General features: G+C 71.9%; 56 protein-coding genes and 2 tRNA genes (2 of these 58 only partly in view). 32 read left to right on the forward strand and 26 right to left on the reverse strand.

The window, feature by feature from the left end:
- The 3 genes from A37W_RS0105715 to A37W_RS0105725 all read right to left on the reverse strand — a co-directional run.
- On the reverse strand, window positions 1-91 hold the 5' portion of the coding sequence (locus A37W_RS0105715) for a hypothetical protein (RefSeq protein ID WP_018302067.1). Its footprint begins 308 nt before the window's first position; the window shows 91 of its 399 coding nt (coding positions 1-91); its start codon is at window positions 89-91; the stop codon falls past the left edge of the window.
- Window positions 81-863 carry an exodeoxyribonuclease III gene (gene xth / locus A37W_RS0105720; RefSeq protein ID WP_018302068.1) on the reverse strand — a complete coding sequence of 261 codons (783 nt, stop codon included), beginning with the start codon at window positions 861-863 and terminating at the stop codon, window positions 81-83. Before xth ends, A37W_RS0105715 begins: the two co-directional genes overlap by 11 nt.
- A gap of 76 nt (window positions 864-939) precedes the next feature.
- Window positions 940-1,269 carry a HesB/IscA family protein gene (locus A37W_RS0105725; protein WP_018302069.1) on the reverse strand — a complete coding sequence of 110 codons (330 nt, stop codon included), beginning with the start codon at window positions 1,267-1,269 and terminating at the stop codon, window positions 940-942.
- Window positions 1,270-1,346: 77 nt separating this feature from the next.
- On the opposite strand from A37W_RS0105725, the gene A37W_RS0105730 reads away from it, so the two are divergent.
- The 10 genes from A37W_RS0105730 (at window position 1,347) to A37W_RS24240 (ending at window position 11,893) form a co-directional block, all read left to right on the forward strand.
- Complete coding sequence (locus A37W_RS0105730) at window positions 1,347-2,522, forward strand: deoxyguanosinetriphosphate triphosphohydrolase (protein WP_018302070.1); 1,176 nt, start codon at window positions 1,347-1,349, stop codon at window positions 2,520-2,522.
- A gap of 301 nt (window positions 2,523-2,823) precedes the next feature.
- Window positions 2,824-4,695, forward strand: coding sequence for a cation:proton antiporter (locus A37W_RS21040; protein ID WP_018302071.1), 1,872 nt, complete (start codon window positions 2,824-2,826; stop codon window positions 4,693-4,695).
- A 14-nt stretch (window positions 4,696-4,709) separates the two neighbouring features.
- Entirely contained in the window at window positions 4,710-6,452 is a 1,743-nt protein-coding gene (gene argS, locus A37W_RS0105740; RefSeq protein WP_018302072.1) for an arginine--tRNA ligase, read from the forward strand.
- A 100-nt stretch (window positions 6,453-6,552) separates the two neighbouring features.
- Window positions 6,553-7,542 (forward strand): SPOR domain-containing protein, encoded by a 990-nt coding sequence (locus A37W_RS0105745; RefSeq protein ID WP_188754183.1) that lies wholly within the window; start codon window positions 6,553-6,555, stop codon window positions 7,540-7,542.
- Between the two features lie 9 nt (window positions 7,543-7,551).
- Window positions 7,552-8,541, forward strand: a complete 990-nt coding sequence (locus A37W_RS0105750) for a glycoside hydrolase family 3 N-terminal domain-containing protein (protein ID WP_018302074.1) — start codon at window positions 7,552-7,554, stop codon at window positions 8,539-8,541.
- 9 nt (window positions 8,542-8,550) lie between these two features.
- Window positions 8,551-9,336 (forward strand): segregation and condensation protein A, encoded by a 786-nt coding sequence (locus tag A37W_RS0105755; RefSeq protein ID WP_018302075.1) that lies wholly within the window; start codon window positions 8,551-8,553, stop codon window positions 9,334-9,336.
- A complete protein-coding gene (gene scpB / locus A37W_RS0105760) occupies window positions 9,329-9,976 on the forward strand; it encodes an SMC-Scp complex subunit ScpB (RefSeq protein ID WP_018302076.1) in 648 nt (215 codons plus the stop codon). Before A37W_RS0105755 ends, scpB begins: the two co-directional genes overlap by 8 nt.
- Before the next feature lie 71 nt (window positions 9,977-10,047).
- Window positions 10,048-10,539: a GNAT family N-acetyltransferase gene (locus tag A37W_RS22725; protein ID WP_211206622.1), complete on the forward strand. Its 492-nt coding sequence runs from the start codon at window positions 10,048-10,050 to the stop codon at window positions 10,537-10,539.
- A 65-nt stretch (window positions 10,540-10,604) separates the two neighbouring features.
- Window positions 10,605-11,423 carry a hypothetical protein gene (locus A37W_RS24235; RefSeq protein WP_026198322.1) on the forward strand — a complete coding sequence of 273 codons (819 nt, stop codon included), beginning with the start codon at window positions 10,605-10,607 and terminating at the stop codon, window positions 11,421-11,423.
- A 158-nt stretch (window positions 11,424-11,581) separates the two neighbouring features.
- Window positions 11,582-11,893: a sensor histidine kinase gene (locus A37W_RS24240; protein WP_229666049.1), complete on the forward strand. Its 312-nt coding sequence runs from the start codon at window positions 11,582-11,584 to the stop codon at window positions 11,891-11,893.
- Window positions 11,894-12,034: 141 nt separating this feature from the next.
- Here the strand turns inward: A37W_RS24240 and A37W_RS0105780 are convergent, their stop codons facing one another.
- From A37W_RS0105780 to A37W_RS0105815, 8 genes are all read right to left on the reverse strand, one after another.
- Window positions 12,035-13,111 (reverse strand): 2'-deoxycytidine 5'-triphosphate deaminase, encoded by a 1,077-nt coding sequence (locus A37W_RS0105780; protein ID WP_018302079.1) that lies wholly within the window; start codon window positions 13,109-13,111, stop codon window positions 12,035-12,037.
- Between the two features lie 72 nt (window positions 13,112-13,183).
- Window positions 13,184-13,260 (reverse strand) — tRNA-Pro (locus A37W_RS0105785).
- 67 nt (window positions 13,261-13,327) lie between these two features.
- Entirely contained in the window at window positions 13,328-14,404 is a 1,077-nt protein-coding gene (locus tag A37W_RS24245) for a MerR family transcriptional regulator (protein ID WP_018302080.1), read from the reverse strand.
- Complete coding sequence (gene ihfA / locus A37W_RS0105795) at window positions 14,404-14,709, reverse strand: integration host factor subunit alpha (protein WP_018302081.1); 306 nt, start codon at window positions 14,707-14,709, stop codon at window positions 14,404-14,406. Before ihfA ends, A37W_RS24245 begins: the two co-directional genes overlap by 1 nt.
- Before the next feature lie 105 nt (window positions 14,710-14,814).
- Window positions 14,815-15,810: a beta-ketoacyl-ACP synthase III gene (locus A37W_RS0105800; protein ID WP_018302082.1), complete on the reverse strand. Its 996-nt coding sequence runs from the start codon at window positions 15,808-15,810 to the stop codon at window positions 14,815-14,817.
- Window positions 15,807-16,919, reverse strand: coding sequence for a phosphate acyltransferase PlsX (plsX, locus tag A37W_RS0105805; RefSeq protein WP_018302083.1), 1,113 nt, complete (start codon window positions 16,917-16,919; stop codon window positions 15,807-15,809). The genes A37W_RS0105800 and plsX overlap by 4 nt, the downstream gene beginning before the upstream one ends.
- A gap of 23 nt (window positions 16,920-16,942) precedes the next feature.
- Complete coding sequence (gene rpmF / locus A37W_RS0105810) at window positions 16,943-17,149, reverse strand: 50S ribosomal protein L32 (protein ID WP_018302084.1); 207 nt, start codon at window positions 17,147-17,149, stop codon at window positions 16,943-16,945.
- Window positions 17,150-17,347: 198 nt separating this feature from the next.
- Window positions 17,348-17,914 carry a YceD family protein gene (locus A37W_RS0105815; protein ID WP_018302085.1) on the reverse strand — a complete coding sequence of 189 codons (567 nt, stop codon included), beginning with the start codon at window positions 17,912-17,914 and terminating at the stop codon, window positions 17,348-17,350.
- Window positions 17,915-17,992: 78 nt separating this feature from the next.
- On the opposite strand from A37W_RS0105815, the gene A37W_RS0105820 reads away from it, so the two are divergent.
- Window positions 17,993-18,472: an outer membrane protein assembly factor BamE gene (locus tag A37W_RS0105820; protein WP_018302086.1), complete on the forward strand. Its 480-nt coding sequence runs from the start codon at window positions 17,993-17,995 to the stop codon at window positions 18,470-18,472.
- A gap of 187 nt (window positions 18,473-18,659) precedes the next feature.
- Here A37W_RS0105820 and msrB read toward each other — a convergent pair whose 3' ends face one another.
- On the reverse strand, window positions 18,660-19,061 hold the full coding sequence (msrB, locus tag A37W_RS0105825) for a peptide-methionine (R)-S-oxide reductase MsrB (protein ID WP_018302087.1): 402 nt from the start codon (window positions 19,059-19,061) through the stop codon (window positions 18,660-18,662).
- A gap of 70 nt (window positions 19,062-19,131) precedes the next feature.
- On the opposite strand from msrB, the gene A37W_RS21055 reads away from it, so the two are divergent.
- Entirely contained in the window at window positions 19,132-19,890 is a 759-nt protein-coding gene (locus tag A37W_RS21055) for a GNAT family N-acetyltransferase (RefSeq protein WP_018302088.1), read from the forward strand.
- A 10-nt stretch (window positions 19,891-19,900) separates the two neighbouring features.
- On the forward strand, window positions 19,901-21,718 hold the full coding sequence (locus A37W_RS0105835) for an ABC-F family ATP-binding cassette domain-containing protein (RefSeq protein ID WP_018302089.1): 1,818 nt from the start codon (window positions 19,901-19,903) through the stop codon (window positions 21,716-21,718).
- A gap of 126 nt (window positions 21,719-21,844) precedes the next feature.
- Here A37W_RS0105835 and A37W_RS0105840 read toward each other — a convergent pair whose 3' ends face one another.
- From A37W_RS0105840 to mazG, 3 genes are all read right to left on the reverse strand, one after another.
- On the reverse strand, window positions 21,845-22,774 hold the full coding sequence (locus A37W_RS0105840) for a DUF4352 domain-containing protein (protein ID WP_018302090.1): 930 nt from the start codon (window positions 22,772-22,774) through the stop codon (window positions 21,845-21,847).
- Window positions 22,775-22,865: 91 nt separating this feature from the next.
- Complete coding sequence (locus tag A37W_RS0105845) at window positions 22,866-23,870, reverse strand: Fe(3+) ABC transporter substrate-binding protein (RefSeq protein ID WP_018302091.1); 1,005 nt, start codon at window positions 23,868-23,870, stop codon at window positions 22,866-22,868.
- A gap of 550 nt (window positions 23,871-24,420) precedes the next feature.
- Window positions 24,421-25,260, reverse strand: coding sequence for a nucleoside triphosphate pyrophosphohydrolase (gene mazG / locus A37W_RS0105850; RefSeq protein WP_018302092.1), 840 nt, complete (start codon window positions 25,258-25,260; stop codon window positions 24,421-24,423).
- 64 nt (window positions 25,261-25,324) lie between these two features.
- Here mazG and A37W_RS0105855 point away from each other — a divergent pair, with 64 nt between their 5' ends.
- The 9 genes from A37W_RS0105855 (at window position 25,325) to A37W_RS0105895 (ending at window position 33,690) form a co-directional block, all read left to right on the forward strand.
- Window positions 25,325-26,479 carry a M20 aminoacylase family protein gene (locus tag A37W_RS0105855; protein WP_018302093.1) on the forward strand — a complete coding sequence of 385 codons (1,155 nt, stop codon included), beginning with the start codon at window positions 25,325-25,327 and terminating at the stop codon, window positions 26,477-26,479.
- A 191-nt stretch (window positions 26,480-26,670) separates the two neighbouring features.
- Window positions 26,671-28,059, forward strand: coding sequence for an aminotransferase (locus A37W_RS0105860; RefSeq protein ID WP_018302094.1), 1,389 nt, complete (start codon window positions 26,671-26,673; stop codon window positions 28,057-28,059).
- A complete protein-coding gene (gene speB, locus A37W_RS0105865; protein WP_018302095.1) occupies window positions 28,059-29,033 on the forward strand; it encodes an agmatinase in 975 nt (324 codons plus the stop codon). The genes A37W_RS0105860 and speB (A37W_RS0105865) overlap by 1 nt, the downstream gene beginning before the upstream one ends.
- Entirely contained in the window at window positions 29,033-29,533 is a 501-nt protein-coding gene (locus A37W_RS22730) for a DUF1499 domain-containing protein (RefSeq protein WP_018302096.1), read from the forward strand. The genes speB (A37W_RS0105865) and A37W_RS22730 overlap by 1 nt, the downstream gene beginning before the upstream one ends.
- Window positions 29,530-30,471 carry an agmatinase gene (gene speB / locus A37W_RS0105875; RefSeq protein WP_018302097.1) on the forward strand — a complete coding sequence of 314 codons (942 nt, stop codon included), beginning with the start codon at window positions 29,530-29,532 and terminating at the stop codon, window positions 30,469-30,471. Before A37W_RS22730 ends, speB (A37W_RS0105875) begins: the two co-directional genes overlap by 4 nt.
- A complete protein-coding gene (locus A37W_RS0105880; RefSeq protein ID WP_018302098.1) occupies window positions 30,468-30,884 on the forward strand; it encodes a DUF1499 domain-containing protein in 417 nt (138 codons plus the stop codon). The genes speB (A37W_RS0105875) and A37W_RS0105880 overlap by 4 nt, the downstream gene beginning before the upstream one ends.
- Window positions 30,885-30,915: 31 nt before the next feature.
- A complete protein-coding gene (gene prfA, locus A37W_RS0105885; RefSeq protein ID WP_018302099.1) occupies window positions 30,916-31,971 on the forward strand; it encodes a peptide chain release factor 1 in 1,056 nt (351 codons plus the stop codon).
- On the forward strand, window positions 31,968-32,813 hold the full coding sequence (prmC, locus tag A37W_RS0105890; RefSeq protein ID WP_018302100.1) for a peptide chain release factor N(5)-glutamine methyltransferase: 846 nt from the start codon (window positions 31,968-31,970) through the stop codon (window positions 32,811-32,813). The genes prfA and prmC overlap by 4 nt, the downstream gene beginning before the upstream one ends.
- 214 nt (window positions 32,814-33,027) lie before the next feature.
- Window positions 33,028-33,690 (forward strand): DUF4167 domain-containing protein, encoded by a 663-nt coding sequence (locus A37W_RS0105895; RefSeq protein WP_018302101.1) that lies wholly within the window; start codon window positions 33,028-33,030, stop codon window positions 33,688-33,690.
- Window positions 33,691-33,837: 147 nt separating this feature from the next.
- Here A37W_RS0105895 and rsmA read toward each other — a convergent pair whose 3' ends face one another.
- Genes rsmA through lptF form a run of 6 tightly spaced genes read right to left on the reverse strand, consistent with a single transcriptional unit; the run spans window position 33,838 to window position 41,223 of the window.
- Window positions 33,838-34,677, reverse strand: a complete 840-nt coding sequence (gene rsmA / locus A37W_RS0105900) for a 16S rRNA (adenine(1518)-N(6)/adenine(1519)-N(6))-dimethyltransferase RsmA (protein WP_018302102.1) — start codon at window positions 34,675-34,677, stop codon at window positions 33,838-33,840.
- The gene (pdxA, locus tag A37W_RS0105905; protein ID WP_018302103.1) at window positions 34,674-35,642 is read right to left on the reverse strand and encodes a 4-hydroxythreonine-4-phosphate dehydrogenase PdxA; all 969 of its coding nucleotides are present in this window, start codon (window positions 35,640-35,642) and stop codon (window positions 34,674-34,676) included. Before pdxA ends, rsmA begins: the two co-directional genes overlap by 4 nt.
- Window positions 35,639-36,856, reverse strand: coding sequence for a peptidylprolyl isomerase (locus A37W_RS0105910; protein WP_047772394.1), 1,218 nt, complete (start codon window positions 36,854-36,856; stop codon window positions 35,639-35,641). Before A37W_RS0105910 ends, pdxA begins: the two co-directional genes overlap by 4 nt.
- Window positions 36,857-36,893: 37 nt before the next feature.
- Window positions 36,894-38,993 (reverse strand): LPS-assembly protein LptD, encoded by a 2,100-nt coding sequence (locus tag A37W_RS0105915; RefSeq protein ID WP_018302105.1) that lies wholly within the window; start codon window positions 38,991-38,993, stop codon window positions 36,894-36,896.
- On the reverse strand, window positions 38,990-40,096 hold the full coding sequence (gene lptG, locus A37W_RS0105920) for an LPS export ABC transporter permease LptG (RefSeq protein WP_018302106.1): 1,107 nt from the start codon (window positions 40,094-40,096) through the stop codon (window positions 38,990-38,992). Before lptG ends, A37W_RS0105915 begins: the two co-directional genes overlap by 4 nt.
- A complete protein-coding gene (gene lptF / locus A37W_RS0105925) occupies window positions 40,093-41,223 on the reverse strand; it encodes an LPS export ABC transporter permease LptF (protein ID WP_018302107.1) in 1,131 nt (376 codons plus the stop codon). The genes lptG and lptF overlap by 4 nt, the downstream gene beginning before the upstream one ends.
- A 126-nt stretch (window positions 41,224-41,349) precedes the next feature.
- Between lptF and A37W_RS0105930 the strand changes: the two genes are divergently transcribed.
- From A37W_RS0105930 to A37W_RS21065, 3 genes are read left to right on the forward strand one after another with little or no spacing between them, the layout of a single operon-like run.
- Complete coding sequence (locus A37W_RS0105930; RefSeq protein WP_018302108.1) at window positions 41,350-42,807, forward strand: leucyl aminopeptidase; 1,458 nt, start codon at window positions 41,350-41,352, stop codon at window positions 42,805-42,807.
- 5 nt (window positions 42,808-42,812) lie between these two features.
- Window positions 42,813-43,265, forward strand: a complete 453-nt coding sequence (locus A37W_RS0105935; protein WP_018302109.1) for a DNA polymerase III subunit chi — start codon at window positions 42,813-42,815, stop codon at window positions 43,263-43,265.
- Window positions 43,247-43,699 (forward strand): GFA family protein, encoded by a 453-nt coding sequence (locus A37W_RS21065; RefSeq protein ID WP_018302110.1) that lies wholly within the window; start codon window positions 43,247-43,249, stop codon window positions 43,697-43,699. The genes A37W_RS0105935 and A37W_RS21065 overlap by 19 nt, the downstream gene beginning before the upstream one ends.
- Here A37W_RS21065 and A37W_RS0105945 read toward each other — a convergent pair.
- Entirely contained in the window at window positions 43,696-44,700 is a 1,005-nt protein-coding gene (locus A37W_RS0105945) for a GlxA family transcriptional regulator (RefSeq protein ID WP_026198326.1), read from the reverse strand. The two genes, A37W_RS21065 and A37W_RS0105945, sit on opposite strands and share 4 nt — an antisense overlap.
- A gap of 134 nt (window positions 44,701-44,834) precedes the next feature.
- On the opposite strand from A37W_RS0105945, the gene A37W_RS0105950 reads away from it, so the two are divergent.
- From A37W_RS0105950 to A37W_RS0105965, 4 genes are all read left to right on the forward strand, one after another.
- Window positions 44,835-45,209: a hypothetical protein gene (locus A37W_RS0105950; RefSeq protein WP_018302112.1), complete on the forward strand. Its 375-nt coding sequence runs from the start codon at window positions 44,835-44,837 to the stop codon at window positions 45,207-45,209.
- A gap of 4 nt (window positions 45,210-45,213) precedes the next feature.
- Window positions 45,214-45,897: a hypothetical protein gene (locus tag A37W_RS0105955; protein ID WP_018302113.1), complete on the forward strand. Its 684-nt coding sequence runs from the start codon at window positions 45,214-45,216 to the stop codon at window positions 45,895-45,897.
- Between the two features lie 10 nt (window positions 45,898-45,907).
- Complete coding sequence (locus A37W_RS0105960) at window positions 45,908-47,374, forward strand: NfeD family protein (protein WP_026198327.1); 1,467 nt, start codon at window positions 45,908-45,910, stop codon at window positions 47,372-47,374.
- Window positions 47,375-47,461: 87 nt separating this feature from the next.
- The gene (locus A37W_RS0105965; RefSeq protein WP_018302114.1) at window positions 47,462-48,832 is read left to right on the forward strand and encodes a class II 3-deoxy-7-phosphoheptulonate synthase; all 1,371 of its coding nucleotides are present in this window, start codon (window positions 47,462-47,464) and stop codon (window positions 48,830-48,832) included.
- 102 nt (window positions 48,833-48,934) lie between these two features.
- On the opposite strand, the gene A37W_RS0105970 is transcribed toward A37W_RS0105965, so the two are convergent.
- A tRNA-Gly gene (locus A37W_RS0105970) sits at window positions 48,935-49,008 on the reverse strand.
- Between the two features lie 72 nt (window positions 49,009-49,080).
- Between A37W_RS0105970 and clpS the strand changes: the two genes are divergently transcribed.
- Window positions 49,081-49,386 (forward strand): ATP-dependent Clp protease adapter ClpS, encoded by a 306-nt coding sequence (gene clpS / locus A37W_RS0105975; RefSeq protein ID WP_018302115.1) that lies wholly within the window; start codon window positions 49,081-49,083, stop codon window positions 49,384-49,386.
- A gap of 57 nt (window positions 49,387-49,443) precedes the next feature.
- Here the strand turns inward: clpS and A37W_RS0105980 are convergent, their stop codons facing one another.
- From A37W_RS0105980 to A37W_RS21070, 3 genes are all read right to left on the reverse strand, one after another.
- Window positions 49,444-50,058, reverse strand: a complete 615-nt coding sequence (locus A37W_RS0105980) for a fasciclin domain-containing protein (protein ID WP_018302116.1) — start codon at window positions 50,056-50,058, stop codon at window positions 49,444-49,446.
- 155 nt (window positions 50,059-50,213) lie between these two features.
- Window positions 50,214-52,256, reverse strand: coding sequence for an ASKHA domain-containing protein (locus A37W_RS0105985; protein WP_018302117.1), 2,043 nt, complete (start codon window positions 52,254-52,256; stop codon window positions 50,214-50,216).
- A 90-nt stretch (window positions 52,257-52,346) separates the two neighbouring features.
- Entirely contained in the window at window positions 52,347-53,012 is a 666-nt protein-coding gene (locus A37W_RS21070; protein ID WP_018302118.1) for a hypothetical protein, read from the reverse strand.
- Between the two features lie 120 nt (window positions 53,013-53,132).
- Here A37W_RS21070 and guaB point away from each other — a divergent pair, with 120 nt between their 5' ends.
- Together guaB and A37W_RS0106000 are read left to right on the forward strand one after the other, a co-directional pair.
- Window positions 53,133-54,581, forward strand: a complete 1,449-nt coding sequence (gene guaB, locus A37W_RS0105995; protein WP_018302119.1) for an IMP dehydrogenase — start codon at window positions 53,133-53,135, stop codon at window positions 54,579-54,581.
- A 25-nt stretch (window positions 54,582-54,606) separates the two neighbouring features.
- Window positions 54,607-54,671: the 5' portion of an RsmB/NOP family class I SAM-dependent RNA methyltransferase gene (locus A37W_RS0106000; RefSeq protein ID WP_018302120.1), read on the forward strand. The gene runs 1,105 nt beyond the window's last position; only the first 65 of its 1,170 coding nucleotides appear in the window; its start codon is at window positions 54,607-54,609; its stop codon lies beyond the right edge, outside the window.

Raw genomic sequence — 54,671 nt, forward strand, 5'->3', positions numbered from 1 at the left:
AGCTGGCGCCCGCGGCCGCCATGCGGCACTGCGCGGAGGCGGCCTGCGGCAGCGCGAGGGCCGCCGTCAGGAGAAGGACCTCACGCCGCAAGGTCGAGCCAGACGGGCACGTGGTCCGACGGCTTGTCGCGGCCCCGCACCTCGGCCTCGATCCAGCACTCGGTCATCAGGTCCGCCGCCTGCGGCGTCAGAAGGTGATGGTCGATGCGGATGCCGTCGTTCCTGTCCCAGGCGCCGCGCTGGTAGTCCCAGAACGAATAGTGCCCGCCGCCCGCGACCCTCGCACGAAAGGCTTCGGTCAGGCCGAGGTTCAGCAGGCGCCGGAACGCGTCCCGCGTCTGCGGCAGGGCGAGCGCGTCGGTGCGCCACGCCTCGGGCCGCCTGGCGTCCTCGTCCTGCGGGATCACATTGTAGTCGCCGCAGAAGACCGACGGCATCTCGGACGCCAGCACCTCTTCCACCCGCGCCTTCATCCGCGCCATCCAGCCCAGCTTGTAGTCGTACTTCGGACCGGGCGCCGGGTTGCCGTTCGGCAGGTAGAGGCCGCACAGCCGCACCGCCTGCCGGTCGCCCATCACCGTCGCCTCGATCCAGCGCGCCTGGTCGTCGCGGTCGTCGCCGGGCAGGCCGCGCGTCACGTCCTCCAGCGGCAGCCTCGAGAGGATCGCGACGCCGTTGAAGCCCTTCTGGCCGTGCGTCTCCACCCGGTAGCCGAGATCCTCGAAATGCTCGCGCGGGAACGCCTCGTCCTGCGACTTGATCTCCTGCAGGAGGGCGACGTCGGGTGTCCGCTCCTCCAGCCAGGCGGTCAGCGCCTCGATCCGGGCGCGGATGCCGTTGATGTTGAAGGTGGCGATGCGCAAGGGTAGGTCTCTCGATGATGCGGCGGTCGCGTCCGACCCTGGGGGTCGGGGGCGCCGGGCGCAAGACCCGCCGGCCCTACATCGAGAACGAGACGCCGCAGCCGCAGGACGAGGTGACGTTGGGGTTGTCGACGACGAAGCGCGCGCCGATCAGCTCGTCCCGGAAGTCGATGACGGCGTCCTGCAGGAACGGCAGCGAGACGCTGTCCACCACCACCCGCTCGCCGCCCGGACCCTCGAGAACGAGGTCGTCCTCGGCCGGCTCGGCCAGGCTGATGTCGTACTGGAAGCCCGAGCAGCCGCCGCCTTCCACCGCGACGCGCAGGGCCTTGCCGTCGGCCTGCGCGCCGATCTCGGTCAGGCGCTCGTAGGCGCGGGGGGTCACTTTCGGGGGCAGGGTCAGCATGGATCGCCTCTTCAGGTCGGGCCGAAACGGGATATAGGGGGGACAGGCAAGACGAACAAGAACAGAGGGGGAGCGGCATGGGCGCCGCCTACGCCTCGCGCCCGGAGGAGAGCAGGGGACGGCTCTTTCCGGAAGAGGAAAGCACCTTCCGCTCGCCGTTCCAGCGGGACCGCGACCGGATCATCCACGCCTCGGCCTTTCGCAGGCTGAAGCACAAGACGCAGGTCTTCGTCGAGCACGAGGGCGATTACTTCCGCACGCGCCTGACCCACTCGATCGAGGTGGCGCAGGTGGCGCGGACCGTCGCCGCGGCGCTGGACCTGAACGTCGAGCTGACCGAGGCGGTGGCGCTGGCCCACGACCTCGGGCATCCGCCGTTCGGGCATACGGGGGAAGAGGCGCTGAACGACCTGATGGCGCCCCACGGCGGGTTCGACCACAACGCCCAGGCGATCCGCATCGTCACCTCGCTGGAGCGGCACTACGCCGAGTTCGACGGACTGAACCTCACCTGGGAAACCCTTGAGGGGATTGCCAAACACAACGGGCCCGTGCCCGCGCCGTATCCTTATGCGCTCGCCGACTACAACGCCCGCCACGACCTGGAGCTGCCCACACACGCCAGCGCCGAGGCGCAGGTCGCGGCCCTCAGCGACGACATCGCCTATTCGCACCACGACCTGCACGACGGCCTGCGGGCCGAGCTGTTCTCGACCGACGAGCTGGCCGAGCTGCCGGTGCTGCGGGACTGCTTCGCCGAGGTGGACCGCGCGTATCCGGGCCTGAACTACTACCGCCGCCGGCACGAGGCGCTGCGCCGCTTCTTCGGCATCCTCGTTGAGGACGTGATCGGTCTGGCCCGCCGCACCCTGGCCGACGAGGGCCCCCGCTCCGCCCAGGAGGTGCGCCATGCCGGACGCATGATGGTGAGGTTTTCCGATGATTTGTGGGCCGACCTGAAGGTGATCCGCCGGTTCCTGTTCCACCGGATGTACCGCCACCCCCGTGTCGTCGAGATGCGGGCGGAGGTGACGCAGGTGATCTCGGACCTGTTCCCGCTGTTCATGGCCGATCCGTCCAACCTGCCCAGGCAGTGGCGCAAGGACGTGGCCGAGGCGGCGGACGACACCGCGCTGGCCCGGATCGTCGCCGATTACATCGCCGGCATGACCGACCGGTTCGCGATCCAGGAACATGCGCGGCTGACGGGATCGGACATGGTGGAGCGCACGCGCGTCCTCGGCATCGCCTGACGGCGTCCGGCGCTCGCGCTTCGCGCATCGCCCCGCCCGCCATCCCCGGCGCCGCAGGGCTTTTGCCGTAGCGCCGAGCGGGAGCGAGAGGTTCCCGCCTCTGCTTGGGAAGCGGTTCAGGGGCAGGTGTGCCCCTGAACGCGCCTCCTGTCAGCGTCATGCGATTCGGCGGAGCGTCAAGGAGCTTCGCCCGGCTTCGCCGGCGCGCTGACGCGCGTCCTTGACCCTCCGCCGAATCGCGGGGGCCTTGACGGGGGCGGTGTGAGCGGCACCTTCGGGCGAGCAATTCGGGGAGCGGACGATGGAACACGGCCTGTCGCCGGTGATGGTCTTCGCGGCGGTGGGCGCGATCGGCGTGGGTTCGCAATGGCTGGCCTGGCGGCTGCGGCTGCCGGCGATCGTGCTGATGCTGGCCGCGGGCGTGCTGATCGGGCCGGGGCTGGGACTGATCGACCCGGCCCGCGACATCGGCACCCTGCTGCAGCCGATGATCGCCGTCGCGGTCGCGATCATCCTGTTCGAGGGCGGTCTCACGCTGAACCTGCGGCACCTTCGCGACGCCCGAGAGGGGGTGCGCCGGCTGGTCTGGCTGGGCGCGCCGCTGGGCTGGGTGTTCTCCACGCTCGCACTGCGCTGGGGGGCGGGCCTGTCGTGGGAGAGCGCGACGGTCTTCGGCGGCATCATGATCGTGACCGGCCCCACCGTCATCGCGCCGCTGCTGCGGCAGGCGCGGCTGGCGCGGCGGCCGGCGCAGTTGCTGCAGTGGGAGGCGATCCTGAACGATCCGGTCGGCGCGCTGGCCGCGGTGCTGGCTTTCGAGGTCGTGCTGGTGCGCTACAGCAGCACGACGGTGGGCGAGGGCATCTTCGACCTCGTTCTCGGCGTCGTCGTCGCGGCGGCCCTCGGCGCCGGCGCCGGCTACGGGATCGCACGGGCCTTCCGGCGCGGCGCGGTGCCGGAGTTCATGAAGGTGCCGGTGCTCTTCGCGCTGCTCCTTGGCGTGTTCGCTCTGGCCGACGCGGTGCTTCACGAGAGCGGCCTGCTGGCGGTGACCGTGATGGGCCTCGTCATCGCCAATTCGGACCTGCCGTCCTACACCGAGATCCGGCGGTTCAAGGAGTACGCGACGGTCCTCCTCGTCTCGGGCGTCTTCGTCCTTCTCGCCGCGTCGCTGGACCTGTCGCTGATCTTCGCGCTCGATTGGCGGGCGCCGTTCTTCGTCGCGCTCGCCGTCCTCGTCGCCCGGCCGGCCACCGTGTTCCTGTCCTTCCTCGGCTCGCGCGTGCCGTGGCGCGAGCGCGTCCTGCTGGCGCTGACCGCGCCGCGGGGCGTCGTCCTCGTCGCCGTCGCCGGCCTTTTCGGAGAGCGGCTGGTGGAGATCGGCGTCGCGGACGGCGCGCAGATCGCGCCGCTGGCCTTCGCCCTCGTCGCGGCGACGGTCCTGCTGCATGGCTTCGCACTGCGCCCGCTCGCGCGGCTGCTCGGCCTTTCGGGCGGGGCGGTGCCGGGGGTCGTGCTCGTCGGCGGCTCGTCCTTCGCCAAGGCGCTGGCCGAGGCGCTGCACAAGGCGGAGGTGCCGGTGCTGCTGACCGATCCGAACTATTCCCGCCTGCTGCGCGCCCGCGTCGAGGGGGTGCCGGTCTTCATGGGCGACATCCTGTCCGAGGCGGCGGAGGAGAACCTGGAGCTGATCCATTACGACACGCTCATCGCCGCCACCGACAACGACGCCTACAACACGCTCGTCGCGACCGACCTCGGCCCCGAGTTCGGTCGCGAGACGGTCTTTCAGGTCGCCCGGGAGAAGCGCGAGAGCGCGCGGCACCAGCTGCCGGCGACCCTGGGCGGGCGGCCGTTCGGCGGTGACGCCACGCTGGCAGACCTGACGCAGGCGATGGCGGACGGCTGGAAGGTCCGTGTCACCCGTCTGACCGAGGAGTACGACCTGGCCGCCTGGCGCGACGACCGCCCCAACGCGCGCCTTCTCGCCGTGATCGGGCGGGACAGGACGATCCGCTTCGTGAACGACGGCGAGGATCTGTCGCCCGGATCCGACACCCGGCTGGTCGCCCTCGTCCCGCCCGACGAGGTGCGGGCCGCGCGCGAGGCGCGGGCCGCGGGCGAGGAGGCCGCGTTGACGCGCGACGGCGGAGTGGTAAAGGCGGGGACCTGAAAGGAACCCGACCCATGAACCTCTTCGCCGATATCCGCGCCCTCGTCGTCTCCACCCTGGAAGGGATGGCGCGAGACGGCGTGCTGCCGGAGGGGCTGGATTGGTCCAACGTGGCGGTCGAGCCGCCCCGGGACGCGGGACACGGCGACATGGCGACGAACGCCGCCATGGTGCTCGCCAAGCCCGCCGGGCAGAAGCCCCGCGACATCGCCGAGGCGTTGGCGGGGCGGCTGACGGCGGACGACCGCGTCGCCTCGGCCGAGGTGGCGGGGCCGGGTTTCCTGAACCTGCGGCTTGCGCCGGGCGTCTGGCAGGGCGTCGTCGCCACCGCGCTCAGCAATCCGGGCTACGGCCGGTCGGACATGGGGCAGGGCGCGAAGGTCAACGTCGAATACGTCTCGGCCAACCCCACCGGCCCCCTGCATGTCGGCCACACCCGGGGCGCCGTCTTCGGCGACGCGCTGGCGGCGCTGCTGGAGTATTCCGGCCACGAGGTGACGCGGGAATACTACATCAACGACGGCGGCGCACAGGTCGACACGCTCGCCCGGTCGGCGTTCGAGCGCTACCGCGAGGCCTGCGGCGAGGAGCCGGAGATCGCGGAAGGCCTCTATCCCGGCGACTACCTGATCCCGGTCGGCGAGGCGCTGAAGGCGAAGTACGGCACCGACTTGCTGGGCAAGGACGAGCAGTACTGGATGGCCGAGGTGCGCGACTTCGCCACGGAAATGATGATGGACCTGATCCGCGAGGATCTGGCCGCGCTCGGCGTGAAGCACGACGTCTTCTACTCCGAGAAATCGCTCTACGGCACCGGCCGGATCGAGGAGGCGATCGCCGACCTGCAAGAGAAGGGCCTGATCTACAAGGGCGTGCTGGAGCCGCCGAAGGGCAAGGTGCCCGAGGACTGGGAGCCGCGGGAGCAGACGCTGTTCCGCTCCACCGCGCACGGCGACGACGTGGACCGCCCGATCATGAAGTCGGACGGCGCCTGGACCTACTTCGCCCCCGACATCGCCTACCATTTCGACAAGATCGAGCGCGGCTTCGACCAGCTGATCGACGTGTTCGGCGCCGACCATGGCGGCTACGTCAAGCGGATGAACGCGGCCGTCGCGGCGCTGTCGGACGGGCGGGTGCCGGTCGACATCAAGCTGACTCAGCTGGTGAAGCTGTGGAAGGACGGCGAGCCGTTCAAGATGTCCAAGCGGGCGGGGACGTTCGTCACCCTGCGCGACGTGGTGGACCAGGTGGGGCCGGACGTCACCCGCTTCCACATGCTGACGCGCAAGAACGACGCGCCGCTCGACTTCGACTTCGACAAGGTGCTGGAGCAGTCCAAGGACAATCCGGTCTTCTACGTCCAGTACGCGAACGCCCGGATCAACTCGGTCCTGCGGCGGGCGCGCGAGGGCGGGATCGACGTCTCGGACGCCACGCTCGCGGCCGCCGACCTGTCCCGCCTCGACCACGAGGCGGAGGCCAAGCTGATGAGGACGCTCGCCGAATGGCCGCGCCTCGTCGAGATCGCGGCCCGCACGCACGAGCCGCACCGGGTGGCGTTCTACCTCTACGACCTCGCCAGCGACTTCCACGCGCTATGGAACCGCGGCAACGACGAGCCGGCGCTGAAGTTCGTGCAGGAGGGTGACGCGGTGGCAACACAGGCGAAAATCGCGCTTGCCCGGGCCACCGGCGTTGTGATTTCGGCCGGCCTCGGTATTCTCGGCGTGACCCCGCTGGAAGAGATGCGCTGACCTCAGTGCCGCGGCGGGGTGGGTCAGGACCCGCAACAGGGCCGGCCTCCGAGCGGTAGACGACCGGGGAGACGACAACTCCGGCGGCATGAGGCGAGCGATGGCAGTGACACCCGACGCACATGGTGCGGACCCCGAGTCCGTGGACAATCCCGAGGCCCACGTCCCGCTGGCCGCCCGGGCCGGCAGGGCGATGCAGATCGGCGCCGCGAGCGTGTCGCTGGCACTGATGGTCGGCGTCGGCGTCTGGGGCTACCGCCTGATGGTGCGCGACGCGACCGGAATTCCCGTGGTGCGCGCGATGCAGGGCCCGCTCCGCGAGCGGCCCGAGGCGCCGGGCGGAGAGGTGGCGTTGAACGTCGGCCTTGCCGTGAACGCCGTGGCCGCCCAGGGCGGCGCGGCGCCGACCGAGGAGACGATGGTGCTGGCCCCGCCCGGACAGGGGCTGACGGAAGAGGATCTGATCGCCAGCCCGATGCTGGAGAACGAGGACAGCATGCGTCCAGAGACCGGTGTTCCGGCCGAGGAGGCGCCGACCGCGGCCTCGATCGGCGCGGACGAGGTGGGCGGGGTCGAGGACCGTCCCCTGTCGGCCGACGAGGTGCTGGCGCTGGCCGACCGGATCGCCGCGGGCGCCGCGCCGCTGTCCGGCCTGCCGCCCGAGGAGGTCGCCTCCGGCCCCGGCGCCCCGGCGCCGACGGACCTGATCGCCGCCTCGGTCCCCGGCGTGTCGCGCGCCCCGCGTCCGCCGTCGCGGCCGCGCACCGCCGCCGCCGCTCCGCAGATCACGGATGCCGAGCACACTTCCGCCATCGCCGTCCGGGCCGAGGCATTCCCGCTCGGCACCACGCTGGTGCAGCTGGGCGCCTACCCCGACGAGGGCGCGGCCACCGCCGCCTGGACCCGCATCTCCAGCGACTTCTCTGACTTCATCGCCGGCCGCGAGCCGGTGATCCAGGCCGCCGAGAGTGCCGGCCAGACCTTCTACCGCCTGCGCGCCATCGGCTTCGAGGATCTCGCCGACGCCCGCCGTTTCTGCTCGGCACTCGTCGCGGAAGAGGCCGACTGCATCCCCGTCGTCGTCCGCTAGGAACCCCGCATGGCCCCCGTCGCTGCGATCATCGGCCTGGAAGGCACCACCATCGGCCCCGAGGAGCGGGCGTTCCTGCGCGAGGCCGATCCCTGGGGCGCGATCCTGTTCGGCCGCAACGTGGACAGCCCCGACCAGCTGCGCGTCCTGACCTCCGACTTCCGCGAGATCGTGGGCCGCAACGCGCCCGTGCTGATCGACCAGGAGGGCGGCCGCGTGCAGCGCCTGCGCGCCCCGCACTGGCGCGAATTCCTGCCCGCGCTCGACCAGATGAAGCGGGCGACCAACCCGATGCGCGCCCAGTGGGTGCGCAACCGCCTGATCGCGCACGAACTGCGCGAGGTCGGGGTCGACGTGAACTGCGCACCGCTGGCCGATCTGGTCGAGGCAGGCACCCATCCCGTCCTTCTCAACCGCCTCTACGGCGACGACGTGGCGACCGTCGTCGACGCCGCCCGCGCCGCGGCGGACGGGATGCTGGCGGGCGGGGTCCTGCCGGTGCTCAAGCACATCCCCGGCTACGGCCGGGCGCAGGTGGACAGTCACCTGTCGCTGCCCCGCATCGACGCCGCCGCGGGCGCGCTGGCCGAACGGGATTTCGCGCCGTTCCGGGCGCTGTCCGACCTGCCGATGGGGATGACCGCGCACATCGTCTTTTCCCGCATCGATGCCGACCGTGCCGCGACCGTCTCGCCGTCCCTGATCGCGATGATCCGCGACCAGATCGGTTTCGACGGCCTGCTGATGTCCGACGACCTGGGGATGGAGGCGCTGTCCGGCACCCCGGCCGAGCGGACGCGGGCCACGCTCGCCGCCGGCTGCGACGTCGCCCTCTACGGCAACGGCACGCTGGACGACCGCCGCGCGGTCGCCGAGGCGGCTCCGGTGCTGCAGGGACAGGCGTTGACCCGGGCCGAGGCCGCGCTCGCCCGACGCCACCCGCCCGAGCCCGTTGACATCGGCGCCCTCGACGACGAACTTGGTGCGCTGTTGGCCTGAGGGGTCGCGATGATTGGTGCGGAGGTGTTCGAGGGCGGCGTGGCCGAACGGCTCGCCGCCGAGGCGCTGATCGTCGACGTCGACGGCTTCGAGGGGCCGCTCGACCTGCTTCTGACGCTGTCGCGCACCCAGAAGGTCGACCTGCGCCAGATCTCCATCCTCGCGCTGGCCGAGCAGTACCTCGCCTTCGTCGAGCAGGCCAAGGCGCTGCGGATCGAGCTGGCCGCCGATTACCTCGTCATGGCCGCGTGGCTCGCGTTCCTGAAGTCCCGCCTGCTCCTGCCGCCCGATCCGACCGAGGAGGGGCCCTCGGGCGAGGAACTCGCCGCGCACCTGGCCTTCCAGCTGGAGCGCCTGCAGGCGATGCGCGAGGCGGCGGCCAAGCTTATGGCCCGCGACCAGAAGGGCCGCGACTTCTTTTCCCGCGGCCTGACCGAGGACGTGGCGCGGGTCCGCACCGTGCGCTGGACCGCGACCCTCCTCGACCTGATGCAGGGCTACGCCCGGATCCGCACCCGCGACGAGTTCCGCCCCTTCGTCATGGACCGCGAGGCGATCATGACGATGGAGCAGGCGCTGGACCGGATGCGCCACCTCATCGGTTTCGCCGGCGACTGGACCGACATCGCGTCCTATCTGCCCGAAGGGTGGGAGACGGACCCGGCCCGCCGCCGCTCCTCCACCGCCGCCACCTTCGCAGCCTCGCTGGAGCTGGCCAAGGAGGGCAAGGTGGAGCTGCGGCAGGCCGAGACCTTCGCGCCGATCCAGCTGCGCCGCCGCGACCGCCATGGCTGATCCCGACGAGACGCCCCCGCGCGAGACGCTGTTCGAAGCGCCGCCGATGGCCGAGCAGGAGCGCATGGTCGAGGCCATCCTCTTCGCCACGGCCGAGCCGGTGACGGTGGCCGAGCTCGCCGGCCGGATGCCCCACGGCTGCGAGCCGGCCCAGGCGCTGGAGCATCTGCGCCGCCGCTATGAGGGCCGGGGCGTCGGCGTCGTCCGCGTCGGCGACGCCTGGGCGATCCGCACCGCGCCGGATCTCGGCTTCCTGATGCGCAAGGAAACGGTGGAGACGCGCAAGCTGTCCCGCGCGGCGATCGAGACGCTGGCCATCGTCGCCTACCACCAGCCGGTCACGCGGGCCGAGATCGAGGAGATCCGCGGCGTCAGCGTCTCCCGCGGGACGGTCGACCAGCTGCTCGAGATGGAGTGGATCCGCTTCGGCCGCCGCCGCATGTCGCCCGGCCGCCCCGTCACCTTCGTCGTCACCGAGACCTTCCTCGACCATTTCGGCCTGGAGAGCGCGCGCGACCTGCCGGGGCTCAAGGAGCTGCGCTCCGCCGGCCTGCTGGACAACCGCCCGCCGCCCGGCACGCCCGCCCCGGGCGACGAGGACGACGACGGCGAACAGGCTGCCCTGTTCGAGGACGAATGACCGAGCCAGACCCAGCCCCCGCGCCACCCCCGCCGGAACCCGACCGCCCCGCCCCGGGGCAGGCAGTGGAGGTGCGCCCGCTCGACCGGCCGGAGGACGTCGGGCCCCTCGAAGCGTTGCTTGCCGAATACCTGCAGCTGGTCGCCGACCAGTTCGATCCTCCGCGCTTCGACCCCGTCGCCGCCCTTGCCGACACGATGGACCACCTCGCCCAGACCCTGCCGCCGAAGGGGCGGACCTTCGGCGCGTTCGAGGGCGACGCGATTCTGGGTACCGCGATGGTGCGGATGGTCGGACCCGGCCGGGCGGAACTGAAGCGGTTCTACGTCCGCCCCGAAACGCGGGGGCGGGGGGTGGGCGCCGCGCTCCTCGGGGCGGCGATCCGGCAGGCGCAGACGCTCGGCGCGACCGTCCTGCTGCTCGACACGGTCGACAGCCTGACCGCCGCGCGGCGGCTATACGAGGGGTTCGGGTTCCGCGAGCGGGGGGCCTACGACGAGGCCGATTCGCTGCGCACGCCGCGGATGCTGGACCGGATCGTCTTCTACGAGCGATCCTTCTGATCCATCTTCACCGGATGGTAAGGCTCTGATCCCATCCTCGGCGCACGTTTCCGCGGGGTGCCACGATGATCCGACCGCGCTTTGCCGTCGCTCTTCGCCGGCCAAGCCTTGCGCCGCGTACCATCCGGCGGCTGTCGTTCGCCTGTCTGGTCCTGCTGTGCCTCGCGCTGCCGCTCGTGATCGCCGGTCGGATCCACGAGGTCCGGACGCAGCGGCTGTCGACCGAGCTGAACCTCGCCGTCCTGGGGCTGGAGCGGTCTATCGGCTATGGCGGCCTTATTCATCTGTTCAAGAACGCGGTCCTGCGCGGCGCGGAAGAGCCGGCCTATCTGTCCGGCGCGGAGGAGGCCGCCGCTCGCGCGCTGGCGTACATGGACAAGATCGAGCTGATCCAGCGTGACCTCGGCCTCGGCGTCGGCCTCTCGAACCAGCGGCAGGCCATCACGGCCTACGCCGAGGCCGTCGCAACCATCCGCGCGATGCACGCCGCCGGGCGGCCGATCGCCGAGATCGACGCGGCGGTACGCTACGACGACGTCCCCGCGCTGCGCGACGTCTGGGCCCTGCACGCCCGCATTGCCGAGGTGCTGAACGACCGGCTCGACGCACTCCGCCCCGTCGTCTCGATCCTGTCCCATCTTGCGCTCGTCAGCCTGTTCTTCCTCGTCGTGGGCGGTCAGCTCTACCGCCTGACCCGCAGCGCGACGACATGGAGACGTTCACCGGCATCGCCGCGCACGACCTGCGGGGGCCGCTCCTGCAGATGCAGGATCTCTCGCGCTTCCTCATCGAGGACCTGTCCGAGACGCCGCCCGACATGGCCGAGGCGCGGCGCCTCGCGGACGGCATTTCCCGCGCCGCCGCGCGGCTCGACCGGGTGGTGACCGGGACGCTCGACTACGTCCGCGCCGGCAGGGAGGAAGGCTCGGCCCTCACCGACCTCGGCGGAATTATCCGGGATATCGCCGCCGCCTGCCTGCCGTCCGGCGCCCGTCTGACGGTGGAAGGAGAGCTGCCGGCGGTGCCGGCCCGGCCGGTGGAGATGGACATCGTCCTGCGCAACCTCATCGACAACGCGGTGAAGCATCACCCGCACCGGACCCCGACGATCAGCGTCACCTACCGCCCCGGCGCCGGCGGGCGCGCCCATGTCGTGGAGGTGGCGGACGACGGCCCCGGCATCCCGCCGGAGCGACGCGACACTCTGTTCCGTCCCGGCGGCACCGTCGCGGGAGAGGAGCGGGGCATGGGCCTCGCCATGGTCCGCCGCCTCGTCGACGGCTGGGGCGGCACGGTCGACGTCGCTGACGCGCCGGGCGGCGGGGCGCTGTTCCGCGTGGCGTGGCCGGGCTGAGGCGGGTGGCGCGTCACCGACAACGGGAGAGGCAGAGCGGACATCGACCGTCGGACGCAGCGACAGTGTTCGCAGCGGTGCGACCGGTGCCCGACGGTGCGCGGCAGGCGTGAAGCCGGCTCAATCGCACCGAGGCGGCGCTCAGTCCGCGCGGAAATGCTTGGACAGTTTCAGCCCCTGGCCCTGGTAGTTCGAGGCGATGCCGGCCCCGTACAGCTGCCGCGGCACCTCGGCCATCCGCTCGTAGATCAGCCGCCCCACGACCTGCCCGTGCTCCAGCACGAACGGCGCTTCGTGGCAGCGCACCTCCAGCACGCCGCGGCTGCCGGCGCCGCCCGCCGCCGCCCACCCGAAGCCGGGATCGAAGAAGCCGGCATAGTGCACGCGGAACTCGCCGACGAGGGCGAGATAGGGGGCCATCTCGGCGGCGTAGGCGGGCGGGATCGCGATCGCTTCGCGGCTGACGAGGATGTAGAACGCGCCGGGGTCGAGGATGATGTGCCCGTCCTCGGCGTGGACCTCCTCCCAGTAGTCCGACGCACGGTAGTGGCCGACCTGCGCCAGGTCGATCAGCCCGGTATGCGGCTTCGCCCGCCAGCCGACCAGGGTGCCGGACGCCGGCCGCAGATCGACCGAGAAGCCGAGGCCGCCGGAGATCTCCGCCGGCCCGTCCACGATCGGCGTGTCGGCGTGCAGCGCCGCCAGCTCGGGATCGCCGAGCCGCGTGTCGCCATCCCGAAAGATCACCTGCGTCAGCATCTGCCCCTCGCGCGCCACGACCGAGAAGGAGCGCGGACAGATCTCCACCCAGAGCGGCCCCCGATACCCGGCAGGTATGCGATCGAACTCGGTCCCGCGGTCGGTCAGCACCCGCGTCAGCAGGTCCAGCCGGCCGATGGACGACTTCGCCGACGCCGCGCCGGACACCCCCTCCGGCAGCACCAGCGATTCGAGGAGGGGGACGACGTAGACGCAGCCCTTCTCCAGCACCGCGCCGGAGCTGAGGTCGATCTCGTGCATGGTGAAGTCGGCGAGGCGCCGCTCCACCGTCCGGCTGCGCCCGGCGAGGAACGAGGCGCGGACGCGGTAGGCGCGGGGACCGAGCCGCAGGTCGAGGGAGGCCGGCTGCACCTGGCCGGGCGCGATCGGCACGGCGGTCGACACGCTCCTCGACGCGATCAGCGCCTCGATCTGCTGGCTCGCAAAGACACCCGCCATGTAAGTTCCCGCAACCCCGTGCCGACGCAGCCCTAGACGGGCGGCGGGGCGGGGTCAAACGGCGGGTGATGTTGGTCGGGCTAGCAGGACTTGAACCTGCGACCTTCCGTCCCCCAGACGGACGCGCTACCAGGCTGCGCTATAGCCCGACTGGGGGCGGGTATTGCGCAGATGCGCGGCGAGGGCAACCCCCGCCGCACAGGCAAACTCCGGGTGTCAGGACGGCCCGTGCCCCATCCGCTCGATCACCGCCGAGAGGCGGATCACCGGCCCGGCGAGCCGGTCGCGCCGCCGACGCAGCGCGCCCCGATCGGCGGCGAGAATCGGACCGAGCAGGCCGGCGGGTGGCGCCGAGTGAACCGCCATGGCGGACGCCGGGTCGGGCGGGGCGGGGGGCGCCTCGTGATCCGCCGCAGCCTCGCCGGCCCGGTCGGCGAAGTCGCCGGGAGAAGGCACGGGCGCGGGCTCCGGATCGGGTGTCGCTGCGCGGGGGTGCGGACCATCTTCGACTGCGCCGATTTCCACGTCGTCGGAGTCCGGCCCGCTGCCGAAGGCCGCCTCGGCCTCCGTCGCTTCGCTTTCCTCTTCCACGGACGCGTCCTCGGAAAACCGCTCGGGCGGCGAGGCCCAGCCTCCGACCTCGGCGAGATCCGGCCCAGGTTCGGCATCGACAGGCCCCGCTTCGGGCATGTCCTCGGCCGTCGGCTCCGCGGCGTCCTCCGTCTTCTCCGGCGCAGGCGCGGCGGAGCCGTCCTCGCCTTCGGCCGACGCCGCGTGTGCGGGGTCGGCCGGAGCCGCATCCTCGCCCGCGGGCGCCTCGGCCATCTCGGCGTCGGACTCGTCGGCCTCCGCCGGCGTGCGGCCGGGGAAGGACAGGACGGTTGCCTCGGGCGGCTCGGCCTCGATGAAGGGCGCGGGCGGCACCTCGTCCTCCGCCGCGACGATCTCCGCCTCTTCCACGTCCTCGCGGACCGGACGCCGGGCGGGCGGCGGCATCTGCCGCGGCGCGGCGGCGGCGTCGAGAGGCGGTGCAAGGGCAGTGACGTGCCGTACGCCCTGTTCGCGCAGCAGCTTCTGCACGCCCTTGATGGTCATCCCGTCGTCGTGCAGCAGCTTCTTGATGCCACCGAGAAGCAGCATGTCGTCGGGGCGGTAGTACCGCCGCCCGCCGGCCCGCTTCACCGGCCTTACCTGGGCGAACTTGCTCTCCCAGAAGCGCAGGACGTGCGCCGGCGTGTCGAGCCAGTCGGCGACTTCCGAGATGGTGCGGAAGGCGTCGGGGGATTTCGCCATCAGTCGGCCCGGTTGCCCGCGGCGACCCGGTCCTTCATCAGGTGCGACGAGCGGAAGGTCAGGACGCGGCGGGGGTGGATCGGCACCTCCTCGCCTGTCTTGGGATTGCGGCCGACGCGGGCCGCCTTCTCGCGGACCGAGAAGGTGCCGAAGGACGAGATCTTCACCTGCTCGCCCCGGACCAGCGCGTCCGAGACGTGCTGCAGCACCGATTCGACGAGGTCCGCGCTCTCGTTCCGGGACAGGCCCACGGCGAGGTGAACCGCTTCGGAGAGGTCCATCCGGGTGAGCGTCTTGTCGGCCATCGCAAGCCCCCTTCGCGTTCGGAGAGACCTTGGGGGACGGGATGTTAGCTGTCAATGTTCAAGGGGTTGCGGCGCCCGGCGAAGGCACGGGAATCCGCCGAGGCGTCACCAGCGCAACACGACCGCGCCCCAGGCAAGACCGCCGCCGATCGCCTCGCAGACGAGGAGGTCGCCCCGCTTAATCTGCCCGCGCTCCACCCCGGTCGACAGGGCGAGGGGGATCGACGCGGCCGAGGTGTTGCCGTGGTCCTGCACCGTCACCACCACCCGCTCCATCGGCACGCCCATCTTGTTCGCGGTGGCCGTGATGATGCGCAGGTTCGCCTGGTGCGGCACGATCCAGTCGACGTCCGCGCCCGTCAGGCCGACCTTGTCCAGCGCGGTGTGCGCGGTCTGGGCCAGCTTCTCGACCGCGTGGCGGAAGACCTCCTTGCCCTCCATCCGCAGGACGCCCGTGGTCCCGGTGGAGACGCCGCCATCGACGTAGAGGAGGTCCTTGTACCGCCCGTCGGAATGCAGGTCGGTGGCGAGGACGCCGCGGTCGTCGGTCGTGCCGTCGCCCTCGCGCGCCTCCAGCACCACGGCGCCGGCGCCGTCGCCGAACAGGACGCAGGTGGACCGGTCGGTCCAGTCCATCAGGCGGCTGAACGTCTCGGCCCCGATCACGAGCACCTTGGTCGCCTGGCCGGACACGATCAGCGCGTTGGCGTTCGACAGCGCGTAGACGAAGCCGGCGCAGACCGCCTGCACGTCGAAGGCGAAGCCGCCGGTCATGCCGATCGCGGCCTGGACGATGGTCGCCGCGGACGGGAACGTGAAGTCGGCGGTGGAGGTGGCGAGGACCAGCCCGTCGAGGTCGGAGCCGTCGATGCCGGCCGACGCGAGCGCCTTGCGGGCCGCGGCGATGGCGAGGTCGGACGTCGTCTCGCCCTCGGCCGCGAAATGCCGCCGCTCGATCCCGCTGCGCGAGCGGATCCACTCGTCGGACGTGTCGAGCGTCGCCTCGAATTCGGAATTGGGGACGACGCGGTCGGGCAGGTAATGGCCGACGCCGGTCACCACGGCCCGCGTGATCGGCCCAGTTGCGGCGCGTGTGGTCATCGTGCGTCCTCGTCCCCCTGCGGGGGCATGGGGCCGCCCGAGGCGGCATCCTGTGCAAGCGCCGCCGCGGATGCAACCCGCGCGGCCAGCCGCTCGGCGAAGCCGAGGCCGGCGAGGCGGTACGCCAGTCCGAGCGCCGCGGCAACGCCGGTCTCGTCCGACGAGCCGTGGCTCTTGATGACCGTCCCGGCGAGGCCGAGGAAGACGCCACCGTTCACCCGGCGCGGGTCGATCCGCTCCTGCAGGCGGCGCAGCGCGCCCCGCGCCAGGAACGCGCCGGCGGCGGCGAGCGGGGTGGAGGTGAGGGCGGCGCGGAGCTGGTCGATCACCAGGCGGGCGGTGCCCTCGCCGGTCTTCAGCGCGACGTTGCCGGTGAAGCCGTCGGTCACGATCACGTCCACCCGGTCGGACGGCAGGTCGCTGCCCTCGACGAAGCCGATGTAGTCGTAGCCGCCCTTCGGCGCGACGCGGCCGATGATCTCGTGCGCGACCTTCAGCTCGGCCCGGCCCTTGTGCTCTTCGGTGCCGACGTTGAGGAGGCCGACCCGCGGCCGTTCGATCCCGAGGCCGTTGCGGGCGTAGGAGGCGCCCATCAGCGCATAGGCCAGCAGGTCCTGCTCGTCCGCGCGGATGTCCGCGCCCATGTCGAGAACGACGTTGAACCCGGCCGGACTGCGAGAGGGCCAGAGCGCGGCGATCGCCGGCCGGTCCACGCCGTCCAGCTTGCGCAGGCGCAGCATCGACACCGCCATCAGCGCGCCGGTGTTGCCGCAGCTGACGCAGGCCTGGGCGCGCCCGTCGCGGACGGCGTCGATCGCGGACCACATCGAGGTGCCCTTGCCGCGCCGCATCACCTGCGCCGGCTTGTCGTCCATCGAGACGACCTCGGCCGCGTCGACGATTGTGACGGCGCCGCCGATGCCGCGGCGGGCGATCTCGGGCTCCAGCTCGGCCGCGCGACCGTGCAGCAGGACGCGTGCGTCCGGCTCGCCGTCCAGGAACAGCTTCAGGCCCGCGACGACGGCCGCGGGCCCCTTGTCGCCGCCCATCGCGTCGACCGAGAGAACGATGTCGCCGGTGCCCGGACGCCTGTCAGACGGAGTGGTCATGACCTCGGGTCAGGGCGCGGCCCTCAGGCCGCGTCCTCGTCGAGGTCGACCTCGTTGGCCATCGCGACGACCTCACGGTCGGCGTAGTGGCCGCAGGACGGGCACACGTGGTGCGGGCGCTTCAGCTCGCCGCAGGAGGGGCATTCGTTGGGGTTGGCGCCGGTCAGGCCGTCATGGGCCCGACGCATGTTGCGGCGCGACTTGGAAACTTTGTTCTGCGGGACAGCCATGTCACAACCTCGGGTCTGTCGGAGCGGCGGTCTCTCGCGGCCCCATGTGGTCTTCTGCGTTTCGCGGATTCGGGCGCGTCATAAACCCCTGCCGCGGCCCTGTCGAGACGCGATCCGGAAACGCGATCCGGAAAAGAGCGCGGACCATAGCCCCCGTGCGGCCGGACGCAAGCCGGATTTCCGCTCCGCGCCGCCGCGTCACTTGCCGTCGGCGTCGTCGTCGCCGCCGATGCGGTCGCGCAGGGCCTGGAGGCCGGCGAACGGCTTCGCCTCCTCGCTCTCGATCGGCGCCGCGCCCGGCTCGGTCACGGTGAGGTCGACCTCTTCCACGCCCTCGGCGCGGGGGTAGAGGGGCAGGGCAAGGGCCAGCGCCTCGATCATCACCTCAGCGAGGTCGAGGCTGGCGGGCAGGGGCCCGGCCTCGTCGTCGTCGGGCATCTCGACCTCCTCGCCCGTCGGCTCCTGCCAGCTTTCCAGGTAGCGGCGCGTCACCGGATCGTCGATCCGCGTCACCACCGGCTCCAGCGTCACCACGCAATCCTGCACGACCGTCGCGCCCAGCGTCGCCTCGAGCCGCCAGTCGCGCCGCCCCTCCGGGTCCAGCCTGCCGGCGAAGCGCAGCTTGCGGACGCCCCGGATCCCCAGGGCGTCGGCCACCGCCGCGCGTCCGGCGGCGTCGGGCTCGAGCGAGACGTCGATCGGCGCACGCTGCGCGCCGCCGGACAGGCGGACGACGTGACGGGGCAGGGCGGAGGGCTGGGCCACGGCTGCGGTCCTTTCTTGAAACGGGAGGTCCTGTCGGTGTAATCCCCCATGAAACGGGCAGGCAAGGGGAGCGAGGGCATGAGGAACGGCCGCATCGGGCGGACGCTGCGGCGTGCCGGCCTTGCCGTCGCGCTGGCCGCCGGCCTCGCCGCCTGCACCGCGCAGATCCGCTACCACGGCTACATGCCGCTGCCGGAGGACCTTGCCGCGCTGCAGGTCGGTATCGACACGAGGGAGACCGTGGCCGAGGCCGTGGGCACGCCCACCACGGGCGGCGTGCTGAACGAGGGCGGCTACTACTACGTGCGCAGCCAGTTCCGCCACTTCGCCTTCTACGAGCCGCAGGAGATCGACCGGCAGGTGCTGGCGATCACCTTCACGCCGGCGGGCGTGGTCCGGAACATCGAGCGGTTCGGGCTGGAGCAGGGCCGCGTCGTCGTGCTCGACCGCCGGGTGACCGACGACAACGTGCCGGACCGCACCTTCATCCAGCAGCTCCTGCGGAACTTCGGCAACTTCGACGCCGCGACGATTATGGGCGACAACGGTCTGCCGTAGACCCGGTCGGGGGGGGGGCGGGCGCGAATGAAATTCGGCGCCCATTCTGCGTCGGAGGAGAACCCTCGTCGAGATTTCTTCGCGCCCCGATGCCGATCGTGGCGCCGAGCCGGGGACGCCCTCGTCGCAGCGAGGCAGCGGCGGCGGCGGGACCGGCTCCAACGATTGGCCGCCGGTCGCCCGGCCTTCAGTCCTTCGGCTCGAACTCCAGCGCCACGCCGTTGATGCAGTAGCGCAGCCCCGTCGGCTGCGGTCCGTCCGGAAAGACATGCCCCAGATGCGCCTCGCAGCGCGCGCAGTGCACCTCGGTCCGGCGCATGAAGAAGCTGCGGTCCTCCTGCTCGTCCACCGCCTCGCCTTCGACCCCGTCGATCGGCCTGGTGAAGCTCGGCCAGCCGGTGCCGCTGTCGAACTTGTCGGCCTGGTCGAAGACCGGCTGGCCGCAGCACACGCAGGTGTAGGTGCCGGGGTCCTTGGGGAAGTCGTCGTGGGTGAACGCCCGCTCGGTCCCGTGCTTGCGCGTGACCTTGTAGGCCAGATCGCTGAGCTGGGCCCGCCACTCGGCGTCGGATTTCGTGACCTTGTCCATCGAATGTCTATGTCCCTGTCAGGTTCGCCCGGTATCTAGGGGCGGGGCAGGGCGGTGCAAGGCGGCGGGAATGGCGCTCGACAGGCAGACGGCACGCTACCGGACGCGGCACGGGGGTACGCCTGCGGATCTGGTCGCCGCGCAGGAGCTGCGGCACCGCGCCTTCGTCGAGGCGGCCGGGCTGCCGCCCCGTTCCGGCGGCCTCGACCGTGACAGGTTCGACGCGGTCTCGCGCCACGTCCTGATCGAGGACACCGCGACCGGCACGCCGGTCTGCACCTTCCGCTACCGCGTCCTGTCACCGGCCGATGCGGCGGCGGACAGCTATACCGGCGCGCTCTACGACCTGGCCCCGCTCGTCGCCCTCGCGGGGCCGATGGTGGAACTCGGCCGCTTCTGCGTGGCGCCCGGCGCGGCGGACCCCGATGCCCTGCGCCTCGCCTGGGCACGGCTGACCCGGATCGTGGACGAGGCCGAGGCGACGCTCCTCTTCGGCTGCGCGTCCTTCGCCGGCGCCGATCCCGCGCGGCACGCGGACAGCCTCGCCTGTCTCGCCGCCCGCCACCCCGCACCGCCCGGTCTGTCGCCGGGCCGCCGCGCGCCCGCCACCGTGGCTCTGCCGACATCCGGCGATCCCGCCTCCGGATGGCGGGCGATGCCGGCGCTCCTGCGGACCTACCTCGCGATGGGCGGCTGGACCTCGGACCATGCCGTGATCGACCGCGAGATGGACACCGTCCATGTCTTCACCGCGGTCGAGACGGCGCGCGTGCCGCCCGCCCGCGCCCGCGCCCTGCGGGCCCTTGCAGAGGCCGCGGCAGGCGGCTAGCTGCCGCTGCATGGCCCGTCCCCCCCTCCTGCAGCTCTCCGACGTCACGCTCTCCTGGGGCGGCGATCCCGTGTTCGACGGCGTCCAGCTGAACGTGCAGCCGGGGGACCGGGTGGCGCTGGTCGGGCGCAACGGATCGGGCAAGTCGACGCTGATGAAGGTGATGGCCGGGCTGGTGGAGCCGGACGCGGGCAGCGTCACGACCGCCCCCGGCACGACGGTCGGCTACATGGAGCAGGACCCCTCGATGGCGGGCTTCGCCACGCTCGGCGACTTCGCGGCGAGTGCGCTGGGGCCGGCCGAGGCGTGGCGGGTGGAGGCGGTGGCCGAGGGCCTGCGGTTCGACCCCGGCGCCGATCCCGCCACCTCCTCGGGCGGCGAGCGGCGCCGCGCCGCGCTGGCCAAGCTGATGGCCGAGGCGCCGGAGCTGATGCTGCTGGACGAGCCGACCAACCACCTCGATATCGCCGCCGTGGAGTGGCTGGAGCGCGAGCTCGGCCAGACCCGCGCCGCCTTCGTCCTCATCTCCCACGACCGCGCGTTCCTGCGGGCGCTCACCCGCGCAACCCTCTGGATCGACCGGGGCGAGGTGCGGCGGCAGGATCGCGGGTTCGAGCGGTTCGAGGAATGGCGCGACAAGGTGTGGGAGGACGAGGACCTCCAGCGCCACAAGATGGACCGCCGCATCAAGTCGGAGGGGCGTTGGGCGGTCGAGGGCATCTCCGCCCGGCGCAAGCGCAACATGGGCCGCGTCCGGGCGCTGCAGGACCTGCGGGCCGAGCGCGCGTCGCAGACCCGCCGCCAGGGCGCGGCGGCGCTGTCGCTGTCCCACGGGCCGACCTCCGGCAAGCGCGTCATCGTGGCCGAGCATCTGTCCAAGGGTTTCGGCGGCCGGCCGATCGTCCGCGACTTCTCGCTGACCGTGCAGCGGGGCGACCGGGTCGGCTTCGTCGGGCCGAACGGGGTGGGCAAGACGACGCTCCTGAAGATGCTGCTGGGCGAGGTGGCGCCGGACGAGGGGACCGTCACGCACGGGACGAACCTCGCCGTCGCCGTGTTCGACCAGGCCCGCGCCGCGCTGGATCCCGACCTGTCGCTCTGGGACACGCTCGCCGGCGACCCCGCGATGCGGGTGGCCGGCAAGGCCGACCAGGTGATGGTCCGGGGCGAGCCGCGGCACGTCGTGGGCTACCTCAAGGATTTCCTGTTCTCCGAGGACCGTGCCCGCGCGCCCGTCCGCTCGCTGTCGGGCGGCGAGACCGCGCGCCTGCTTCTGGCGCGCCTGATGGCGCGGGAATCGAACGTGCTGGTGCTCGACGAACCCACCAACGATCTCGACATCGAGACGCTGGACCTGCTGCAGGAGGTGCTGTCCGACTATGCCGGCACGGTCCTCCTCGTCAGCCACGACCGCGACTTCCTCGACCGGGTGGCGACGACCACCGTGGCGATGGAGGGGGACGGCCGCGCCACCGCCTATGCCGGCGGCTGGTCCGACTACCTGTCCCAGCGCCCCGACCGCCCCGCGCCGCCGCCCGTCCGGGCGGAGCCGGCCCGTGCCGCACCGTCCCAGCCCGCCGCTGCACCGAAGGCGAAGGCGGACGGCCTCAGCTACGCCGAGCGGCACCGGCTGGAGGCGCTGCCGGCGCTGATCGACAGGCTGACGGCCGAGATCGGCAAGCTCGAGACACTGCTCGCCAAGGCCGACCTCTTCCACCGCGAGCCGGCGAAGTTCCGCAAGGCGTCCGAGGCGATGGCCGAGCGGCAGGCGGCTCTGGCGGCGGCCGAGGAGGAGTGGCTGACGCTCGCCGAGAAGGCGGACGGGTAGGGCGTCCGTCCCCGGCCCCGGAGGGGCCGCCGCCAACCGCGCTGGGGACGCGGCGGGACAGGCGGGCGGGACGGACGCCGGACCCGCGCGCCAGGGACAGACGGCGCGCGGATCGTTCGGTAGGGGTCAGCCCTCGTCGGCCACGGCGCCGGTGAGGTCCACCTGGGCGACCATCGTGTCGCCGTAGAACAGGAACGCCACGTCGGCGGCCTCGGGGACCATCCAGACGACGCGCCGCGTCGCGCTCTCGCCCGGATCGACGCCGTTGAACTGATCGTCGAGCAGCCGGTCCATGAACCGCTCGCCCGCGGGCCAGTAGGTCGTCCCGTCCGCGGCGACGAGGCGGAAGAAGCTGGTCGACCAGTGGAATCGCTCCTCGTTCGCGGTGCGGTTGGAGGCTGTGGGCGCGATCTCGATTTCGACATCGGCAAGCACGTGGCCCGGCAGCGGCGTCAGGACCGACCCGATATCGAGCCCCGCGCGCCGGTCCTCGAGGGCGATCCGGCGGTAGCGGTCCACGTCGGCGATCGTGAAGGCGGCGAAGCTCGCGGCGTCCACCTCGCGGCCGACGGCAGGCACCGTGACCTCGCCGCTCCACCCCGGCTCGCCGGGAAAGGTCAGGGTGCCGCCGGACGTACCCTCGGGGACCAGGAAGACGCCCTGCCAGCGGGCGTCGGCATCGCTCTCGGGCCAGTTGTAGGGCCGCGAGACCGACAGGCCGGGCGAGCCCAGCTCCATCATGCCGAGATAGTCGTAGGCGCCGATGGCCTGCAGTTCGGTCCCGTCGGGCAGCGTCAGCTTGATGTCCGAGCTGTTGATCGAGACCCGTTGCAGGTCGTCCGACCAGGGGACGTCGAGGATCAGACTGACGCCGAAGAAGATCTGGCCCTCGACACGGGCCACCTCGGTCAGGCCGATGGGCCGGACGTCACGCTCGTTCCACAGCACCATGCTGTCGAAGGCGGCCGTCTCGGACGAGATGAGGTCGAGGCCGGTCTGGGCCAGGGCGGAGAGGGGGGCGAGCGACAGAAACAGAGCGGCGACGGAGCGGCGCATGAAATGTCCTTCCAGGAATACGCGTAGCAATAATGCCCGCGATCCTTGGACGCGCCGCCCCGTCTGTCAACCGCTTAACGCAGCGTCGGCGTCAGCCGTCGAAGTTCACTTCCTCCATCACCCGCAGCGCCTCGCCGCGGTGTCCGGCGATCTCGCTGAGGTCGATGCGGTCGCCCTGGAACTCGCCCCAGGAGGCGACGAGTTCCGACGGGCTGGCGCCGTCGATGACCGGATACTCGTTGTTCACCTCCGCGTAGATCTCCTGCGCCTCGGGAGAGACGAGCCATTCCATCAGCTGCAGCGCCTCGTCCCGATTCGGCGCCGACTGCGTCATCGCCACGCCCGAGACGTTGATGTGGGTGCCGCCGTCCTCGAAGGTCGGAAAGACGATGCGGACCGAGTCCGCCCATTCCTGCTGCTCGGGATCCGACAGCATCAGGCCCATGTAGTAGGTGTTGCCGAGGGAGATGTCGCACTCGCCGGCCCAGATCGCGCGGACCTGCGCCCGGTCGTTGCCCTCGGGCTTGCGGGCGAGGTTCTCGCGCACGCCGGCGGCCCAGTCGCGGGCGTAGTCGACGCCGTGATGGGCGATCATCGCCGAGGTGAGGGCGAGGTTGTAGTCGTGGGTGCCCGAGCGGGTGCAGATGCGCCCCTCCCACTGGTCGGAGGCGAGATCCTCGTAGGTCGTGATCTCGCCGTCGGCCACGCGTTCCTTGCTGGCGTAGACGATGCGGGCGCGCTGGGTCAGGGCGAACCACAGGTTGTCGGGGCTGCGCAGCTCGGCCGGGATGGCGTTGGTCAGCACCTCGGACTCGACCGGCTGGACGACGCCGGCATCGACGATCTGCTGCAGGTTGGCGATGTCGACGGTCATGACGAGGTCGGCGGGCGAGCGCGCGCCCTCGGCGCGAAGGCGCTCGACGAGGCCCTCCTGCACGAAGGCGAGGTTCACGGCGATGCCCGTCTCTTCGGTGAAGGCGTCCATCACCGGCTGGATCAGCTCGGGCTGCCGGGTTGTGTAGATGTTCACGTCGGCCAGCGCGGGCGCGGCGATCAGCGCGGCGACGGCGGTCAGGCAGGTGGCGCGAAGGGTCATGCGAGGTCTCCTCTGGTCTGGCGGCTGTATCTCCGACAAATTCTCTCGGGTCAATTCCGATTGTTTTTGTCGGGGCGGCGGGCGACCGAAGGATCGGGGGCGATCGGACCGCAGGAGCTCACCCGCACCGGGCCTGACCCGGGGCCCCGAGCGCACGCCCCGTGACAAGAGGGGCCCGGATCAGGCCGGGGCAAGATTGCCAGGTCGGGAGCCGCGACGCACTGCAGCGCCAGTCCCATCGAGGCCCCGGGCCGAGCCCGGGGCGGGTTAGTGCGGGGGCCGCCACAGTCCTTTGCTTGCGCGGCGAACGGGGACGGGCTTGCCGGCGAGGCCCCGGATCAAGCCCGGGGCGGGTTTTCCCCCGAGTTCACCACGATCCCGATAAGGCCCCCGTGCAACAGGAGCGCCCCTGCCAGCGGGGCAGCGCGGCCCCGGGCCAGGCCCGGGGCGGGTTTGCCTGAGGGCCGCCCCGGTCCTTCACCTGCACGGGGGAACCGGAACCGGCATGCCGGTGAGGCGCGGGGGAGCGGGTTAAGGTCGGGGAGCGCGCCTAACTCCGCGCGCCCTTGTCCCGTGCCCTCACCTCGTTCCAGATCGCGTCCATCTCGGCCAGGTCGCTGTCCTCGGGCCGCTTCCCCCGCGCGGCAAATTCGGCCTCTATCGCCCGAAACCGGCGCACGAATTTCCCGTTCGCGCGGCGCAGCGCCGCCTCCGGTTCCACCCCCAGATGCCGGGCGAGGTTGGCGCAGACGAAGAGCAGATCGCCCATCTCCTCCTCCACCGCGTCGGGCGTCAGCCGGTCCCGCGCCTCGACCAGCTCCGCCGCCTCCTCGGCCAGCTTGTCCAGCACCTGGCCCACCTCCGGCCAGTCGAACCCGACCCGCGCCGCCCGCTTCTGCAGCTTCACCGCCCGCAGGAGCGCCGGCAGGCCCACGGCCACGTCGTCCAGCACGCCGCCCGCGCCCTTCGCCGCGCGCTCGGCGGCCTTCACCGCCTCCCAGTCGCGGGTCTGCTGCTCGGCCGACTTGTCCCGGCTCTCCTCGCCGAAGACGTGGGGATGGCGCGCCACCATCTTGTCCGCGATTCCCCGCGCCACGTCGGCGAGGTCGAAATGCCCCGCTTCGTCCGCCATCTGCGCATGGAAGACCGACTGGAACAGCAGGTCCCCCAGCTCGCCCTTCAGCTCGTCCCAGGCCTGCCGCTCGATCGCGTCGGCGACCTCGTAGGCCTCCTCGATCGTGTAGGGGGCGATGGTCGCAAAATCCTGCTCCACGTCCCACGGACACCCCGCCACCGGATCGCGCAGGCGCGCCATGATCGCGGCCAGCCGCTCCACCTGCCGGGCGGCGCCGCCGGAGCGGTCGTGGACGATGTCGACGCTCTCTTTCATTCGGCCCCGTTCTCCCCGATGCTGCGCCCGCAACCTGTCGCCCTGGCCGCCCGGAGTCCATGCCATGCCCGTCCTCAATCGCATCGCGTCGTTCGAGGACGACCTGACCGCGTGGCGCCGGGCGCTGCACCGCCGGCCGGAGCTGAAGTTCGACTGCCACGGGACCGCCGCCTTCGTCGCCGAGCGCCTGCGGGAGTTCGGCGTGGACGAGATCCACGAGGGGATCGCGACCAGCGGTGTCGTGGCGCTGATCCGCGGCCGGGCCGAGGGGGGGACCGTCGGGCTGCGGGCCGACATGGACGCGCTGCCGATGGATGAACTGACGGGGGCGGAGCATGCGTCCGAAGTGCCGGGCCGGATGCATGCCTGCGGCCATGACGGGCATACCGTGATGCTGCTGGGCGCCGCCCGCTACCTCGCCGAGACGCGCAACTTCGCGGGCACGGTGGCGCTGATCTTCCAGCCGGCGGAGGAACATGGCGGCGGCGCGAACGTGATGGTGCAGGAGGGGGTGATGGAGCGCTTCGGCATCGACGAGGTCTATGCCCTGCACAACGCCCCCGGCACGCCGGTCGGCGCGTTCTACACCAATCCGGGGCCGATCATGGCGGCGGTCGACACGTTCGATATCACTCTGACCGGCAAGGGCGGGCACGGCGCGATGCCGCACGATGCGGTCGATCCGATCGTCGCGGCCTGCGGCGTGGTGCAGGCGATCCAGACCATCGTCAGCCGCAACCACCGGGCGGATGACGCGCTGGTGATCTCGGTCACGCAGATCCACACCGGAAGCGCAGACAACATCGTCCCCGAGACCGCCTACATCAACGGCACCGTCCGCACCTTCGACCGCGCCGTGCAGGCGATGGTGCAGCGCCGGCTGGCGGAGATCGTGGAGGGGCAGGCGGCCGCCTACGGCGTCACGGCGGATCTGCGCTACAACGTCGAGTATCCGGCCACGATCAACGAGCCCGGCCGCGCCGCCTTCGCCGCCGAGGTGGCGCGGGAGGTGGGCGTCTCGGTGGACGCCGAGGCGGGGCCGGAGATGGGGGCCGAGGATTTCGCCTACATGCTGGAGGCGCGGCCCGGCGCGTACCTGTTCCTCGGCAACGGCGACAGCGCCGGGCTGCACCATCCGAAATACGATTTCGACGACAGGACGGCGCCTTACGGGGCGTCCTTCTTCGCCCGGCTGGTGGAGCGTGCGCTTCCGGTCTGATTGGGCGATCCGATTGTGCGCCTGCCGGCGCATTCCCTTGCGTTCGGGGGGGGCGTTCCGCCCCCGTCCGGCTGACGCCGGACTCCCCCTGAGGATATTTATGGCTCGATGAGAGGGAGGAGGGCGGTCTTGCCGGGCCGGCCGGGGCGGCTAGACTGACCGGCACCCCTGAACGACCCCTGCGAGGTTCCATGTCCGCCGACGGCACCCCCTCCGACTGGGCGCTCGACCGCGCCCACGTCCTGCACCCCTGGACCAATTTCGGCCCGTTCGAGGCCGAGGGCTCGCTCGTGATCGAGCGGGGAGAGGGGTGCTGGCTGTGGGACGCGGAGGGGCGTCGGTACTTCGACGCCGTGGGGGGCATGTGGTGCACCAATCTCGGCCTGGGGCGCGCCGATCTGGCGGACGCGATCGCCGACCAGGTGCGGACGCTCGCCTTCTCCAACTCGTTCGTGGACATGGCGAACCCGCCGTCGGCGCGGCTGGCGGCGAAGCTGGCGGCGCTGGCCCCGGGGGACCTGAACAGGGTGCACTTCACCACCTGCGGCTCCACCGCCGTCGACACCGCCTGGCGGATGGCGCGCTACTACCACGCGGCCCGGGGCGAGCCGGGGCGGACCCACGTGATCGCGCGGGAGAACAGCTACCACGGCTCCACCTACATCGGGCAGTCGATCGGCAAGCGCGACGGCGACCGGGTGCCGGAGTTCCTGTACCGGACCGAGGGCATCCACCACGTGACCTGCCCGCATCTGCGCACCGCGCCGGACGGGATGGCCGAGGCGGCCTTCACGGACTGGCTGGTCGCCGAGTTCGAGGCGAAGATCGAAGAGGTGGGCGCCGAGCGGATCGCCGCCTTCTTCGCCGAGCCGATCCAGGCCTCGGGCGGCGTGATAGTGCCGCCCAAGGACTACCTGCGCCGGATGGCGGAGGTCTGCCGGCGGAACGGAATCCTCTTCGTCGCGGACGAGGTGGTGACGGCGTTCGGGCGGATCGGCCACTGGTTCGCCTCCGAGGCGGAGTTCGGTGTGGTGCCCGACATCATCACCTGCGCCAAGGGGCTGACGTCGGGTTATCTGCCGCTCGGCGCCGTCATATTTTCGGACCGCATCTGGCAGGCGATGGCCGAGGGCGGGGCGCGGTGGTTCACGTCGGGCTTCACCTATTCCGGCCACCCGGTCGCCTGCCGGGCGGCGCTGGAGGTGATCGGGATCATGGAGCGGGAGGAGATCCTCGCGCATGTCGAGGAGGTCGGCGCGGTGTTCGAGGAGGCGTGCTTCGGCCTCGCCGAGATGCCGACGGTGGGCGAGGTGCGGGGGCGCCGGCTGATGATTTGCATCGACAACGTGGCCGACAAGGCGACGGGGCGGACATTCCCCGACGAGGTGAACATCGGCAAGCGAGTCTCGGACGCCTGCGAGGCGGACGGGCTGCTGGTCCGGCCGATCGGGCACATGAACGTGATGTCGCCGCCGCTGGTGATGACGTCCGATGACGCGCTGCGGGTCGCCGATACGCTCGGCCGGGCGCTGCGGCGGGTGGCGGACGAGCTGGTCCGCGACGGGGTGAGGGTCGCCTGATGGCGCTGGAGGATGCGGGCCGGCAGGTGGACCACGCCTTCACGCGGGAGGACCTGAAGGGGCGGTCGTTCGAGAACACGTTCGCGGGGGCGACGTCGTTCCTGCGGCGGCGCTACACCAAGGATCTGGCGGGCGTCGATCTCGCCGTGACCGGCGTGCCGTTCGACCAGGCGGTGACGAACCGGCCCGGCGCGCGGTTCGGGCCGCGGGCGATCCGGGAGGCGTCGGCGCTGCAGCCCTACGATCCGCCCTACGGCTGGGACGGGTTCGACCCGCTGGAGGAGTTCGCGGTGGCCGACTACGGCGACATGGCGTTCGACTACGCCGACGTCGCCTCGGTCCCCGCGGCGATCGAGGCGCACGCGGGCGCGATCCTCGGCGCGGGGGCGCGGATGCTGACGCTGGGCGGGGACCATTCGGTGACGCTGCCGCTGCTGCGGGCCCACGCCGCGACGCACGGGCCGCTGGGCGTGGTGCAGTTCGATGCGCATTCCGACCTCTGGCCCTCGGGCGACGGGCGGCGGATCGATCACGGGACGTTCCTCTACACCGCGGTGAAGGAAGGGCTCGTCGATCCGGCGCGGTCGATCCAGGTGGGCATCCGGACAGTGACGGACGATTATCTCGGGGTGGAGTTCGTCGATGCGCGCACGGTGCACGAGCGCGGCGCCGCCCATGTGGCGGCCAGGGTGCGCGAGCGGCTGGGGGACGGCGCCTCCTACCTGTCCTTCGACATCGACTGCCTCGATCCCGCCTTCGCGCCCGGCACCGGCACGCCGGTCTGGGGCGGGCTCGCCAGCTGGCAGGCGGCGGCGATCCTGCGCGATCTCGCCGGCATCAACTTCGTCGGCGGCGACGTGGTCGAGGTCTCGCCGCCCTACGACCCGGCCGGGATCACCGCCGTCGCCGGGGCGCATGTCGCGACCGAGCTGATGTGCCTGCTCCTCTGGCCGCGGCGCGGGCAGGGCGGCTGATGCGGCGACGCCCGTGGCTGTGGCGGGTGCCGCTGGTGCTCTTCGCGGTGGTGGCGCTCGCCATCCGGTTCGCCCCCACGGATGCCGGAGCCTGGGCCCTCGATCCCGGCGCGCCGGACTTCACGCCGCCGGAGGCGGCGGCGGTGTTCTGCCCCGAGCCGGGAACGCGTCACTTCGCCGAAGCGACGGAGGCCGACCTCGTCCGGCTCGGCGCCATCGCGGAGGCGTGGCGGGGCACGCGGCGGATCGCGGGGGAGGAGGGCGGCCCCGTCACCTGGCAGACGCGCAGCCGGATCGTGGGCTTTCCCGACTATACCAGCGCGGCCCTGCGAAACTGGGGCGAGGTCACCGGCCTCTGCATCGTCGCACGGCAACGCTACGGCGCGTTCGACTGGGGCGTGAACGCCCGCCGCGTCGGGGACTGGGTGGCCGGGCTGTGGGGGCTGGAAGAGAGGCCGCCGATGGTGGCACCTGCCGCCTGGACAGGGGGACCGGGATGACGAACCAGCCGATATCCGGCAACGACCTCGCCCGGTTCTCCGGGCCGCAGACCTTCATGCGGCTGCCCGAGGCGCAGGATCCCGCGGGCCTCGACGCCGCACTCATCGGCGTGCCGATGGATATCGGCACCTCGTGGCGCTCGGGCACCCGGTTCGGGCCGAAGCAGATCCGCGAGCAGTCGGCGATGATCCGGCCCTACAACGTGCAGACCGGCGCCGCGCCGTTCGACGGGCTCAACCTCGCCGATCTCGGGGATGTCGCGATCAACACCTTCTCCCTGTCCGAGACGATCCGCATCGTCGAGAACAGCTACGATCGCATCCTGCGCCACCCGCTGATTCCGTTGACCCTGGGCGGGGATCACACGCTGACGCTGCCGGTCCTGCGGGCCGTGGCGAAGGTACATGGCCCCGTGGCGCTGGTTCACGTGGACGCCCATGCCGACATCAACGACGAGATGTTCGGGATGCGCGAATGCCACGGCACGGTGTTCCGGCGGGCGCGTGAGGAAGGGCTCGTAGATCCGCGAAAGACCTGGCAGATCGGGCTGCGAGGCACCGGCTACTCCGCCGATGATTTCCGCGAGGCGGCGGGCTGGGGCTTCCACATCCGGCAGGCGCAGCAGCTGTGGCACCAGAGCCTGAAGCCGCTGGCCGCCGAAATCCGCGAGCAGATCGGCGACGCGCCGGTCTACATCAGCTTCGACATCGACAGCCTCGACCCGGCCTTCGCGCCCGGCACCGGCACGCCCGAGATCGCCGGGCTGACGACGCCGCAGGCGATGGAGCTGATCCGCGGGCTGCACGGCCTGACCATCGTCGGCTGCGACCTCGTGGAGGTCTCGCCGCCCTACGACATGGCGGGCACCACCGCGCTCACGGCGGCGAACCTGATGTTCGAGATGCTGTCCATCCTGCCGGGAGTGCCGTTCCGATGATCGGCTGGTTCGCCCTCCCCGTCGCCGTGCTCGCCGGTCTCGGTGGCTGGGTCCGCCTCGCGCCGGAGGACGCGGCGCGCTTCCACGTGGCCGGCCCGCCGCGGCCGGTCGGCGACTACCCCGCGGAGGGCGGGTTCGAGGTGCGGCGGCCGGCGCCGCCGGACGCGCTGGCCCGCCTCGCCAGGGTGGCGGAGGCCGAGCCGCGGACGCACCGTGCGGCCGGTTCGCCGAAGGAGGGCATGGTGACGTGGATCAGTCGCTCGCGCCTGTGGGGGTTTCCGGACTATACGACCGCCTGGATCGACGAGGCGGGGAACCTAGCCGTGCATGGCCGCCTGCGCTTCGGCAAGGGCGACATGGGCGTGAACCGGGAGCGGGTCACACGCTGGCTGGACGCGGCAGGGCTGGCTTGACCCCGGACCGGCGGCGCGCGATGCACGGCCGATGATCGCGTCCGACACCCTCGACCAGATCACCGGCCGCTTCGAGTATCTCGAGGCGCGGCTGAACGCCGGTCCGTCCGCGGACGAGATCGCGAAGCTCAGCCGCGAATATGCCGAGCTGAAGCCGGTCGCCGACACCGTCGCCGGCTACCGCGCGCTCGTCGCCGAGATCGCGGATGCCGAGGCGATGCGCGCCGACCCCGAGATGCGGGCTCTCGCCGAGGAGGAGCTGCCGGCGCTCCGCGAGCGGCTGGAAGAGGCCGAGCAGGCCGTGCGCCTCGCCCTCCTGCCGAAGGACGCCGCGGATGCCCGCCCCGCGATCCTGGAGATCCGCCCCGGCACCGGCGGCGAGGAGGCGGCGCTCTTCGCCGCGGACCTGCTGCGCATGTACCAGCGCTACGCCGACGCCCGCGGCTGGCGGTTCGACATCGTGGAGGAGCAGGCGACCGAGCTCGGCGGCATCCGCGAGCTGATCGCCCGGATCGAGGGCGAGAACGTCTTCGCCCGGCTGAAGTTCGAGAGCGGCGTGCACCGGGTCCAGCGCGTGCCCGAGACCGAATCGGGCGGCCGCATCCACACCTCGGCCGCCACCGTCGCAGTCCTGCCCGAGGCCGAGGCGGTGGACGTGGCGATCGACCCGGGCGACATCCGCATCGACACGATGCGGGCGTCCGGCGCCGGCGGACAGCACGTGAACACCACCGATTCGGCGGTGCGGATCACGCACCTGCCGACCGGCATCGTCGTCACCTCGTCGCAGAAGTCCCAGCACCGCAACCGCGAGATCGCGATGGAGGTGCTGCGCGCGCGCCTCTTCGATCTGGAACGGAGCCGCGCGCAGTCCGAACGCTCCGCCGACCGGCGCGCCCAGGTCGGCACCGGCGACCGGTCCGAGCGGATCCGCACCTACAACTTCCCGCAGGGGCGACTGACGGACCACCGGATCGGCCTCACGCTCTATTCCCTCGGAGAGGTGATGAACGGCGACCTCGACGGCGTGATCGACGCGCTGACGGCAGAGGCGCAGGCGGCGCTGCTTGCCGAGGCGGGGGCGTGACCGGGTCGGCCCTTCTCGTCGCCGCCGTCCGCCGGCTGGGCGAGGCGGGCGTCCCCGACGCGGCCCTCGACGCGCGCCGGCTGCTCGCCCACGCGCTCGGGATCGCGCCGGACCGCCTGACGCTGCACCTGCCCGAGGCGGTCCCGGATGCGGTCGCCGCCGCTTACGAGGCGCTGATTTCCCGCCGCGCCGCGCGCGAGCCGGTGGCGCAGATCACCGGCCGGCGGATGTTCTACGGCCGCGAGTTCCTCGTGACCGCCGATGTCCTCGACCCGCGTCCGGAGACGGAAGTGCTGATCGAGGCGGCGCTGGCCGCGCCGTTCGAGACGGTGCTCGACCTCGGCACCGGGTCGGGCTGCATCCTGCTGACATTGCTCGCGGAGATGGAGGGCAGCCGCGGCGTCGGCACCGACGTCTCCGGCCCGGCCTGCGACGTTGCCGAGGAGAACGCCCGCCGCCTCGGCATGGGCGACCGAGCGCGCATCGTCCACACCGACTGGTGGGCCGGCGTCACCGGGAGCTTCGACCTCATCGTCTCCAACCCGCCCTACATCGCGGCCGCCGAGATGGCCGGGCTGGAGCCCGAGGTTCGCGAGTGGGAGCCGCGCGGGGCGCTGACGGACGAGGCCGACGGCCTCGGCGCCTACCGCACGATCCTGTCGGGCGCGCCACAGCGGCTGGTCCCGGGTGGCCGGCTGATCCTCGAGATCGGGGCGGGGCAGGGGGCGGCCGTCGTCGACCTGGCCCACCGCGCCGGTTTCACCGAGGTGCGGCGGATCCGCGATCTCGACGGCCGGGACCGCGTCATCGGGGCCGAAGTCGCGCCGGACGTGCCGTTCTAGGCACTGATCCGCGTGGTCGGGCGGTTTTTTCGGGCGTTGCCTCTTGTCACCGCGCCCCCCGCATGTTTAGTCGGACTTGCACGACGGGTGAGGACGCAGCCGCGCCCTCCCCGCGAGGCAGGTCGCCAGATCATCCCGCGGTTCCTCCAGCGCGCCACGACCACGGCGCAGCGGACCCGGACAAGACCAACCTTCAGGCCGAACGAAGAGCCACATGAGATCATCCAAGTCACGGTCGCGGGGCAACAAGAACCGCAACAACCGTCCCTCGGGCGGCAACATCGTCAACCGTGTGTTCGACTCGTCGGGCCCGGACGGCAAGGTGCGCGGTACGCCCCAGCAGATCATCGAGAAATACACCCAGCTCCACCGCGATGCCCAGCTCGCGGGGGACCGCGTGGCCGCCGAGAACTTCGCGCAGCACGCCGAGCATTACCTCAGGATGCTCGCCGAGGCGCAGAAGGAGATCGACAAGCAGCGCGAGGACCAGGAAGAACAGAACCGCCAGCGCCAGGCGGACCGCGACCGCGAGCGTGCGGCGCGCCTGAAGGCGCAGGAGGACGGATCGTCGGGCGGCGACGACGAGGGCAGCGACAGCGGCCTCGTGGAGACGCCCGAGGCGCGCGCCGACCAGTCGGGCGGCCGGAACCAGAATGACCGGAGCGACCGGGGCCAGAACGATCGGGGCCAGAACGATCGGGGCGATCGTCCGCAGGACGGCGGCAGCGACCAGTCCGCCGATCAGGGCGCCCAGCCCCCGTCCGCCGAAGAGGGTGGCCGCAAGCCGCGCCGTCCGCGCCGTCCCCGCAACAAGGGCGGCGACGAGAGCGGCGGCGACGGACCGCAGCAGGGCAACCCGGCCGAAGCCGCCGAGTGACGACATGGGCCCCTCCGGGGGCCTTTTTCGTGGGGAAGCGGGACAGCCGCAGCCGCCTGCCGATCTCCCGGTGTCGTGACTGTCATGCAGGCGCCAATCCCGGTCCGCCGTGATCGGTAGGGGGGACACCCCCCGTGGCCGCCGGCCTCAGGTCCCGGCCACCGCCCGTGCCAGCGCGCAGAACCGCTCAAGGTCCACCTGCTCCGCCCGGTCGGTGGGTGCGATGCCGACCGAGACCAGCCGGTCCTCGATGTCGGGCGCCAGGCCGCGAAGGGACGCCCGCAGCATCTTGCGCCGCTGGTTGAACGCCGCCGCCACGACGCGGGACAGGACTACGGGATCGGCCGGGTAGCGGGGCGCGGGCAGGGCGGTCAGGTGGACGACCGCCGAGTCGACCTTGGGTGCCGGCGTGAAGGCCCGCGCCGGCAGCGTCATGGCGATCCGCGCGTCGGTGCGCCATTGCGCCAGGATCGCGAGACGCCCGTAGGACTTCGATCCCGGCCGCGCCACGATCCGCTCCGCCACTTCCTTCTGGAACATCAGCGTCAGGCTCTGCCAGTACGGCGGCCAGTCCGGCGGCGTCAGCCAGCGGACCAGCAGCTCGGTCCCGACATTGTAGGGCAGGTTCGCCGCCACCCGGATCGGCGGCGTCAGGTGCGCCAGCGGATCGACGTCGAGCGCGTCGCCGTGGATCACCTCCAGCCGCCCCGGCGCCGCGGCGGCGATCTCGGCCAGCGCGGGCAGGCAGCGGGCGTCCTTCTCGATCGCCAGCACGCGGCGCGCCCCCTCGGCCAGCAACCCCCGCGTCAGGCCGCCGGGGCCGGGGCCGATCTCCAGCACGTCGCAGGCGGTCAGGTCGCCGGCCATCCGCGCGATCTTGGCCGTCAGGTTGAGGTCCAGCAGGAAGTTCTGGCCCAGCGCCTTCTTCGCCGACAGGCCGTGCGCCGCGATCACGTGGGAGAGCGGCGGCAGGTCCTCCACGCTCATCGCGGCCTCCGAGCCCGCGCTGCCGCCATCGCCGCCGCCATGCGGAGCGCGGCGATCATCGACGTGGGGTCCGCCACGCCGCGGCCGGCGATGTCGAAGGCGGTGCCGTGGTCGGGCGAGGTTCGCACGAAGGGCAGGCCCAGCGTCACGTTCACGCCGCCGGCGAAGTCGATCGTCTTGATCGGGATCAGCGCCTGGTCATGATAGGCGCAGACGGCGGCGTCGTAGCGCGAGCGGGCGGCGGCGTGGAACATCGTGTCGGCGGGCAGGGGGCCGGTGACGTCGAGGCCCTCGCCCCGCAGCGCCTCCAGCGCCGGGATCATCACCGCCAGCTCCTCGCCGCCGATCTTGCCCGCCTCGCCCGCATGCGGGTTGAGGCCGGCGACGGCGATCCGGGGACGGGCGACGCCGAAATCGCGGGTGAGGCTGGCTGCGGTGATGCGGATCGTCTCGCTCAACAGATCCGCCGTCAGCGCCTCCGGCACTTCGGCCAAGGGAATGTGGATGGTCGCCGGCACCACCTTCAGCGCGTCGCAGGCGAGCATCATCACCACCCGCTCCACCCCCGCCAGCGCGGCGAGGAACTCGGTATGGCCGGGGTAGGCGAAGGCCGCGCCGTCGATCAGCGCCGCCTTGTGGATCGGCGCGGTACAGAGGGCGGACGCCGCGCCCGAACGGACGAGGGCGACGCCCTCCTCGATGGCGGCGACGACCCCGGGCGCGTGGGCGGGGTTGGGCGTGCCGGGTACGGCAGGGGGGCCGAAGTCGCGGGCGAGGACGGGCAGGGCGTCCGGCGAGGGCGCGGAGACGGGCGCCGACACCTCGCGGACCGGCGTGCCGGCCGGCAGGTGGCGGGGGTCGCCGATCCAGGTGAGGGCGATCTCGGCCGCGAGCGCCGCCCACGCCTTCGCCGCGACCTCCGGCCCGACCCCCGCGGGCTCGCCGCAGGAGATGACGACGCTCATTCGACCCGGATGGCCGCGTTGGCGCGCAGGTCGGCGAGGAGCGCGTCGGCGAGGCTGGTCAGCTGCTGGTTCCGCAGCTGCGCCCGCACCGAGTCGCGGTCCGCCGCGGCGGCGCCGGCGTTCCGGCGCTGGCACAGCATCAGGAAGACCAGCGTCTGCCCGTCGGGCGAGGTCAGCGCCGTGGACACCTCGCCGGGGTCGAGCTTGGCCAGCTCCAGCGCGATGTCGGAAGGGATGTCGGCCGGCGCGGTCTCGGTCCGCTGGAACTGGTTCTCGCCCAGCTCCTCGCGGGCGATCGGCCAGAGATCCTCGCAGGTCTCGATCCGGCCGCGCAGCAGGGCGGCCTGCTGCAACCCCTCGACCGAGCGTCCGCCGGGCAGGCCGACGATGGCGTAGTCGAGGAGGTCGGGCGTCTGCGGCGCGCTCACCACCTCGCGCACGTCGCGCAGCTGGAACAGCGCGATCCCGTTCGGGATCTCGATGGGCTCTGACACTTCGCCGGGCGCGAGATCCAGGATCAGCGGCTGCAGCGGCGCCGGGTAGCGGTCGATCGGCAGCCAGTCGAGCCGGCCGCCCTGCTCGCGCGAGGGCAGGGCGGAATATTCCCGCGCCGCCGCCTCGAACGCGCCGGTCGAGGTGACGCGGGTGATCTGTGCGGCGATCCCCCGGGCCTCGGCCGCGCGCTGCGGCGGGGCGGGGATGATGATCTCGCTCAGCAGAACCTCGATACTGGCCTCGCGCGTGCCCTGCGTCGCGAGGACCTGGTCGATGTCGGATTCCGTCACCTGCGCTCGGTCCTCGAACCGGGCGCGGATGTAGTCGCGCCAGCTGACGTTGATGCGGACGTAGTCCCGGAACGTCTCTTCCTCGACGCCCGCCTCGGCGAGGATGGCGAGGAACTCGGGCAGGGTGCGGTCGGCGCGGGCGGCGAAGTCGACGAGGGCGTTCTGCAGGCCCTCCTCGGTGATGGACAGGCCGACGCGGGCGAACTCCTGCTCGCGCACGCGATCGTCGATCAGCTGCTCACGCGCGAGGCGGGGCAGGTCGCCGCGGGTGCCGAACAGGTCGAGGAGGCGCTGGCGCTGCTCGATCTCGTAGTAGGTGACGGCGCGGTCGCCGACGTGGATCGCGGCCGAGAACGGGCTCTGCGCCGCGGCCGGCAGGCCGAAGGCGCCCGCAAGCCCCAGAACCAGCCCGAAGAATGCTGTCCGCATCGCCATCCGCCTTCTCCCGCCCCCGCTTCAGCCCCGGTCAGTTCCTGCACCGGCCGGGCGGCACGGCCCCCACGCCCTCGGCCGAAAAACCGAGGAGACTGACCTCCAGACCGAAGTCCGTGGTCGGGTCCTGCTCTTCTCCGGACGTGTAGCTGCGGGAGATCGAAACGTCCACCTCGACGCACTCGTTGCGCCAGCCGACGCCGAACCCGGCGGTGACCGGCCGCGCGTCCGACAGGTCGTAGCGCCCTTCCGCGGCGAGCGACCAGCTCGGCGTCACCTGCCAGCGGCCGTCGACGGTCCATTCGGCGATCGACTCCTCGCGCCCCTCGGACCGGGCGACCGGCAGGTAGACGTATGTCGCGGAAAGATCGACCGTCGGCGAGGCCCAGGCGAGGCGGGCCTCGGTCTTGTCGAACTCCAGGTCATCGTCGAACACCGTCCGCGCCCGCGCCGTGATGCCCAGCGGCAGGTCCAGTCGCGCCGACAGCAGCCAGTCCGACGACAGCCCGTTGAGGCCCGAGGCGAGGTCGAAGCCGGTATCCGCCTCCGCCCGGTAGATCCGGCCCGCCGTGAGGCCGAGCTCGGTCCCGTCCGCGGCGATCAGCGTGTAGGACAGGCCCACGGCCACCCGAGCGCCGTCCTCGCGCGCATCCTCGCCCGGGTAGCGGGTGAGGGCGTCGAGGTTGCCCTCGTCGAATTCCACCACCGCGCTGTCCTCGTTCGGCACCGCGCCGCCGCGGTTGGTCGACCAGGCGACCGCGAGCAGCGGCTCCAGCAGGTGCGCGGTGCCGCCGGTCCCTCGTGCGATCAGCGGCCAGCGCAGGGTGGCCTGCACCGCCGGGGTGACGCGGGTGACGGTCCGGTCGAAGGCCGGATCGTCCGCGATCCGGTAGAAGCCCAGCTCCACCGAGCCGCCGCCGCTGAGGACGAAGCCGGCGGGCAGGATCGCCTGCCGCTGCCAGCCGGCGAAGGCGCCGGCGCGGGCGACGTCGCGGGCGAGGTCGCCGGTTCCGTCCGTGGTGCGCAGCAGCGCCTCGGCCGCTCCGCCGAAGGTCAGCGTGCCGCCGAACGCGGCCATGCGCCGCTCGTAAGCCGCCCGCCCCTCCCAGGGCGGCAGGGCGCCGTCCACCTCGTCCTCGCGGAAGGTGCGGTGGTAGGCGAGGTGCGCCTCGGCCAGGCTGTCCGCCGTCACTGCGGCGTAGCCGACGAACGAGGTCAGGCGGTCCCGGTCCGAGATGCCGTAGTCGGTGAGGTAGTCGGGGTCGCTCGACGCCTCGAGGCCGAAGGTCAGCGTCCGGCCGGGCGCGAGCCGCCATTCCCCGTCGGCGAACAGGTAGCCGCGCACCTCGCCGGGCCGCAGGCTGTCGCGGCTGACCGCGCCCGTCGCCTCGATCTCGCCCGACAGCCACGCCTCGCGGTAGCGGGCCTCGACACTCGTCGTCTCGCGCGACAGGTACGGCGTCAGGGTGAGATCCCGCGACGGGCCGAGGGTGACGAAGTAGGGCAGCTTGATGCCGAGGCCCAGCCGGTCGGTCGTGCGGATCCGCGGCACCAGCAGGCCCGTCGCCCGCTCCACCGTCGGGTCGGGCAGGCGCATCGCGGGGATCCACAGGACCGGCACGCCGCGGATCAGGAAGGTGGCATTCTCGAAGTAGAGCTGCCGTTCCACCTCGTCATGCACGACCTGGGCCGCGCGGATCTCCCACAGGGGAGCCCGGCCGTCGCAGACCTGGCAGGCGGTGGCTGCGGTGCGGGTCAGCGCCGAGTAGCGCCCGTCGATCCGGTCGATCCGCCCGGCGGTCAGCTGAAGCTGCCGCTCCAGCACCAGCCGCGCCCCGCGCAGGAGGCCGTTCTCCAGCCGCGGGTCCAGTTCGGCCCGCTCGGCCGTCACGATCTCGCCGTCCGGCCCCTGCAGGAAGATCGGCCCGTCGATGCTCAGCCGGTCGGCGGCCTGGTCGTAGACGATCCGCGCCGCCGACAGGCGGGAGCCGTCGTAGAAGGCCTCGACGTTGCCCTCGGCGATCAGCCGGCCGGCGGCGTCCACCGTGACGCTGTCGGCGACGAGGCTCGCGGTGCCCTGCGCCGAGGCCAGCGCGGGCCAGAGCGCGAGCAGGAGGACGAGCAGGCCCCTCACCCGTCCTCCAGGTGCAGGATGACCCCCAGCGTCAGGGCGATGGCGGCGGCCGGCGGCGCCCACGCGGCGAGCGCGGCCGGGATCTCGCCGTTCTCGCCGAGAACGGTGGCGAAGTTGCGCAGGAAGTAGACGCCGAAGCAGACGAGCATGGCCGACAGGACCATCACCCCGGTGCGCCCGGCGCGGTGGTGGCGCATCGTGAAGGCCGCGCCGATCAGCATCATCGCGACCAGGAAGGCGGGCGAGGCCAGCTCGGTCTGCAGCGCGACCTCGTGGCGGCGGGCGGCGAAGCCGGCGGCGCGCAGACGCTCGATGAAGGCGGGCAGTTCCCAGACCGGGATCGTCGCCGGGTCGCCGAAGCTGTCGCGGATCTGGTCCGAGGTCAGCGTCGAGGGCAGAGTGAGGCGCGGATGTTCCTCGGCCAGCGCTTCGGGGACCGCGCCACCGCCCAGCGGCCAGACCTTCGCGTCGTAAAGCGTCCAGCCCCCCTCCCCGAGGATCGCCCGCGCCGCCGCGATGCGTTGCACCGGGCCGCCGCGGTCGCCGCTCTCCTCGGCGAAGGTCAGGAAGGTGGCGTCCCACAGGACCGTGCCGTCCTGGTTGGTCCGCGCCGCGTTGATCACCGTCTGCCCGCCGGCGCCGCCCTGACGCAGCCACAGCCCGCCGGCGTCGAGGCCGAGGGCGCTGTCCTCGCCGCGGATCGTCGCCACCCGGGCGTCGTATTCGCGCGCCGTGACCGCGACGATCGGATTCAGCGCCGCGACCGCGACTGCCCCGATCAGGACCGTGACGAGGAGCGGCCCGGTGAGCGCCCGCAGCGCCGAGCGGCCGGCGGCACGCGTCACCACCAGCTCGGACGAGCGCGACAGCGAGAAGAAGAGGAACAGCGTCGCGATCACCACGACGAGCGGCAGGATGCGGTACAGCGCCCCGGGGATGTCGAGGGCGGAGAGACCGAGCAGCGCGCCGAGGCCGGTCTCCTCGCCGCCGAAGCGGCGGGCCTGCTCGATCAGGTTCACGAAGAGCAGGATCGTCACGAACACGCCGAGCGTGCCGAGGAACGTCATCAGGTAGCGGCGGGCGAGGTAGCGGAACAGGATCACGCCGCCGCCTCCCGCCGCGGGCGGCGCCGCAGCAGTTCGGGCCGCGCGGCGATGGTCAGCAGGACGAGGACCATGGCGGCCCCGGTCGCGGTCGGCAGGTAGAGCAGCGGCCAGCGCCCCGCCGCGCCGGCGACCACGCTCGTCACCCAGCCCTCCAGCCCCTTCACCACGACGGTCAGCCCGATGGCGAGGAGGATCTGCCGCCAGACGCCGAACCGGCTGAACCCGCCGACGATCAGCGCCGCGAAGCCGATCAGCGCCCCCACGCAGGCGAGCAGCGCGTCAGCGATCCTCTCGTGCCCCTCGGCGACCAGTTCGCCCTCGGTCCACCCGGTCTCGGCCTGCAGGTCCGGCCCGGCGGTCAGCAGCTCGGGCGTCGGCACCTCGCGGGGGCGCCGCGCCGCGTCGCCGCCCGAGGGGAGAAGGGACGCGACGTCGTAGGCCAGCTCCTCGAACGTGGTGACGCCGAGGCGCCCGGTCGCCGCGGACAGCGTCTGCACCATGCCGTCGATCATCACCAGCTGCGGGCCGGCGTCTGTCCGCACCAGGAAGGCGCGGGTCGCGGTGTAGGTGATCTGCGCCTCGGGCTCGCGCGTGTCGGCGAGGAACAGGTCGCGGATCTCGCCGTCGGGGGTCACGTCGCGGATGTAGATCGTCATCCCCTCGACCGGCGCCAGGAACTGCCCCTCGCGCAGGAGGCGCGCCGTCGCGTTCTCGGCGATCTCGTCCTGCCGGTCGGCGAGCCGCGCGGCGGCGGCGGGGATCAGGACGTGCGTCAGCACCGACATGACGAGCGCGATCATCAGTCCGAACACCGCGAACGGCCGCGCCAGCCGCCAGGGCGAGAAGCCGGTCGCGCGGACCACGGTCAGCTCGCTCTCGGCGGTGAGGCGGTTTGTGACGTAGATCGCCGCGATCACGGTCGAGATCGGCACGACGATGCCGATCAGCTGCGGCAGGGCGAGGACCGTCAGCTCGAGGAACACGCCGATGCCCTGGCCGTCCGAGATGATCTGGTCGAACAGGCCGACCGCGCGGTTGATCCAGTAGACCATGATCAGGACCAGCGCCGACAGGCCGAACAGCCACAGAAGCTGCGACAGCACGTATCGGTCGAATCGTCCCATGCGCCTCCGCCCGGGCCCGGAGGCGGGCCCGGCGGGACGCTACCCGATCCGGCCGGCGGGGGAAACTTCCCTTCGGCCGGTGCGGGGGCTACCAAGGGCGCGCTTCCGCCCAACGAGAGGTCCCGAATGCCCGTTCCCGCGCTCACCGTCGCCGCCCCCGATGCCGCCGCCCTCGCCGGGCGCGAGGGCCGGATCGCCCTCGTCCTGCCGCCCGACGGCCGGCCGGACGCTCTGGCGCGGCGGCTGGACGGGCTGACGAAGGGCGCGGTGAAGCGCCTCCTTGCCAGCACGAAGTGGGACGGGATGAAGGACGGCGACGTGGCCGAGCTGGCCTTCCCCGCCGGCCTCGCCGCCGAGGCGGTGCTCGTGGCCAAGCTGTCGCCGAAGGCGGACGCCGACGCCGCCCGCAGGGCCGGCGCGAACCTCGCCGCGAAGCGGGGCAAGGGCGACCTGCTGATCCATCTCGGCCGGTCGAAGGCGGGGGCGGAGATCGCCCTGGGCGCGCTCCTGCGCGCCTATGCCTACGACGCCCACCGCACGAAGAAGTCCGAGGAGACAGGCGCCATCGAGTTGTGGACCGACGCCGAGCCGGACCTGACCGCCGTCCGGGCCCTGGCCGAGGGCGTCCATTTCACCCGCGACCTCGTCAACGCCCCCGCCAACGTCCTGACGACGACCGAGTTCGCGGACCGCCTGTCGGCCCTGTCCGACGTCGGCCTCAAGGTCGAGGTGCTGGAGGAGGACCGCCTCGCCGAGCTCGGCATGGGCGCGCTGCTGGCGGTGGGGCAGGGGTCCGCGAGCCCGTCCAAGGTCGTCGTGATGGAGTGGCGCGGCGGGGCCGAGGGCGAGGCGCCGCTGGCGCTCTGCGGCAAGGGCGTGGTCTTCGACACCGGCGGCATCTCGCTGAAGCCCGCCGCGGGGATGGAGGACATGACCTCCGACATGGGCGGCGCCGGCACCGTCGCGGGCGTCATGCGGGCGCTCGCGCTGCGCAAGGCGAAGGCCAACGTCGTCGGCCTCGTCGGGCTGGTCGAGAACATGCCCTCCGGCACCGCGACGCGGCCCGGCGACATCGTCACCTCGATGAAGGGCGACACGATCGAGGTGGTGAACACCGACGCCGAGGGCCGCCTCGTGCTCGCCGACGTGCTCTGGTACGCGCAGGAGACCTACAAACCCGCCGCCCTCGTCGACCTCGCCACGCTGACCGGTGCAGTGGTCGTCGCCCTCGGCAACGAGATGACGGGCGTGTTCTCGAACGACGACGCCTTCGCCGGCGCGCTGTTCGCCGCTGCGGATGCCGAGGGCGAGGGCGCGTGGCGGCTGCCGATGGGACCGGCCTACGACAAGCTGATCGACACGCCGCTGGCCGACATGAAGAACTCGGGCGGCCGGCCCGCCGGCTCGATCACCGCAGCGCAGCTGCTGCGGCGCTTCGTGAAGGACGACGTCCCTTGGGTGCATCTCGACATCGCCGGCACCGCGACGGCGAAGTCCGGCCGCGACCTCGCCCCCAAGGGCGCGACCGGCTGGGGCGTCCTGACCCTCGACCGGCTGGTGCGCGACCGGTTCGAGACGGGCTGAGAGTCATGGGCGCGGCCTACTTCTACCACCTGACCGAGAGCCCGCTGGAGGCGGCGCTGCTGACGCTGCTGCCGCGGGCGCTGGGGCAGGGCTGGCGGGTGGAGGTGCGGGGCCGCGACGAGGGGATGATGGAGCGGCTGGACCGCGCGCTCTGGACCGGGCCGGAGGAGTCGTTCCTGCCGCACGGGCTGGCGGGCGGGCCGCACGACGCGCTGCAGCCGGTGTTGCTCACCTCGGGCGGCGCGGCGGCGAACAGGCCCGCCTGCGTCATGGCGGTGGACGGCGCGGACGTGACGGCAGAGGAGGGTGCGGCGCTGGAGCGGGTCTGCGTTCTCTTCGACGGGATCGAGCCGGCGGCAGTGGAGCGCGCCCGCCACCAGTGGCGCGAGCTGACGGGCGGCGGGCTGGAAGGGCAGTACTGGGCACAGGAGGCGGGGAAATGGACGAGGAAGGCATGACGCTGCCGGATGGTCCGTGGGAGGGCGGCTGTCAGTGCGGCAAGGTCCGCTTCCGCGCCGAGCGGCTGCACGAGGCGGGGCACCTCTGCCACTGCCGCATGTGCCAGAGGGCTACGGGCAGCCTGTTCGCCGCCCTCGTCGGCATCGCGCGCGCGGAGCTCGTCTGGTCCGGCCCGTCCGCGACGTTCCGCAGCTCGACCAACGTGGAGCGCCGCTTCTGCCCGTCCTGCGGCACCGCGCTCAGTTACGAAGGCGACGGCGACGACGTCGTCGGCGTCTCGATCGGCGCCTTCGACCGCGCGGCGGACGTGCCGATCGACAGGCAGAGCGACACCTACGCTCGCCACCCGTCGCTCAGCGCCCTGCGCTGGCTGCACGAGGATTTCGCCGAGGATTACGGCCCGAACCCCGACAGCCTGCAGGACCCGCGCTAGATCGACAGCCGCGCCGCGTGGCTGCCCCGCTCGCGGTAGGGCGTCGTGTCGTAGTGCGCCCGGTAGCATTTCGAGAAGTGCGACGGCGAGGTGAAGCCGCAGGCGAGCGCCACGTTGATGACGCTCATGTCGGTCTGCATCAGCAGGTTCCGCGCCTTCTGCAGCCGCAGCTCCATGTAGTAGCGCTTGGGCGAGCGGTTGAGGTAGCGGCGGAACAGCCGCTCCAGCTGCCGCGTCGACATTCCGACTTCGTGCGCCAGCGTCGCGGGCGAGATCGGGTCCTCGATCGCCTGCTCCATCTTCTGCACCACGGTCGACAGCTTGGGATGGCGCACGCCGATCCGCGTCGGCGTCGACAGCCGCTGGGTGTCCTGGTCGGTGCGGATTGAGGAATAGATCAGCTGGTCGGCGACCGCGTTGGCGAGGTCCTCGCCGTGGTCGTCCGCGATCAGCTTCAGCATCAGGTCGATGGAGGCGGTGCCGCCCGCGGTGGTGATCCGGTTGCCGTCGACGACGAAGACCGACTTGGTCAGCTTCACGTCCTCGAATTCCTCGGCGAAGCTGTCCTGGTTCTCCCAGTGAATCGTCGCCTTCTTGCCGTCCAGCAGGCCCGCCCGCGCCAGCGTGTAGCCCGCGGTGCACAGGCCCGCCATCGTCACGCCGCGCCGCGCCTCGCGCCGCAGCCAGTTGAGGATCCGCCGGGTCGTCGCGGCCTGGACGTCGATGCCGCCGCAGACCATGACCGTGTCCTCGCGCTCCAGCTCGTCCAGATCCATGTCGGCCGTGAAGGTCGTGCCGTTGGAGCAGGTGACCATGCCGCCGCCCTCGACCGCCGTCACCCAGGAGTAGAGCTGCTGGCCGCCCATCCGGTTCGCGATCCGCAGCGATTCCACCGCGCAGGCGAAGCTCAGCATCGTGAAGTTCTCGAGAAGGACGAACACGAACCGTCGCGGCCGAAGCCCCGCGGTCTTCACCTCGACGGTCTGCGGCTGGATGTCCATCTTCACTCGGGGTGTCTCGGGGTTGTGCGCAACCTCACCAGCTTTGCGACGCAGCCGCAAGGGGTCGGCGCCGGGCGGGCGGTCTTCCGAAAACCCTTTGCCAGAAGGTCCGCGCCGCGCATAGTCTGATGCCCATGGGACACCGGACGGCGCGCTCTCTCGCCCTGGCAGCGGCACTGCCCTGCGTGACGGCCTCGGCGGACGACGCCGGCGACGTCTGGCGGCTGGACCCCGAGGCGGCGGGCTGCCTGGTTCAGAGCCTCGAGACCTACCGCGCCGCGCCGGTCGAGCCGGTCATCATCGTCCTCGGCGCGTGTCCCCAAGTCGACCCCGTCGCCGCGCTCGCCCGGATGACGCAGAGCAACGGCACGCCGCGGGTCCGCACTGCACCGGGCGACGGTCCCGACGAAGTGATCGTCTTCACCCGGGCCGAACTGGAATGCCTCGACGCCGGAGAATTCGTCGAGTCGGACGGGGTCGTGCTGGTGCCGCGCGTTCCGGCCTGCTGAGCGCGTGACGACGCAGTGGCATGGGTCGCGGACCGACCGCTGGGTCGCGGCGACGCAGATCGTCGCGAACCTCGGCGTCATCGCCGCGCTCGTGCTCGCCGGACTGACGCTGGAGCAGGACCGCCGCTTCGTCCGCGGCGCCGCCAGCGACGAGCTTGTCGCCACGTTCCACGGCGATCGCCTTGCCGAGGCGCGCGGCATCCTGTTCGAGCTGTGGGCCGGTCGCGACCTGTCGGCGCTCGCCCAGACGGACCTGCCGCGGTCCACCGTCGATGCGCTGGTCTCCCGGATGATCCGGACGGCGACGGTCGATCGCACGGCCGTGCTGCGCGCCATCGCCGACATCGCCTCGTTCTTCGACGGGCTGGAGGCGTGCCTCGCCTCGGGTCGCTGCGACGACGTCGAGCTCAGCCGGCGGCTCGGCGGTTACGCGCTCGATTTCGAGTGCATCTACCGTGGCCAGATCGAGGAGATGCGGACGCGGATGCTGCTCGCGGACCTCGGTCGCGGGCTGCAGGAGTTCGCGGCGATCCAGGGAAGCTGCGACCGCCTGCCGCCGCCCGAGGATGTTTCGTCGCCGGGCGCCGACGCGAGTGCCGCGGCTGGCCTTGGCGGCGAAGTCCCCGGGGGTACGACGACCGGAATCAACGCTGCGCCGGCTGTACCAGAACCGCCCGCCACCGAGTAGGAGTCCCTCCATGCGCCTCGCCGTCATCGCCGCTGTCGCAGCCCTCTTCGCCGGACCGGGCGCCCTAGCCGCCACCTTCGAGCTGTCCGACATCGCACGCCGCCCGGATCTGCCGCAGTACCCGCCGCCGCCCCGGTTCGAGATCCGCCTGAGCGGAGAGATCGTCCCCGGCGACGTCGAGCGGCTGGAGGCGATGATGGCCGACGCCGATCCCGAAGGCTTCGGCCCGTACAGGCTGGTCCTCGACAGCCCCGGCGGGAATCTCGACGCCGGACTCGCCTTGGTGGACGCCATCCGGGCGCGGTGGGTCCAGACCTACATCCCGGCCGACGTCGCTTGCCTGTCCGTCTGCGCCCTCGTCTTCATGGCCGGCACCTACCACGACGGTGACGGCGAGTACGGGCCCTGGCGCGAGATGCACCATACCGCGACGCTCGGCTTCCATGCGCCGTTCGCCGTCGCCGGCATGGCCGAGCTCGACCCCGACGTGTCGGCGCTGCTCGCGCCCGCGGCCGAGCGCGGCGCCTCGCTCGCGGCGGCCGAGCTGACGGCGCTCGCCCTCGACAACGTCCTGCCGCAGAGCCTGGTGCGCGAGCTGCTGACCTACGATGCCAGCCAGTTCCTCTACATCGACACCGTCGACCGCGCCGGCCGCTGGGGCATTCCGCTGGAGAACGCCCGCCGATTGACTGCGTGGGAGCACGAGCCGCTCGCCCGACTGTGCGACAACGGCCACTGGTGGGGTCTCGATCGACCCATGGAGGAGCGGCCCGAGGGATATCTGCAGTATCTCATGGTGCCGTCCGAGTGGGCCTTGCAGTCACTGGAGGAGGGGCGCTGGGGCGAAGGCGGCATGGAATACGAGTGCCTCTTCACGAACGGCGCCGACGGCGTCGTGATCGAGGTGCGGTCGGGCCTGCTGCTGGCGCCCGTCGCGCTCGGCTGGCAGGCGCTGCCGCCGGAGACGCTTCTGCGCGACCTCGGCCCGCCACAGATCGCACCGCCCGAGCCATGGCGCAGCGCCGCACTGGACCTGCCGCCCGAGACGGCCGGACCCTGCCGCGATGGCACGATGTGGCTCGGTCGTCGGGCGGACGACGGGACCGACGTCTCTGCCGGGCTCTACTCGTGCGACAGGTCGGTCGAGATGCTCCGGTTCGAATGCGACGGCCGCGGACGGGTCGAGGTCCGGCTGGGCGTTCCGCCGGACATGGCGCCCGGAGGTTCATTCGATGCGACGTTGTCGGTCGACCCCGGGGCGGTGCCGCCGCGGACCCAGTATCTGAACGGCACGGTCGTCGCCGACCGGGGGGCGCCGCAGGCCAGTCTGGGACGCTTCGAACCCGGGTCGGTCGTCCTGGAATGGCTGTCGGCCGGGAGCGTCTTCGAGATCGCCTCGTTCGATCATGGCACGGCGCGCGCGCACCTCGCCGGGTCGCGCGCGGCCCTCGCCTATGTCGTTCATGGTTGCAACTGACGGTTTTGCCGTTGGCCACGGTGCGATGCGCCGCTATAGGAACCCCCTGCGGCGGAACAAGAGGACAGGGCCGCGACGGAGGACGAGATGAGCAACTGGCAGAAGACCGACTGGCGCGACCGCCCCCGGGTGCAGATGCCCGACTATGCCGACGCGGCCGCCCTCAGGGACGTGACGGACCGCCTCTCCTCGTATCCGCCCCTGGTATTTGCAGGCGAGGCGCGGCGCCTGAAGGCTGAGCTCGCCAAGGTCAGCCGCGGCGAGGCGTTCCTGCTGCAGGGCGGCGACTGCGCCGAGAGCTTCGCCGAGTTCGGCGCCGACAACATCCGCGACACGTTCAAGCTGCTCCTGCAGATGGCGATGGTCCTCACCTTCGGCGCCAAGGTGCCTGTGGTGAAGGTGGGCCGCATGGCCGGCCAGTTCGCCAAGCCGCGCTCGGCCCCGACCGAAACGGTCGGCGGGGTGGAGCTGCCGTCCTACAAGGGCGACATCATCAACGGCTTCGACTTCACGCCCGAGGCGCGCACCCCCGATCCGGCGCGGATGCTGCAGGCCTACACCCAGTCGGCGGCGACGCTGAACCTGCTCCGCGCCTTCTCGACCGGCGGTTTCGCGGACGTGCACCGGGTCCACGCCTGGACGCTCGGCTTCACCGACCGCGACGAGGCCGAGAAGTACCGCGATCTGGCGCAGCAGATCTCCAACGCGCTCGACTTCATGACCGCCGCCGGGATGACCGCGGCGACCAACCACGAGCTGGCGACGGTGGACTTCTACACCAGCCACGAGGCGCTGCTGCTGGATTACGAGGAGGCGCTGACCCGCGTCGATTCCACCTCCGGCAAGTGGCTGGCGGGCACCGGCCACATGATCTGGATCGGCGACCGCACCCGCCAGCCCGACGGCGCGCACGTGGAGTTCTGCCGCGGCGTGATGAACCCGATCGGCCTGAAGTGCGGGCCGTCGATGACGTCCGGCCACCTCAAGGCGCTGATCTCCAAGCTGAACCCCGCGAACGAGCCGGGGCGGCTGACGCTCATCGTCCGCGTCGGCGCCGGCGCGGTGGCCGAGCATCTGCCGCGCCTGATCCGCGCGGTAGAGGAGGAGGGCGCGAACGTCGTCTGGACCTGCGATCCGATGCACGGCAACACGATCAAGTCCTCCACCGGCTACAAGACCCGCCCCTTCGACAGCGTCCTGCGCGAGGTGAAGGAGTTCTTCGCCGTGCACCAGGCCGAGGGCACGGTGCCCGGCGGCGTGCATTTCGAGATGACGGGCCAGGACGTGACCGAATGCACCGGCGGCGTCCGGGCGGTCACGGACGAGAATCTCTCGGACCGCTACCACACCGCCTGCGACCCGCGTCTCAACGCCAGCCAGGCGCTGGAGCTGGCGTTCCTCGTCGCCGAGGAGCTGTCGGCGCGGCGGAAGGTCATGCAGGAAGCGGCCGCAGGCTGACCCCGCCGGCCCGGCGCCCGCGCCGGGCCGCGTCGCGCACGCGTCGTTGACCGCCTCCGGCTCGACCGGGGGGGTCTTCGCGACTGTCCTGACGACGTGAGATGGAGCGGGTAGCGGGAATCGAACCCGCGCGTTCAGCTTGGGAAGCTGACAGGCTACCATTACATCATACCCGCCTGCGCCGTCCGACGTATGCCAAGCCCCGGACCCCGTCAAGACGGCAAGCCGACCACCTCGGAGGGCCGCTGATGGCCGATGTCGATACCATTCCGAAAGCGAAGGCGAAGCCCGGGACAGAGCGGCCGAAGCTGTGGAAGGTGATCCTGCTGAACGACGACTTCACCCCGCGCGACTTCGTCGTGGCGGTGCTGAAGGCGATCTTCCGGATGACCGAGGGCGAGGCACTGGGGGTGATGCTGACGGCGCACCGCAGGGGCAGCTGCGTCGTCGCCGTCTATACGCGCGAGATCGCCGAGACGAAGGCCCGGCAGGGCAACGAGGCGGGGCAGGGGGCGGGCTACCCGCTCGCCTTCACGACCGAACGCGAGACCTGAACGCGGAACGGGCCGCCCCATGGGCGGCCCGTCCGTCTCGCGTCGATAAGCGAGATCTTACATCTGCGGCATCAGAACGCCGTCGATCACGTGGATCACGCCGTTCGAGCTCATGATGTCGGTCGCGATGATCCGCGCCTCGGGAGAGATCACCTGATCGGCGCTCTCGACCTCGGCCGCGATCTCGATCGCGTCGCCGTTCTCCTCGAAGTAGATGTTCTCGCCGGCGGTCAGCGTCCGGGCGTAGAGCCGGTCATCCAGCATCTGCAGCGTGGTCTCGCCGCCCGTCGGCATCGCGCCGTCGAGGCCGGCCTCGATCTCGGCCGCACCGATGTAGCCCGGCACGACGTGCGCGCGCAGCAGCGTCTCGAGCGAGGCGGCGTTCTCGGGCAGCAGCAGGTTGTCGAGCGTGCCTTCCGGCAGCCGGGCGAACGCTTCGTCCGTCGGGGCGAACACGGTGAACGGGCCCGGACCCATCAGGTCCTCGGCGAGGCCGGCGGCCTGCACGGCGGCGACGAGCGTCGAGAAGTTCTGAACCTGCATCGCGTTCTCGGCGATGGTGGCGTCGGCGCTCAGCGCCTCGCCATTCTGGATTTCGGCCATCTGCGCGGAGGCAGCGGTGCCGAGGCCGAGGATGGAGGCGGTCAGAAGGGATTTGGTGAGGGTACGCATTGGTAACTCTCCTATTATCCATTGTCGTGCACCCCGCTGCCTGCAGGGCGCTTCGGGGGGACAACGGGTCCGCCCATGGCACCGTTCCTGGACCGAGGCTGACGACTGCGTGACCGACGGGTGAGGACCGCGGGCGGCTCGACGCTCGACCTCTTTCAGTCCCGCGCGCGGCGCCGCCGTGGCCGGTCGCCCTCGCCTCCGCCGGTGTTGAAACGGACGTCGGGAAGCGTGACGACCCCGCGCAGGTTCGGAAACGGCGCCGTCGCGTGGGGCAGGGCGTTCGCGGCGACGAAATGCTCCTGGAAGCGGGGTTCGATCGCGGTCTCGACCTTGTGGATCGCGCGCACCGTCTTCTCCACCGCCGCCCGCGCGGCGACCGAGCAGAGGGCGATTCGCGCGCCGGTCCCGGCGGCGTTGCCCGCGCTCGTCACCCGGTCCAGTGGCACGTCCGGGATCATCCCCAGCACCATCGCGTGCTTGGGCGAGATATGGGCGCCGAACGCCCCGGCGAGCACGACGCGGTCCACCTCGTCCACGCCGATCTCGTCCATCAGCAGCCGCGCGCCGGCGTAGAGCGCCGACTTCGCCAGCTGGATCGCCCGGATGTCGCCCTGGGTGACGAGGATGCGCGGGCCGCCGTCGGCGATTCCGTCGTGGATCAGGTAGGCGTGGGTGCGCCCCTGCGCCTCGGACCGCGCCGTGCCCGTCTGCTCGGCCGAGCCGATGAGGCCGCGATCATCCACCAGCCCCGCCATCCGCATCTCGGCCACCGCCTCGATGATGCCGGAGCCGCAGATGCCGGTGATTCCGGTCGTGGCGGTGGCGGCCGCGAACCCGTCCTCGTCCGACCAGAGGTCGCTGCCGATGACGCGGAAGCGCGGCTCCTTGGTCGCCGGATCGATCTCCACCCGTTCGATCGCACCCGGCGCGGCGCGCTGGCCGGAGCTGATCTGCGCGCCCTCGAAGGCCGGCCCGGTGGGCGACGAGCAGGCGAGGACGCGGCGCCTGTCGCCGAGGAGAATCTCGGCATTGGTGCCGACGTCGACGATGAGAACGAGGTCCTCGGACTGCTCCGGCGCCTCGCTGAGGGCCACGGCCGCCGCGTCCGCGCCCACGTGGCCGGCGATGCAGGGCAGAATGAATGCGCGGGCGGCGGGGTTGAGGTGGGTGAGATCCAGCTCGGCGGCGTCCAGCGACACGCTCTCGGACGTGGCGAGCGCGAAGGGCGCCTGTCCCAGCTCCACCGGGTCGATGCCCAGCAGCAGGTGGTGCATCACCGGGTTGCAGACGAACACCGCCTCGACGATGTCGCGCGCCTCGATCCCCGCCTCGGCCGCGATCTCCGCCGCCAGCCGGTCCAGCGCCTCGCGCACCGCGCGCGTCATCTCGGCCGCGCCGCCGGGATTCATCATGGAGTAGGAGACCCGGCTCATCAGGTCCTCGCCGAACCTGATCTGCGGGTTCATCACGCCCGCGCTCGCCGTCACCTCGCCCGTGACGAGGTCGGTCAGGTGCGCGGCGATGGTGGTGCTGCCCACGTCGACGGCGAGGCCGTAGAGCCGCCCCTCATGGAAGCCCGGCCAGATGTCGAGGACGCGGTGGTGGTCGTCCCGGTGCCCCTTGTGCAGCGCGACGGTGACCTGCCACTTGCCCTTGCGCAGCGCGGGCTGGAGGCGGGACATGACCGGCAGCGGCGCGCTGATCCTCTCGATCCCCCATTCGGTGCGCAGGGCTTCGCCCAGTCGCTGGAAGTCGCCGGACGGCTCGTGCATGTCCGGCTCCTGCACGTCCACGAGGTACAGGCGCGTCGCCGGGTCCATCGTGATGTCCCGCTGCGTCACCGCCTTGCGCACGACCTGCCGGTGCACCTGGCTCTCGGGCGGCACGTCGATGACCACGTCCGACAGGACCTGCGCCTGGCAGCCGAGGCGGCGACCGCTCTTTAGGCCCCGCACGCGATCGTACCGCTCCTCCACCTTGTTCCACTCGCTGAGGGCGCCGCCCTGGACCGTCACGCCGTGCTTGGGAAACTCGCCGTAGGAGGGGGTGATCTGGCACTTGGAGCAGATGCCCCGCCCGCCGCACACGCTGTCGAGGTCGACGCCCAGCTGCCGCGCCGCGGTCAGGACGGGCGTGCCGGCCGGAAAGCGGCCGCGCTTGCCGGACGGGGTGAAGATGACGAGCGGGTCCTGGGACATGCCGGGGGGCCTTGTGGCTGGATCGCGCGGACCATAGCCGTCCCCGCGCCGGCGGAAAGCCCGGCCGCGGCATTTTCCGCGCCCTTCGCGTCAGCCGAGAAGGCCGCTGCCGAACACCCAGACCACCGCCGGCACCGGCAGCACCGCCACCAGCAGCGTGGCGAGGACCGGCCCCGCCCGGAACAGCCCGCTGAGGCCGGCGATCAGCAGGATGCCCCCGCCACCCCCCAGCACCACGTTGCCGGGCAGGTTTATCAGCACGCCCAGCGTCACGTAGCGCCAGTCCGTCAGCAGGGCCGCCACCGGCCGCGGCAGCCGCTCTCCCAGCGCCGCCAGCCGCGCCTCCGGCGGCAGCGCCTCCAGCCGCGCGATCAGCGCGCCCGCCCGCCGCAGGCGCAGATCGGCGCAGAGCCGCCCGAGGAACGGCAGGGGGATGTACCGCCCGGCGAGATAGGCCAGCATCAGCCCCGCCACCGTCGCGACATAGGCCACCGGCGCCATCTCCGCCCCCCGCATCACGAGGATCGAGACGCCGATCTCCACCGCCGGCACGAACGGAATCGCCAGGAGCAGCGCATAGGCCACCAGCCCTGCGGCGAGGATTGTTCCCCGCACCGCGCCGCCGCCGGACTCCAGTCGGTGGGCCAGATCCATCGCCCGGTCCGATATCGCCAGCAGCAGCGCGACGGCCGCCGCCACCAGCGCCAGCCGGATCAGGCCGCGCAGCCAGCGCCGGGAGGGGGGCTCGCCTGTCATCCGTCCCTCATGCCGCACCGCGGCGGCGGGCGAAAGGCCAGCCGGCAGAACGCCCTTTCCGCCTTCCGCCATCCATGCCATAGGGAGCCGCCAAACGATGCCAGCCCCAGGAGACGGCGCATGGAGATTCGCGAGGCCCTCACCTTCGACGACGTCCTTCTGGTGCCCGCGGCCTCGTCCGTGCTGCCCTCGACCGCCGACACCCGGACCCGGGTCACGCGCGGGATCGAGATGAACATCCCGCTGCTCTCCTCCGCGATGGACACCGTCACCGAGAGCCGGATGGCCATCGCGATGGCGCAATCGGGGGGCATCGGCGTCATTCACCGCAACCTCGACGTGGAGGTGCAGGCGCAGGAGGTGGCGCGGGTCAAGCGCTTCGTCTCCGGCATCGTCTACAACCCGGTCACGCTGACGCCCGACCAGACCCTCGCCGACGCCCGCGCGCTGATGGACCGCTACAACGTCACCGGCTTTCCCGTCGTGGGCGAGGGCGGCCGCGTCGTCGGCATCGTCACCAACCGCGACATGCGCTTCGCCGCCGACGATGCGACGCCGGTGCGGGTGATGATGACCTCCGACAACCTCGCCATGCTGACCGAGCCGGCGGACCTCGACGAGGCGCGGTCGCTGATGAAGGCGCGGCGGATCGAGAAGCTGCTGGTGACCGACGGGCAGGGCAAGCTGACGGGCCTGCTGACGCTGAAGGACAGCGAGCAGGCGGTGCTGAACCCGGTCGCCTGCAAGGACCGACTCGGCCGCCTGCGCGTCGCCGCCGCGACCACCGTCGGCGACGCCGGGTACGAACGCAGCGCCGCGCTAGTGGACGCCGGCGTCGACATCGTCGTCGTCGACACCGCCCACGGCCATTCCGAGGGCGTGGGCAAGGCGGTGAGCCGCCTCAAGGCCTTGTCGAACGAAGTTCAGGTGATTGCCGGCAACGTCGCGACCGCCGAAGGCACCCGCGCGCTGATCGACGCGGGCGCCGATGGGGTGAAGGTCGGGATCGGTCCCGGCTCCATCTGCACCACGCGCATGGTCGCCGGCGTCGGCGTGCCGCAGCTGACCGCGATCATGGACAGCGCCTCCGCCGCCGGGGACGTGCCGATCATCGCGGACGGCGGCATCAAGTTCTCGGGCGACTTCGCCAAGGCGATCGCGGCCGGCGCGTCGGCGGCGATGGTCGGCTCCATGATCGCCGGCACCGACGAGAGCCCGGGCGAGATGATCCTGTACCAGGGCCGCTCCTACAAGAGCTACCGCGGCATGGGCAGCCTCGGCGCGATGGCCCGCGGCTCCGCCGACCGCTACTTCCAGAAGGACGCGGCCAGCGACAAGCTGGTCCCCGAGGGGATCGAGGGGCAGGTGCCCTACAAGGGCAGCGCCCACGCCGTGGTGCACCAGCTGGTGGGCGGGCTGCGCGCCGCGATGGGCTACACCGGCTGCGCCACCGTGGACGAGATGCGGACGAACTGCCGCTTCGTGAAGATCACCGGCGCAGGCCTGTCCGAGAGCCACGTCCACGACGTGCAGATCACCCGCGAAAGCCCGAATTACCGCATCGGATGAGGCGGTTGGAGTTCGAGGTTGACGCATGACGCCCGGCGCCCGCGCTGCCGCGGCCATTGCCGCACTGGACGCCATCGTCGCCGGCGCCCC

It is taken from the genome of Wenxinia marina DSM 24838 (genome assembly GCF_000379485.1).
Taxonomy (GTDB): Bacteria; Pseudomonadota; Alphaproteobacteria; order Rhodobacterales; family Rhodobacteraceae; genus Wenxinia; species Wenxinia marina.

Bases quoted from the DNA above. Each gene is read 5' to 3' on its own strand.
- A37W_RS0105895 (WP_018302101.1), top strand. From the start codon at position 33,028: ATGAGATCATCCAAGTCACGGTCGCGGGGCAACAAGAACCGCAACAAC.
- mazG (WP_018302092.1), bottom strand. From the start codon at position 25,260: ATGAAAGAGAGCGTCGACATCGTCCACGACCGCTCCGGCGGCGCCGCC.
- A37W_RS0105750 (WP_018302074.1), top strand. From the start codon at position 7,552: ATGGCCCCCGTCGCTGCGATCATCGGCCTGGAAGGCACCACCATCGGC.
- A37W_RS0105840 (WP_018302090.1), bottom strand. From the start codon at position 22,774: ATGCGCCGCTCCGTCGCCGCTCTGTTTCTGTCGCTCGCCCCCCTCTCC.
- prfA (WP_018302099.1), top strand. From the start codon at position 30,916: ATGATCGCGTCCGACACCCTCGACCAGATCACCGGCCGCTTCGAGTAT.
- A37W_RS0105935 (WP_018302109.1), top strand. From the start codon at position 42,813: ATGGGCGCGGCCTACTTCTACCACCTGACCGAGAGCCCGCTGGAGGCG.
- speB (WP_018302097.1), top strand. From the start codon at position 29,530: ATGACGAACCAGCCGATATCCGGCAACGACCTCGCCCGGTTCTCCGGG.
- A37W_RS24240 (WP_229666049.1), top strand. From the start codon at position 11,582: ATGGACATCGTCCTGCGCAACCTCATCGACAACGCGGTGAAGCATCAC.
- A37W_RS0105910 (WP_047772394.1), bottom strand. From the start codon at position 36,856: ATGCGGACAGCATTCTTCGGGCTGGTTCTGGGGCTTGCGGGCGCCTTC.
- A37W_RS0105745 (WP_188754183.1), top strand. From the start codon at position 6,553: ATGGCAGTGACACCCGACGCACATGGTGCGGACCCCGAGTCCGTGGAC.
- A37W_RS0105950 (WP_018302112.1), top strand. From the start codon at position 44,835: ATGGGACACCGGACGGCGCGCTCTCTCGCCCTGGCAGCGGCACTGCCC.
- A37W_RS0105845 (WP_018302091.1), bottom strand. From the start codon at position 23,870: ATGACCCTTCGCGCCACCTGCCTGACCGCCGTCGCCGCGCTGATCGCC.
- A37W_RS0105985 (WP_018302117.1), bottom strand. From the start codon at position 52,256: ATGTCCCAGGACCCGCTCGTCATCTTCACCCCGTCCGGCAAGCGCGGC.
- A37W_RS0105730 (WP_018302070.1), top strand. From the start codon at position 1,347: ATGGGCGCCGCCTACGCCTCGCGCCCGGAGGAGAGCAGGGGACGGCTC.
- A37W_RS0105800 (WP_018302082.1), bottom strand. From the start codon at position 15,810: ATGACCACACGCGCCGCAACTGGGCCGATCACGCGGGCCGTGGTGACC.
- A37W_RS0105930 (WP_018302108.1), top strand. From the start codon at position 41,350: ATGCCCGTTCCCGCGCTCACCGTCGCCGCCCCCGATGCCGCCGCCCTC.
- A37W_RS21040 (WP_018302071.1), top strand. From the start codon at position 2,824: ATGGAACACGGCCTGTCGCCGGTGATGGTCTTCGCGGCGGTGGGCGCG.
- msrB (WP_018302087.1), bottom strand. From the start codon at position 19,061: ATGGACAAGGTCACGAAATCCGACGCCGAGTGGCGGGCCCAGCTCAGC.
- clpS (WP_018302115.1), top strand. From the start codon at position 49,081: ATGGCCGATGTCGATACCATTCCGAAAGCGAAGGCGAAGCCCGGGACA.
- lptF (WP_018302107.1), bottom strand. From the start codon at position 41,223: ATGGGACGATTCGACCGATACGTGCTGTCGCAGCTTCTGTGGCTGTTC.
- argS (WP_018302072.1), top strand. From the start codon at position 4,710: ATGAACCTCTTCGCCGATATCCGCGCCCTCGTCGTCTCCACCCTGGAA.
- A37W_RS0105755 (WP_018302075.1), top strand. From the start codon at position 8,551: ATGATTGGTGCGGAGGTGTTCGAGGGCGGCGTGGCCGAACGGCTCGCC.
- rpmF (WP_018302084.1), bottom strand. From the start codon at position 17,149: ATGGCTGTCCCGCAGAACAAAGTTTCCAAGTCGCGCCGCAACATGCGT.
- A37W_RS21070 (WP_018302118.1), bottom strand. From the start codon at position 53,012: ATGACAGGCGAGCCCCCCTCCCGGCGCTGGCTGCGCGGCCTGATCCGG.
- A37W_RS0105855 (WP_018302093.1), top strand. From the start codon at position 25,325: ATGCCCGTCCTCAATCGCATCGCGTCGTTCGAGGACGACCTGACCGCG.
- pdxA (WP_018302103.1), bottom strand. From the start codon at position 35,642: ATGAGCGTCGTCATCTCCTGCGGCGAGCCCGCGGGGGTCGGGCCGGAG.
- rsmA (WP_018302102.1), bottom strand. From the start codon at position 34,677: ATGAGCGTGGAGGACCTGCCGCCGCTCTCCCACGTGATCGCGGCGCAC.
- A37W_RS0105835 (WP_018302089.1), top strand. From the start codon at position 19,901: ATGGCCCGTCCCCCCCTCCTGCAGCTCTCCGACGTCACGCTCTCCTGG.
- A37W_RS22730 (WP_018302096.1), top strand. From the start codon at position 29,033: ATGCGGCGACGCCCGTGGCTGTGGCGGGTGCCGCTGGTGCTCTTCGCG.
- A37W_RS0105780 (WP_018302079.1), bottom strand. From the start codon at position 13,111: ATGGCGGGTGTCTTTGCGAGCCAGCAGATCGAGGCGCTGATCGCGTCG.
- A37W_RS0105965 (WP_018302114.1), top strand. From the start codon at position 47,462: ATGAGCAACTGGCAGAAGACCGACTGGCGCGACCGCCCCCGGGTGCAG.
- ihfA (WP_018302081.1), bottom strand. From the start codon at position 14,709: ATGGCCGACAAGACGCTCACCCGGATGGACCTCTCCGAAGCGGTTCAC.
- A37W_RS21055 (WP_018302088.1), top strand. From the start codon at position 19,132: ATGGCGCTCGACAGGCAGACGGCACGCTACCGGACGCGGCACGGGGGT.
- guaB (WP_018302119.1), top strand. From the start codon at position 53,133: ATGGAGATTCGCGAGGCCCTCACCTTCGACGACGTCCTTCTGGTGCCC.
- A37W_RS0105725 (WP_018302069.1), bottom strand. From the start codon at position 1,269: ATGCTGACCCTGCCCCCGAAAGTGACCCCCCGCGCCTACGAGCGCCTG.
- A37W_RS0105980 (WP_018302116.1), bottom strand. From the start codon at position 50,058: ATGCGTACCCTCACCAAATCCCTTCTGACCGCCTCCATCCTCGGCCTC.
- A37W_RS21065 (WP_018302110.1), top strand. From the start codon at position 43,247: ATGGACGAGGAAGGCATGACGCTGCCGGATGGTCCGTGGGAGGGCGGC.
- plsX (WP_018302083.1), bottom strand. From the start codon at position 16,919: ATGACCACTCCGTCTGACAGGCGTCCGGGCACCGGCGACATCGTTCTC.
- scpB (WP_018302076.1), top strand. From the start codon at position 9,329: ATGGCTGATCCCGACGAGACGCCCCCGCGCGAGACGCTGTTCGAAGCG.
- A37W_RS24235 (WP_026198322.1), top strand. From the start codon at position 10,605: ATGATCCGACCGCGCTTTGCCGTCGCTCTTCGCCGGCCAAGCCTTGCG.
- A37W_RS0105960 (WP_026198327.1), top strand. From the start codon at position 45,908: ATGCGCCTCGCCGTCATCGCCGCTGTCGCAGCCCTCTTCGCCGGACCG.
- speB (WP_018302095.1), top strand. From the start codon at position 28,059: ATGGCGCTGGAGGATGCGGGCCGGCAGGTGGACCACGCCTTCACGCGG.
- A37W_RS24245 (WP_018302080.1), bottom strand. From the start codon at position 14,404: ATGGCGAAATCCCCCGACGCCTTCCGCACCATCTCGGAAGTCGCCGAC.
- A37W_RS0105860 (WP_018302094.1), top strand. From the start codon at position 26,671: ATGTCCGCCGACGGCACCCCCTCCGACTGGGCGCTCGACCGCGCCCAC.
- A37W_RS0105945 (WP_026198326.1), bottom strand. From the start codon at position 44,700: ATGGACATCCAGCCGCAGACCGTCGAGGTGAAGACCGCGGGGCTTCGG.
- A37W_RS0105820 (WP_018302086.1), top strand. From the start codon at position 17,993: ATGAGGAACGGCCGCATCGGGCGGACGCTGCGGCGTGCCGGCCTTGCC.
- A37W_RS0105880 (WP_018302098.1), top strand. From the start codon at position 30,468: ATGATCGGCTGGTTCGCCCTCCCCGTCGCCGTGCTCGCCGGTCTCGGT.